Origin of the sequence: Pseudomonas sp. MWU12-2037 (assembly GCF_023242345.1) — a bacterium.
In the GTDB taxonomy this organism is placed as follows: domain Bacteria; phylum Pseudomonadota; class Gammaproteobacteria; order Pseudomonadales; family Pseudomonadaceae; genus Aquipseudomonas; species Aquipseudomonas gingeri_D.
In genome coordinates this window covers 115,118-172,154 of sequence record NZ_JALLIZ010000012.1, presented here as the reverse complement: position 1 = coordinate 172,154, position 57,037 = coordinate 115,118, and the positions used below count along the sequence as shown (strand labels likewise).

50 protein-coding genes and 1 pseudogene (2 of these 51 cut by a window edge) are annotated in these 57,037 nt (G+C 61.8%); 26 read left to right on the top strand and 25 right to left on the bottom strand.

Annotated features, from left to right (window positions below; genetic code table 11):
• Positions 1-1,279 carry the 3' portion of a pyridoxamine 5'-phosphate oxidase family protein gene (locus tag M5B42_RS21765; RefSeq protein ID WP_248746960.1) on the top strand. The gene continues 767 nt to the left of window position 1, outside the view, so only the last 1,279 of its 2,046 coding nucleotides appear in the window; its start codon lies off the left edge, out of view; it ends in the stop codon at positions 1,277-1,279.
• A 6-nt stretch (positions 1,280-1,285) separates the two neighbouring features.
• On the opposite strand, the gene M5B42_RS21760 is transcribed toward M5B42_RS21765, so the two are convergent.
• Together M5B42_RS21760 and M5B42_RS21755 are read right to left on the bottom strand one after the other, a co-directional pair.
• Entirely contained in the window at positions 1,286-2,788 is a 1,503-nt protein-coding gene (locus M5B42_RS21760; RefSeq protein WP_248746959.1) for an aldehyde dehydrogenase family protein, read from the bottom strand.
• A gap of 94 nt (positions 2,789-2,882) precedes the next feature.
• Positions 2,883-3,506 (bottom strand): LysE family translocator, encoded by a 624-nt coding sequence (locus M5B42_RS21755; RefSeq protein ID WP_103497150.1) that lies wholly within the window; start codon positions 3,504-3,506, stop codon positions 2,883-2,885.
• Between the two features lie 144 nt (positions 3,507-3,650).
• On the opposite strand from M5B42_RS21755, the gene M5B42_RS21750 reads away from it, so the two are divergent.
• Positions 3,651-4,124: an Lrp/AsnC family transcriptional regulator gene (locus tag M5B42_RS21750; RefSeq protein WP_178129708.1), complete on the top strand. Its 474-nt coding sequence runs from the start codon at positions 3,651-3,653 to the stop codon at positions 4,122-4,124.
• Between the two features lies 1 nt (position 4,125).
• Here the strand turns inward: M5B42_RS21750 and lpdA are convergent, their stop codons facing one another.
• Together lpdA and M5B42_RS21740 are read right to left on the bottom strand one after the other, a co-directional pair.
• Positions 4,126-5,526 carry a dihydrolipoyl dehydrogenase gene (lpdA, locus tag M5B42_RS21745; protein ID WP_248746958.1) on the bottom strand — a complete coding sequence of 467 codons (1,401 nt, stop codon included), beginning with the start codon at positions 5,524-5,526 and terminating at the stop codon, positions 4,126-4,128.
• Positions 5,527-5,631: 105 nt separating this feature from the next.
• Complete coding sequence (locus tag M5B42_RS21740) at positions 5,632-5,967, bottom strand: hypothetical protein (protein ID WP_177104072.1); 336 nt, start codon at positions 5,965-5,967, stop codon at positions 5,632-5,634.
• A gap of 681 nt (positions 5,968-6,648) precedes the next feature.
• On the opposite strand from M5B42_RS21740, the gene M5B42_RS21735 reads away from it, so the two are divergent.
• From M5B42_RS21735 to cfaB, 4 genes are all read left to right on the top strand, one after another.
• The gene (locus tag M5B42_RS21735; protein ID WP_103497147.1) at positions 6,649-6,900 is read left to right on the top strand and encodes a hypothetical protein; all 252 of its coding nucleotides are present in this window, start codon (positions 6,649-6,651) and stop codon (positions 6,898-6,900) included.
• 70 nt (positions 6,901-6,970) lie between these two features.
• On the top strand, positions 6,971-7,816 hold the full coding sequence (locus M5B42_RS21730; RefSeq protein WP_248746957.1) for a DUF692 domain-containing protein: 846 nt from the start codon (positions 6,971-6,973) through the stop codon (positions 7,814-7,816).
• Positions 7,807-8,598, top strand: a complete 792-nt coding sequence (locus M5B42_RS21725; protein WP_248746956.1) for a DNA-binding domain-containing protein — start codon at positions 7,807-7,809, stop codon at positions 8,596-8,598. Before M5B42_RS21730 ends, M5B42_RS21725 begins: the two co-directional genes overlap by 10 nt.
• Before the next feature lie 128 nt (positions 8,599-8,726).
• The gene (cfaB, locus tag M5B42_RS21720) at positions 8,727-9,911 is read left to right on the top strand and encodes a C17 cyclopropane fatty acid synthase CfaB (RefSeq protein WP_177104076.1); all 1,185 of its coding nucleotides are present in this window, start codon (positions 8,727-8,729) and stop codon (positions 9,909-9,911) included.
• Between the two features lie 48 nt (positions 9,912-9,959).
• On the opposite strand, the gene cls is transcribed toward cfaB, so the two are convergent.
• Positions 9,960-11,399 (bottom strand): cardiolipin synthase, encoded by a 1,440-nt coding sequence (gene cls / locus M5B42_RS21715; RefSeq protein ID WP_248746955.1) that lies wholly within the window; start codon positions 11,397-11,399, stop codon positions 9,960-9,962.
• Between the two features lie 132 nt (positions 11,400-11,531).
• Between cls and M5B42_RS21710 the strand changes: the two genes are divergently transcribed.
• The gene (locus tag M5B42_RS21710; RefSeq protein WP_152736597.1) at positions 11,532-12,047 is read left to right on the top strand and encodes a DUF3617 domain-containing protein; all 516 of its coding nucleotides are present in this window, start codon (positions 11,532-11,534) and stop codon (positions 12,045-12,047) included.
• Between the two features lie 14 nt (positions 12,048-12,061).
• On the opposite strand, the gene thrS is transcribed toward M5B42_RS21710, so the two are convergent.
• From thrS to folE2, 8 genes are read right to left on the bottom strand one after another with little or no spacing between them, the layout of a single operon-like run.
• Positions 12,062-13,954, bottom strand: a complete 1,893-nt coding sequence (thrS, locus tag M5B42_RS21705) for a threonine--tRNA ligase (protein WP_248746954.1) — start codon at positions 13,952-13,954, stop codon at positions 12,062-12,064.
• 36 nt (positions 13,955-13,990) lie between these two features.
• Positions 13,991-15,328, bottom strand: a complete 1,338-nt coding sequence (locus M5B42_RS21700) for a dihydroorotase (protein ID WP_248746953.1) — start codon at positions 15,326-15,328, stop codon at positions 13,991-13,993.
• Positions 15,329-15,330: 2 nt separating this feature from the next.
• Positions 15,331-15,891 carry a carbonate dehydratase gene (locus tag M5B42_RS21695; protein WP_248746952.1) on the bottom strand — a complete coding sequence of 187 codons (561 nt, stop codon included), beginning with the start codon at positions 15,889-15,891 and terminating at the stop codon, positions 15,331-15,333.
• Entirely contained in the window at positions 15,888-16,322 is a 435-nt protein-coding gene (gene hisI / locus M5B42_RS21690; RefSeq protein WP_177104080.1) for a phosphoribosyl-AMP cyclohydrolase, read from the bottom strand. Before hisI ends, M5B42_RS21695 begins: the two co-directional genes overlap by 4 nt.
• Positions 16,319-17,206, bottom strand: coding sequence for a metal ABC transporter substrate-binding protein (locus M5B42_RS21685; RefSeq protein ID WP_103497136.1), 888 nt, complete (start codon positions 17,204-17,206; stop codon positions 16,319-16,321). Before M5B42_RS21685 ends, hisI begins: the two co-directional genes overlap by 4 nt.
• An 11-nt stretch (positions 17,207-17,217) precedes the next feature.
• Entirely contained in the window at positions 17,218-18,084 is an 867-nt protein-coding gene (locus M5B42_RS21680; protein ID WP_248746975.1) for a metal ABC transporter permease, read from the bottom strand.
• Between the two features lie 2 nt (positions 18,085-18,086).
• Positions 18,087-18,755: an ATP-binding cassette domain-containing protein gene (locus M5B42_RS21675; RefSeq protein ID WP_100939870.1), complete on the bottom strand. Its 669-nt coding sequence runs from the start codon at positions 18,753-18,755 to the stop codon at positions 18,087-18,089.
• Positions 18,752-19,648 carry a GTP cyclohydrolase FolE2 gene (folE2, locus tag M5B42_RS21670; RefSeq protein ID WP_248746951.1) on the bottom strand — a complete coding sequence of 299 codons (897 nt, stop codon included), beginning with the start codon at positions 19,646-19,648 and terminating at the stop codon, positions 18,752-18,754. The genes M5B42_RS21675 and folE2 overlap by 4 nt, the downstream gene beginning before the upstream one ends.
• Before the next feature lie 127 nt (positions 19,649-19,775).
• Between folE2 and M5B42_RS21665 the strand changes: the two genes are divergently transcribed.
• Entirely contained in the window at positions 19,776-21,017 is a 1,242-nt protein-coding gene (locus M5B42_RS21665) for an N-acetylmuramoyl-L-alanine amidase (protein ID WP_248746950.1), read from the top strand.
• Between the two features lie 16 nt (positions 21,018-21,033).
• Here M5B42_RS21665 and M5B42_RS21660 read toward each other — a convergent pair whose 3' ends face one another.
• Positions 21,034-21,414: a glutamine synthetase gene (locus M5B42_RS21660; RefSeq protein WP_248746974.1), complete on the bottom strand. Its 381-nt coding sequence runs from the start codon at positions 21,412-21,414 to the stop codon at positions 21,034-21,036.
• A gap of 122 nt (positions 21,415-21,536) precedes the next feature.
• Between M5B42_RS21660 and dksA the strand changes: the two genes are divergently transcribed.
• Genes dksA through M5B42_RS21645 form a run of 3 tightly spaced genes read left to right on the top strand, consistent with a single transcriptional unit; the run spans position 21,537 to position 23,827 of the window.
• Positions 21,537-21,941 (top strand): RNA polymerase-binding protein DksA, encoded by a 405-nt coding sequence (gene dksA, locus M5B42_RS21655; protein WP_100939867.1) that lies wholly within the window; start codon positions 21,537-21,539, stop codon positions 21,939-21,941.
• A 27-nt stretch (positions 21,942-21,968) separates the two neighbouring features.
• Positions 21,969-23,177 carry a zinc metallochaperone GTPase ZigA gene (zigA, locus tag M5B42_RS21650; protein WP_248746949.1) on the top strand — a complete coding sequence of 403 codons (1,209 nt, stop codon included), beginning with the start codon at positions 21,969-21,971 and terminating at the stop codon, positions 23,175-23,177.
• The gene (locus M5B42_RS21645) at positions 23,177-23,827 is read left to right on the top strand and encodes a DUF1826 domain-containing protein (RefSeq protein WP_248746948.1); all 651 of its coding nucleotides are present in this window, start codon (positions 23,177-23,179) and stop codon (positions 23,825-23,827) included. The genes zigA and M5B42_RS21645 overlap by 1 nt, the downstream gene beginning before the upstream one ends.
• 126 nt (positions 23,828-23,953) lie before the next feature.
• On the opposite strand, the gene M5B42_RS21640 is transcribed toward M5B42_RS21645, so the two are convergent.
• A complete protein-coding gene (locus tag M5B42_RS21640) occupies positions 23,954-24,304 on the bottom strand; it encodes an NADH:ubiquinone oxidoreductase (protein ID WP_248746973.1) in 351 nt (116 codons plus the stop codon).
• Positions 24,305-24,338: 34 nt separating this feature from the next.
• Here M5B42_RS21640 and M5B42_RS21635 point away from each other — a divergent pair, with 34 nt between their 5' ends.
• Positions 24,339-25,319, top strand: a complete 981-nt coding sequence (locus M5B42_RS21635; protein WP_248746947.1) for a CobW-like GTP-binding protein — start codon at positions 24,339-24,341, stop codon at positions 25,317-25,319.
• A 211-nt stretch (positions 25,320-25,530) separates the two neighbouring features.
• Here M5B42_RS21635 and M5B42_RS21630 read toward each other — a convergent pair whose 3' ends face one another.
• The gene (locus tag M5B42_RS21630) at positions 25,531-25,935 is read right to left on the bottom strand and encodes a DUF3301 domain-containing protein (RefSeq protein ID WP_100939862.1); all 405 of its coding nucleotides are present in this window, start codon (positions 25,933-25,935) and stop codon (positions 25,531-25,533) included.
• A gap of 114 nt (positions 25,936-26,049) precedes the next feature.
• Between M5B42_RS21630 and pdxY the strand changes: the two genes are divergently transcribed.
• A complete protein-coding gene (pdxY, locus tag M5B42_RS21625; protein ID WP_248746946.1) occupies positions 26,050-26,922 on the top strand; it encodes a pyridoxal kinase PdxY in 873 nt (290 codons plus the stop codon).
• 161 nt (positions 26,923-27,083) lie between these two features.
• On the opposite strand, the gene M5B42_RS21620 is transcribed toward pdxY, so the two are convergent.
• Positions 27,084-27,575 carry an acyl-CoA thioesterase gene (locus tag M5B42_RS21620; protein WP_248746945.1) on the bottom strand — a complete coding sequence of 164 codons (492 nt, stop codon included), beginning with the start codon at positions 27,573-27,575 and terminating at the stop codon, positions 27,084-27,086.
• Positions 27,576-28,284: 709 nt separating this feature from the next.
• Between M5B42_RS21620 and M5B42_RS21615 the strand changes: the two genes are divergently transcribed.
• A complete protein-coding gene (locus M5B42_RS21615) occupies positions 28,285-29,520 on the top strand; it encodes a hypothetical protein (RefSeq protein ID WP_248746944.1) in 1,236 nt (411 codons plus the stop codon).
• A gap of 53 nt (positions 29,521-29,573) precedes the next feature.
• On the opposite strand, the pseudogene M5B42_RS21610 reads toward M5B42_RS21615, so the two are convergent.
• A pseudogene (locus M5B42_RS21610) lies at positions 29,574-29,675 on the bottom strand (acyl-CoA thioesterase); the annotation flags it as partial.
• 264 nt (positions 29,676-29,939) lie between these two features.
• Here M5B42_RS21610 and M5B42_RS21605 point away from each other — a divergent pair.
• Positions 29,940-31,703, top strand: a complete 1,764-nt coding sequence (locus M5B42_RS21605; RefSeq protein WP_103497127.1) for a cation:proton antiporter — start codon at positions 29,940-29,942, stop codon at positions 31,701-31,703.
• A 145-nt stretch (positions 31,704-31,848) separates the two neighbouring features.
• Here the strand turns inward: M5B42_RS21605 and M5B42_RS21600 are convergent, their stop codons facing one another.
• The 4 genes from M5B42_RS21600 to uvrD all read right to left on the bottom strand — a co-directional run bounded on the left by M5B42_RS21600 (position 31,849) and on the right by uvrD (position 36,171).
• Entirely contained in the window at positions 31,849-32,256 is a 408-nt protein-coding gene (locus M5B42_RS21600) for an SMI1/KNR4 family protein (protein ID WP_017129371.1), read from the bottom strand.
• A gap of 137 nt (positions 32,257-32,393) precedes the next feature.
• On the bottom strand, positions 32,394-33,254 hold the full coding sequence (locus M5B42_RS21595) for a Tim44 domain-containing protein (RefSeq protein ID WP_248746943.1): 861 nt from the start codon (positions 33,252-33,254) through the stop codon (positions 32,394-32,396).
• 190 nt (positions 33,255-33,444) lie between these two features.
• A complete protein-coding gene (locus M5B42_RS21590; protein WP_177104092.1) occupies positions 33,445-33,885 on the bottom strand; it encodes an EamA family transporter in 441 nt (146 codons plus the stop codon).
• Positions 33,886-33,987: 102 nt separating this feature from the next.
• On the bottom strand, positions 33,988-36,171 hold the full coding sequence (uvrD, locus tag M5B42_RS21585; RefSeq protein WP_248746942.1) for a DNA helicase II: 2,184 nt from the start codon (positions 36,169-36,171) through the stop codon (positions 33,988-33,990).
• A gap of 275 nt (positions 36,172-36,446) precedes the next feature.
• Between uvrD and M5B42_RS21580 the strand changes: the two genes are divergently transcribed.
• From M5B42_RS21580 to M5B42_RS21570, 3 genes are all read left to right on the top strand, one after another.
• The gene (locus M5B42_RS21580; RefSeq protein ID WP_248746941.1) at positions 36,447-39,314 is read left to right on the top strand and encodes a GGDEF domain-containing phosphodiesterase; all 2,868 of its coding nucleotides are present in this window, start codon (positions 36,447-36,449) and stop codon (positions 39,312-39,314) included.
• Between the two features lie 144 nt (positions 39,315-39,458).
• Entirely contained in the window at positions 39,459-40,325 is an 867-nt protein-coding gene (hexR, locus tag M5B42_RS21575) for a transcriptional regulator HexR (protein WP_040071809.1), read from the top strand.
• A 94-nt stretch (positions 40,326-40,419) separates the two neighbouring features.
• Positions 40,420-40,611, top strand: a complete 192-nt coding sequence (locus M5B42_RS21570; RefSeq protein ID WP_083875491.1) for a hypothetical protein — start codon at positions 40,420-40,422, stop codon at positions 40,609-40,611.
• On the opposite strand, the gene M5B42_RS21565 is transcribed toward M5B42_RS21570, so the two are convergent.
• Complete coding sequence (locus M5B42_RS21565; RefSeq protein ID WP_103498475.1) at positions 40,553-41,515, bottom strand: LysR family transcriptional regulator; 963 nt, start codon at positions 41,513-41,515, stop codon at positions 40,553-40,555. The two genes, M5B42_RS21570 and M5B42_RS21565, sit on opposite strands and share 59 nt — an antisense overlap.
• Positions 41,516-41,715: 200 nt before the next feature.
• Here M5B42_RS21565 and M5B42_RS21560 point away from each other — a divergent pair, with 200 nt between their 5' ends.
• The 8 genes from M5B42_RS21560 to M5B42_RS21525 all read left to right on the top strand — a co-directional run bounded on the left by M5B42_RS21560 (position 41,716) and on the right by M5B42_RS21525 (position 51,940).
• A complete protein-coding gene (locus M5B42_RS21560) occupies positions 41,716-43,131 on the top strand; it encodes an acetyl-CoA carboxylase biotin carboxylase subunit (protein ID WP_103498474.1) in 1,416 nt (471 codons plus the stop codon).
• Positions 43,132-43,142: 11 nt separating this feature from the next.
• On the top strand, positions 43,143-44,957 hold the full coding sequence (gene oadA / locus M5B42_RS21555; RefSeq protein WP_248746940.1) for a sodium-extruding oxaloacetate decarboxylase subunit alpha: 1,815 nt from the start codon (positions 43,143-43,145) through the stop codon (positions 44,955-44,957).
• 191 nt (positions 44,958-45,148) lie between these two features.
• Positions 45,149-45,619: a hypothetical protein gene (locus M5B42_RS21550; RefSeq protein WP_248746939.1), complete on the top strand. Its 471-nt coding sequence runs from the start codon at positions 45,149-45,151 to the stop codon at positions 45,617-45,619.
• Between the two features lie 107 nt (positions 45,620-45,726).
• Complete coding sequence (locus M5B42_RS21545; protein WP_248746938.1) at positions 45,727-47,463, top strand: type I secretion system permease/ATPase; 1,737 nt, start codon at positions 45,727-45,729, stop codon at positions 47,461-47,463.
• Positions 47,460-48,788 (top strand): HlyD family type I secretion periplasmic adaptor subunit, encoded by a 1,329-nt coding sequence (locus tag M5B42_RS21540; RefSeq protein ID WP_248746937.1) that lies wholly within the window; start codon positions 47,460-47,462, stop codon positions 48,786-48,788. The genes M5B42_RS21545 and M5B42_RS21540 overlap by 4 nt, the downstream gene beginning before the upstream one ends.
• A 17-nt stretch (positions 48,789-48,805) precedes the next feature.
• Positions 48,806-50,149 (top strand): TolC family outer membrane protein, encoded by a 1,344-nt coding sequence (locus tag M5B42_RS21535; protein ID WP_248746936.1) that lies wholly within the window; start codon positions 48,806-48,808, stop codon positions 50,147-50,149.
• Between the two features lie 190 nt (positions 50,150-50,339).
• On the top strand, positions 50,340-51,665 hold the full coding sequence (locus M5B42_RS21530) for a HipA domain-containing protein (RefSeq protein ID WP_248746935.1): 1,326 nt from the start codon (positions 50,340-50,342) through the stop codon (positions 51,663-51,665).
• Positions 51,662-51,940 carry a helix-turn-helix transcriptional regulator gene (locus M5B42_RS21525; protein ID WP_248746934.1) on the top strand — a complete coding sequence of 93 codons (279 nt, stop codon included), beginning with the start codon at positions 51,662-51,664 and terminating at the stop codon, positions 51,938-51,940. Before M5B42_RS21530 ends, M5B42_RS21525 begins: the two co-directional genes overlap by 4 nt.
• Positions 51,941-52,089: 149 nt before the next feature.
• Here the strand turns inward: M5B42_RS21525 and M5B42_RS21520 are convergent, their stop codons facing one another.
• Together M5B42_RS21520 and M5B42_RS32135 are read right to left on the bottom strand one after the other, a co-directional pair.
• The gene (locus M5B42_RS21520) at positions 52,090-55,743 is read right to left on the bottom strand and encodes an autotransporter outer membrane beta-barrel domain-containing protein (protein WP_248746933.1); all 3,654 of its coding nucleotides are present in this window, start codon (positions 55,741-55,743) and stop codon (positions 52,090-52,092) included.
• Positions 55,744-55,914: 171 nt separating this feature from the next.
• Positions 55,915-57,037: the 3' portion of an autotransporter domain-containing protein gene (locus M5B42_RS32135; protein WP_283099815.1), read on the bottom strand. It continues 1,187 nt past the right edge of the window; 1,123 of the gene's 2,310 nt are visible here — the last part of the coding sequence; its start codon lies off the right edge, out of view; its stop codon occupies positions 55,915-55,917.

The following is a 57,037-nucleotide window of genomic DNA, read 5'->3' as shown; positions in this document are numbered from 1 at the left end:
CAGTGGGCGCACCGAAGTTATCCTCGACGGACCGCTGGTGAAAGCCTTTCAGGGCGCCGAGCGTTTGTGGACGTTCCACGTGGAACATTGTGTGCGGCGTCCGGCGGCTTCGACCTTGCGCTGGAAGTTCGAGGGCTTTTCACCCAACAGCCTGATGACCGGCAATTGGGATCAGGCGGCTGCGCGCTTGCAAGCCGAAGCACTGGGCAACGCTTGGCGGCCTTTGCGGATCAGCCGGATTGTCGAGGAAAGCAGCAACATTCGTTCGCTGTGCCTTGAACCGACGGACGGGGCGGGGTTGCCGGTGTTTCAGGCCGGGCAGCATCTGCCGCTGCGTTTCGATCTGGGCGGGCAGACGCAGATTCGTACCTACAGTCTGTCGGGCGCTCCTTCGGATGCGTTCTGCCGAATCAGCGTCAAACGCGACGGGCGGGTGTCGTCCCATGTGCATGACCAGCTCAAGGTCGGTGATGTGCTTGAGGCGCGCGCGCCGCAGGGCCATTTCACTGTGGCGACCCATGAGCAGCGTCCGCTGGTATTACTGGCGGCGGGGGTGGGGATTACACCTCTGTTATCGATGTTGCGGGAGGTGGTGTATCAGGGCAAGCGTACCCGGCGGATGCGGCCCACGGTTTTGTTCCACAGTGCCCGGTCGTTGGCGGAGCTGCCGTTTCGGGCCGAGCTGGATGAACTGATGGAACGTGCGGGCGATACGGTTCAGGTGGTGCGCCTGCTGAGTCAACCGGAGCCTGAGGCAGTGCCGGGTGAGGATTACCATCTGAAAGGCCGACTGGATGTCGAGGTGTTGAAGGCCGTGCTGACTATTGATGACTATGACTCGGTGGATTTTGTCCTGTGCGGCCCGGGTGGCTTTACCCAGGGGCTGTACGATCAACTGCGGGATATGGATATCCGCGATGAGCGTATTCATGCGGAGACATTTGGCCCGTCGACGTTGCACCGTCGCCAGGATCCGGGTGTACCGCAAATCGAGCAGCCGCCGGCGGCTACGCAGTCGGTGCCGGTGGTGTTCTATCGTTCGGGCAAGGAGGCGCGTTGGCGGCCGGAAGGTGAGAGCCTGCTGGTCTTGGCGGAAAGCCGTGGCCTGCAGCCGGAATTCAGTTGCCGGGGCGGATCCTGTGGAACCTGTAGCACTCGCTTGATCAGCGGGCAGGTACATTATCCACAGCCGCCCGCGGAGTTGCCGGGCGAGGGGCGGGTGCTGATTTGTTGCGCGATTCCGGCGCAAAGCACGGAACCGCTGGTGTTGGATCTGTAACGGCTTTCAGCGTCGCAGGCTGGTATCGATCTGGCTCATCCGACTGCGCAAGGTAAACACTCCATCCCCGGAGAGGATCGCCCCACGGGCAAACAAGCGCCCGTTCTCCCAGTTCGAAAGCCCCAGTTCCGGCTTGTTCAGCGCGTACTGGCCATCGACCCAGCGAGTGAAGCCATCGCCGACAAAGGGGGCGTTGATGCTGTTGTAGAAGTAATCGTGGGCGCCACGGTCGGCGCTGATCAGCGATACGGTGAACTGCGGGCTGTAGCGATTGAACAGGGCAACCGCCTGATCCAGGTCGTCGACGATTTTCAGGCTGACTTCCGGCGTCTCTTCCCACTCCCATTCGCGGCCCAGTTGGTCTTCGGGCAACGACTCGGTTTGTGCTTCTTCCTCATACCCTTCGGCACGCTGGACCTGCACCCGCGCGTGCAACCACTCGGCCGGCAGCACGCTTTCATCGCCGCTGACGATATGCAGCTTGCACCGCTGGCCGCGCGCTTCGCCGGCAGCCTTCAGCGCCTCAAGGAACAACGGCACCAGTTCGGCTGCGCGCTGGCGATGAATCACACAGACATTAAGCGTGTTGCAGACCTTGCGATCCAGGGAGTTGCGCACCACTTCGGCAAAGCGCTTGGCGTCCGCGTCCTGATGGGCCACCAGCCAGGCGCCGCCGGTGCCGTGCAGACTGACCACAGTGCCGGCCTGCTGGGCGATTCCGCCAAGCTGCTTTACGGCATGGCCCGAACCCCGGGCCACCGCCAGGGACAGGCGGCGGTCGGCGAACATCGCCCAGCCTGCTGCCCGATCGCTGCTTTCCACCAGGGACACCGCACCCGCCGGCAAACCGGCTTCGTGCAGCGCCGGATTGAGTGCATGGCGAACAATCGCCTGGGCCGTGCCGAGGGCATCGCTGCCGATCCGCAGCACGGCGGTATTACCCGTACGCAGAACGCCGGCAGCATCGGCAAACACATTCGGCCGACCTTCAAAGACAAATGCCACGACGCCCAGGGGTGCGACGACTTGCTCAACCTTCCAACCTTCATGTTCCACGGACTCACGGACCCGACCGCGAATCAGCGGCGCATCACGCCAGGCCCGTAGCCCGGCAATCATGTCGCGACGCATGGCCTCGCTTGCCAGCAGACGGGTGGTGGAGCGCCCACGGGCCTTGGCCTGGGCGATATCGGCCTGGTTCGCGGCCTCGATCAATGCCCAGGAAACCGGTGCTTCCAGATGTTGGGCAAACAGGTCGAAGAACTGGCTGATGGCCTCGTCCGAGACTTGGGCCAGTGCGGTGAACGCAGTTTGTGCAGTGTCGATGGCCTGGGTCGCGATCTGTTGCACGGCATGGGGAATCAGCAGCAGTTCGCCGCTGGCCTGGTCCACCAGCAGATGATCGCCCGGCTGGAAACGCTCGGCCAATTCCGGCGGCACCGGGGAAACCCGGTTACCCGCGTAGAGAATTGGCGTGCCGGCGATAAGACGATCGAGCGTGCTGGTCATGGTTGGAACACTTGTCCGTGGGAGTAGGAGGCAAAATGTATAAGAAAAACGCCGTCGGCTCACCTGCTAACGGCGTTTCTTTTGCACAACGGCCTCAGGCTTGCTGGATAAACGCCAATCGGACGGCAAAACCGATCAACAGGCCGCCGAACAGCCATTGCTGCAGGCGTTGCGCCCGTGGGCTCTTATCGAGCCATTGGCCGATCCAGGCACCGGCCAGGGCGTAACAGCTATCGAATAGCAGCCCGACCGCCACCAGGGTTACGCCGAGTCCGAGGAACTGCGCGGCCACCGGGCCGGCATGGGCGTCGATAAATTGCGGCAGCAGCACCGAACAGAACAGCAACGCCTTGGGGTTCAGCAGATTGGTGAGCAGTCCTTGTTGCAGGGCGCCGCGCCAGCTCAAGGTTTGTTGGGTACCCTGGTGATCCGCGTTCAGCAACGCCAGCGACCCGGGCCGCAGCATGCGCAGGCCGATCCACAACAGATAGGCGGCACCTGCCAGGCGTACGATATCGAAGGTCCACGGCGCTGCCTTGAACAGCGCCGCGAGGCCCAGGGCCGCCAGCGCCACATGGCAGGCGCGGGCGATGCCCAGGCCGAGGGCGGTGGTCAGGGCCTGGCTGCGGCCATGGCGGGCGCCGGTTTGCAGCAGGAGGATCATGTCGGGGCCGGGAAGCAGATAAACCATCGCCAGTGCGAACAGGTAGAGGAGCATCGTGCTGTTTCTCCAAGAAGGGATAACCGGAGAAAATTCTATGCCGGAAGGCCAGGGCAGGTGCTTGCGTATTCAACCCGTGAAAGGCTTAGACTTGGTACTTTCTGCCAATACAGTCGAAGCGGGTAGTCGGATATGCCAAAAATAAAACTCGATGCCTACGACCGTAAAATCCTCGCGGCTTTGCAACGGGACGGGCGCCTGAGCAATGTCGAACTGGCCGCCGAAATCGGCCTCTCGGCGTCACCGTGCCTGCGTCGGGTTCGCATGCTCGAGGAGGCGGGGGTGATTCGCGGCTATCAGGTGAACCTGGACCGCGATGAAGTCGGGCTGGGTCTGACGGTGTTCGTCGGGGTCAAGGTCGAGCGGCACCACGAGGCCGAAGCCGAGGCCTTTCGCCTGGCGGTCATGGCCTTGCCCCAGGTGATCTCGGCATTCCTGGTGTCCGGCGAGTCGGACTTCCTGCTGCAAGTGGTGGTGCCCGACCTGCGGGCTTATGAACGCTTCCTCAATGGTCAACTACTGCGCCTGCCCGGTGTACGTGATATCCGCAGCAACTTTGCGATCCAGGCGGTGAAGGCGCCCGGACCGCTGCCGTTGGATCATCTGCCCGACTGACTCAGATCTGCGTGGCCAGGCCTTCGACGTTCATCGCCGCCTGGCGCAGGGCTTCCGAGCGGGTCGGGTGCGGATGGCAGGTGAGGGCGATATCTTCGGCCGAGGCGGAAAACTCCATGGCCACGCAGTATTCGCCGATCATCTCGCTGACACTCGGGCCCACCAGATGCACGCCAAGGATCTCATCGGTGTGCTCGTCGGCCAGGACCTTGGCGAAACCCTCGGTCTCGTGGTTGATCTTGGCCCGGCTATTGGCGCTGAAGGGGAATTTCCCGACCTTGTAGGCGCGGCCCTCGGCCTTGAGCTGTTCTTCGGTCTTGCCGACACTGGCCAGTTCCGGCCGGGTGTAGATCACACTGGGGATCAGCGCGTAATTGACCTCGCCGGCCTTGCCGACGATCTGCTCGATGCAGGCCATGGCCTCGTCTTCGGCCTTGTGGGCGAGCATCGGGCCGCTGGTGACGTCGCCAATCACCCAGACGCCCGCGGCTTCGGTGCGGTGGCCCTGGTTGGTCAGCATGCCGCGCTTGTCGGTGGACAGCCCCACGTTTTCCAGCCCAAGCCCTTGGGTGAAGGGGCGACGGCCGATGGCCACCAGCACGTAATCGGCCTCGATCAACTGCGCTTCGCCACCGGCCGCCGGTTCCACGCGCAACTGTACGCCGGTCGCGGAGCGGGTGGCGCTGGTGACCTTGGAGCCGAGCAGGAAGTTGATGCCTTGTTTGCTCAACGAGCGCTGCAAGGTCTTGCCGGCTTCCAGGTCGACGCCGGGGCAGATCCGGTCCAGGTATTCCACCACCGTGACCTGGCTACCGAGCCGCCGCCACACCGAGCCCAGTTCCAGGCCGATAACCCCGGCGCCGATCACCACCAGATGTTTGGGCACCTCCGGCAACGACAGCGCGCCGGTGGAGTCGAGGATGCGTTGGTTGTCGATTTCGACACCCGGCAGCGGCATCGGCTCGGAGCCGGTGGCGATCACGATATCCTTGGCCTGTAAGGTGGTTTCACTGCCGTCGGCGGCACTGACCAGCACCTTGCCAGGGCCGGCGATCCGCCCCCAGCCCTTGATCCACTCGACCTTGTTCTTGCGAAACAGGTATTCGATACCCTGGGTCAGCCCGGCCACGCTCTGGTCTTTCTGTTTCATCATCTGCGCGAGGTTGAGGCTGGGCGTGACCTCGATCCCGAGGTTGGCGAACTCGCTGCCCACGGCCGCCTCATAGAGCTCGGACGCGTGGAGCAGGGCCTTGGACGGCATGCAGCCGACGTTCAGGCAGGTTCCGCCGAGGGTCGCGCGGCCCTCCACGCAGGCGACCTTCAAACCCAGCTGGCCGGCGCGAATGGCGGCGTTGTAGCCCCCGGGTCCGCCTCCGATGATGACGACGTCGTAGCTGCTCATGACTGTTCTCCTGGGAGACACCGCGTTGAGGAAGAAGGACAAAGGCAGGTGTCATAAAATATTATGATCATAATATTGTCCTTGTACGCAACATTGGTCAAGGCATTACCTGGAGGGCTTGCTGCCGCCGGTTCGAGCCGGATCTTCCAGAAAGGTGGTGTAGGGGTACGTCGACTCGGCGTGAAAATTGATCCTCCGGCCACGGACGGTGGTCAGTTGCGAGTCGGCCTTTATGCAGAGTGTCTGACCGCTTTTGAAGGTGAGCCGGTGAATCTGTTGATTGTCTTCGCGGCTGATCTCATGGCTGATCAAGTCCAGCAGGTTGCTCAGGCCCAGGGGCGAACCGGGTTGATTGATGGTCAGGCAACTGGAAGTCTCCGCACTTGGGGTCATCCCCAGCGGGCGTTGAAAATAATGGTATTCACTCAAGGTATGGCTCATGGCGGCTCCGTCGCTCAAGTGTGCGCGCCGAGTGTTGGGCATGTTATTAGTCGGCAGCGCGCACAAAGGGTGTCAAGTGTTTTAAGGGTGAGGCATATAGTTATAAGTTATCTGGCCTCGTGGCGTTGGTGAGCGTACGAGGGTCAATAAGGGTTTTGGGTATCGAGCCGTCTATTCAAGGGGTTAGGCGTGGCGCGGAACCCTTGGCGAACGCTTTTCAATACGGAAAGTTACGAATTTTTTAATGAACCGATAGAGGTATTTAAAGTCAGAAGGATGTTAGTCATTGCCAGGATACCAATCAAGTCACGCAGATGTTGAATTTTGTTACACGAGTAGCCGGTTAACCGGTGGTAATTTTTCTGGTTGTTTCGAACAGTGGGATTGCAGATAAATTAATGTCAGTGTTTTCCGTGTTGTTGGGTTAATTGATATACGGGTTACACTGTTCGGGTAATGCTTTAATTATTACTTGTTAGGGAGTTTCTGTTATGTAGTAACGCAATACTTCTGCAGGTCATCCCTGGCAGGAGCGGCCGGTCGATGAGGGCGTCGAGGATTATTTTCAAAAAAATTTGCAAGGGGCTGTAACGGCTGGCGGCGACCGCTCTCTACTGCCATGTCGAGACTGAACATTCCGTTCGGACCGATACCCCTAACGCATTTTCGAGGATAAAAACCATGTCGATCAAAACCGCCGCTGCTGGTGCCGCTCTCGCTCTCGCCGCCGCCACCATGTTTGCTGGTGTCGTCACCCAGGCGTCGGCCGCCGATGCCCAGGTTCACTGCTATGGTGTCAACGCCTGCAAAGGCCAGAACGACTGCAAGACCAAGGATCACGCTTGCAAAGGCATGGGTTCCTGCAAAGGCCAGGGCTTCAAGGCCATGACCAAGTCGGCCTGTGAAAAAGCCGGTGGCAAAATCGGCGAATAAACGACGCCCGAGTGCTCCCGCAGCGGTCGGCCCCTGACGCCGCTGCGGACACTTCAGCGAGGAGTCCAGTATGTCCGTTTCCCGTCCCTGCCTGGGTTATGGCCTGGGTTTGCGCAGTCACTATCACCAGGAAATCCTCGAGCAGTTGCCCGCGGTGGACTGGTTCGAGATCGTTTCCGAGAATTACCTGGTCCAGGGCGGCAAGGCGCTCTACTACCTGGATGCCATCGCCGAGCGCTATCCGCTGGTGATGCATGGCGTGTCGCTGTCCATCGGCGGGCCCCATGAGCTGGATATGAACTACCTCAAACAACTCAAGCAGCTGGCCGGGCGGGTCAATCCCGCGTGGATTTCCGACCACCTGTGCTGGAGCCGCGGCAACGCCCATCAGTTGCATGACCTGCTGCCGCTGCCCTACACCGAAGAAAGCCTGTATTACGTTGCGGGACGTGTCCGCCAGGTGCAGGACGTGCTGCAGCAGCCGCTGGTGCTGGAGAATGTCTCCAGTTACGTGCGGGCTGCTTCCGATGAATTTTCCGAGTGGGAGTTTCTTGAAGCCCTCAGTCGCCTGAGCGACTGCGAGCTGTTGCTGGACGTGAACAATGTCTATGTCAGCGGGCGCAATCACGGTTTCGATCCCTGGACTTTTATCCACGGCCTGCCGGCAGGCAAGATCCGCCAATTGCACCTGGCCGGGCATGAGGACTATGGCGACTACGTGATCGATACCCATGATCATCCGGTCTGCGATCCGGTCTGGGAGCTCTATCAGCGGACCCTCGAACACCTGGGACCGGTGGCGACCCTGCTGGAGCGCGACGATCATTTCCCGCCACTGGGTGAACTGGTGGACGAGCTGGACAAGGCCCGTGAGTTGGGCGCTACCGCCCTGGCCCGGAGGTCGTTATGCGCCTGAATGACTGGCAGCTGGCTTTTGAACGTTACCTGCTCGGGGAAAACGCCGTGGCCGGTGACGCCTTGGGCGCCAGCCTGATCGGCGGGCCGAGCCTGGATGTCGAAACCGGCCTGGCGATTTACCACAACGCTTACCGCGCCCGTTTGCAGGAAACCCTGCGCAGCGACTTTCCCACGGTGTGGAACTGGCTGGGTGACGAGGAGTTCGATGGGCTGACCGCGGCCTATCTGCGCGAATGCCCATCGTCCCATTACAGCCTGCGCTGGCTCGGTGCCGGCTTCGAGGCGTTTGCCCTGCGTCATCTGGTGCCGGAGCAGAGCGCGCCCCTGGCGGAACTGATTCGCCTGGAGTGGGCCTTTACCCTGGCCTTCGATGCCGTGCCGGGCGAGCCCCTGACCCTCGCGGCCATGGCCGGCCTGCCGGCCGAGGCCTGGCCGTCGTTGCAACTGGAGTTGCTGCCCAGCGTGCAATGGCTCAGTGGTCGGTTCAACAGCCTGGCGATGTGGCGGGCGGTGAAGGCCGAAACGGAGTTTCCCGACAGCCTCGAACTGGAACAACCCCAGGTCTGCCTGGTCTGGCGTGCCGACCTGGTCTGCCACTATCGCAGCCTGGAACCGGCGGAAGTTCAGGCCCTGGACGGCATGGTGAATGCCGGTTGGAGTTTCGCCGAATTGTGCGCCGAGCTGGCGGCCAGCCTGGGAGAGGGGGCGCCTTTGCAGGCGGTCAGCTGGCTCAAGCAATGGGTGAGCGACGGCCTGGTTGCTCAACGCCACAGGCTTTGACGCTGCCATTCTTCCCGTGAAACGGTGTCGGGCAAAACCCATAGTTCGAGTCTATTATCTCGATAGGCTGACAGATCCCGTGAATGCGCTACCCTTAATTCAGACGTCTGAAACAAGGGGGATAACTCATGCTCGCGCAACTTCCACCGGCCTTACAGAATCTTCAGCTACCGCTTCGCCTGAGACTCTGGGACGGCCACGAAATCAATCTCGGGCCGACGCCCAGTGTCACCATCGTTGTGAAGGACCCACAACTGGTCGCGCAATTCACCCATCCCACGCTGGATTTGCTGGGCAGCGCCTTCGTTGAAGGCAAGCTGGAACTCGAAGGACCGATCAGCGAAGTCGTGCGGGTCTGCGACGAGTTGAGCCAGGCGCTGCTGGAGGATGAAGGGGACAACCCGCCGCCGCGCCTGGCCCACGACAAGGCCACCGACGCCGCTTCCATCTCCTACCACTACGACCTCTCCAACGCCTTCTACCAGCTCTGGCTGGACCGCGAGATGGTCTATTCCTGCGCCTACTTCGAAAGCGCCGACGCGACCCTCGAAGAAGCCCAGCAAGCCAAGTTCCGCCACCTGTGCCGCAAGCTGCGCCTGCAACCGGGCGAGTACCTGCTGGATGTCGGCTGCGGTTGGGGCGGGCTGGCGCGTTATGCGGCGCGGGAGTTCGGGGTCAAGGTATTCGGGATCACCCTGAGCAAGGAACAGTTGGCATTGGCGAGGGAGCGGGTGGCCGCCGAAGGTCTGCAGGACAAGGTCGACCTGCAACTGCTCGATTACCGTGACCTGCCCCAGGACGGTCGCTTCGACAAGGTGGTCAGCGTCGGCATGTTCGAACATGTCGGCCACGCCAACCTCAAGCAGTACTGCGAGGTCCTGTTCGGTGCCGTGCGCGAAGGCGGCCTGGTGATGAACCATGGCATTACCGCCAAGCACACCGACGGACGCCCGGTGGGACGCGGTGCCGGCGACTTTATCGATCGTTATGTGTTCCCCAATGGCGAGTTGCCACATCTGTCGATGATCTCTGCTGAAATCAGCGAGGCCGGTCTGGAAGTGGTCGACGTGGAGAGCCTGCGCCTGCACTACGCGCGGACCCTGGAGCAGTGGAGCCAGCGTCTGGAAAACAATCTGGAGGCGGCGGGGCGCGAGGTGCCGGAACGAGCCCTGCGGATCTGGCGGCTGTACCTGGCCGGTTGCGCCTACGCCTTTGAAAAGGGCTGGATCAACCTGCACCAGATCCTGGCGGTAAAAGCCTTCTCCGACGGCAGCCACAACCTGCCCTGGACCCGCGACGATCTTTATCGCTGACCCCCGCGCAGGCGCGGCCTTGGGCGGCGCCTGCGCCGAGGTTCCTCTCTAGAGGATCGGCGAGATCAAGCGTGCGACCCGCATGCCGAGCTGTTGCAGGCGATGGGTTTTGCGGCTTTCGTCCTTGGCCACTTCATGGGCCAGGGCAAAGTCCTGCTCGAGCATCTGTTCCACTTTCCGGGCGAAGGCTTCGTCCACGGTCAGTAACATCACTTCGAAATTCAGCCGGAACGAGCGGTTGTCCAGGTTCGCACTGCCGATGGCGCTGATTTCGTTGTCCACCAGCACCACCTTCTGATGCAGGAAACCGGGGCGGTAGCGGAACACCCGCACGCCGGCGCGCACGGCTTCGAAAGCGTAGAGGCTGGAGGCGGCGTAGACGATGCGGTGGTCCGGGCGTGACGGCAGCAGCAGGCGCACATCCACGCCGCGCAGCACCGCCAGGCGCAAGGCGGCGAACACCGCTTCGTCGGGGATGAAGTAGGGGCTGGTGATCCAGACCCGTTCCCGGGCCGCATGAATGGCTTCGACGAAGAACAGCGAACAGGTCTCCACCGGGTCGGCCGGGCCGCTGGCGAGCAACTGGCAGAGCACACCGCCGTCCGGGTAGGACTCCGGCAGGATCAGCGGCGGGAGTTTGCGCGAGGCCCAGAACCAGTCTTCGGCGAATGACTCCTGCAAGCAGGCAACCACCGGTCCGCTCACCTGCACATGGGTGTCGCGCCAGGGCGACAGCGGTGGTTTGGCCCCCAGGTACTCGTCGCCGACGTTATGCCCGCCAACAAAACCGACCAGCCCGTCGACCACCACCACCTTGCGATGATTGCGGAAATTCACCTGGAAACGGTTCAACCAACCGCTGCGGGTGGCGAACGCGCGGATCTGCACACCGCCCTCGCGCAGGGCCTCGACGTAGGTGTGGGGCAGGGCATGGCTGCCGATACGGTCGTAGAGCACGTAGACCGCCACCCCTTCGGCGGCCTTTTCCAGGAGCTTTTTCTGCAACCGTCGGCCTAGCTGGTCGTCATGGATAATGAAAAATTGCACCAGCACTGCTTCGTGGGCCTGGTCGATGGCCTGGAAAATCGCCTCGAAGGTTGCGTCGCCATTGATCAGCAGTTGCACCTGGTTGTTCGCCAGGCATGGCATGCGCCCCAGTTTCGGCATCGCCCGCAGCGAGGCATAGGCCTGGGAACTGCGCGCGGCCAGGGCCTCTTCGACCCAGGGGCGCCAGTTCAGATCGGCGATGGCCTTGCGCATTTCCACGTTGGCCTGGCGCCGGGCCTTGATGTAGGCGTCGAAGCTGCTGCGGCCGAAGACCAGGTAGGGAATCAGCGTCAGGTACGGGATGAACATCAGCGACAGGGCCCAGGCAATCGCGCCCTGGGCGGTGCGCACGGTCAATACGGCATGGATGGCGGCGATCAGGCCAAGGGAATGGATAAGGGCAATCAGGTAGGCGAAAAGGTGTGGGCCAAAAAAATCCATGGGCGCTCCTGCTCAGGCGTCTTCAATCTCTAACAGACCATGTTCCGGGGTTATTGTCGCTATTTAATTCTTGACGCAACCCTCGCATGATTCTGACGTCCAACATGGACCCCATTCTCTAGGAGCTACTTGATGAACCTTCGTCTGCCGGGCCTGGCCCTTGTCCTTGGCTCAATGATTCCCGTTGCCCAGGCGCAGGTGCTGCAACCGGGCTTGTGGGAGCTGACCTCCAGCAATGTGCAGGTCGAGAACCAACAGCTGGATGTCGGCATGCTGATGGGTATGCTGAAACAGAACACCACCCCGGAGCAGCGCGCGGCGCTGGAGAAGCAGGGGGTCAACCTGGGCGGTGAGGGCGTGCGAGTGTGCCTGACGCCGCAACAGGTGGCGTCCGAGTCGATTCCGCTGACCGATCCGCAATCGGGTTGCCAGCAGCAGGTCACCGAGCGCAACGGCCCGGATTGGAAATTCCGTTTCAGCTGTCCGAAGGCCCAGGGCAGCGGCGTGGCGCATTTTGTCAGTGACCGCGAGTTCAGCACCAAGGTCAGCGGGACTTTCAATGCCACCGGCATCCAGCAGAACGGCAGCATGGAAACCCGGGCGGTGTGGATGGGACAGGATTGCGGGCCGGTGAAACCGCGTACCTGATCAACGTCCCGGGGTCATGAGGTCAGCCGCTGAAACGCCGCCTCCAGGCTCATGACCCCCAGGTCTTCACCCTGCCGACTGCGCAGGCTGACCTGCCCGGCGGCCTTTTCCTTCTCGCCCACCACCAGCAGGTACGGCACTTTCTGCAGGCTGTGCTCGCGGATCTTGTAGCCGACCTTCTCGTTGCGCAGATCCGCGCTGGCCCTCAGGCCGCGGATCTTCAAGCCCTCGGCGACATCCCGGGCATATTCGGCCTGGCCCTCGCTGATGTTCAGCACCACCGCCTGCAACGGCGCCAGCCAGACCGGCAGCGCGCCGCTGTAATGCTCGATCAGAATGCCGATAAATCGCTCCAGTGAACCGAACAGCGCCCGGTGCAGCATCACCGGCCGTTGGCGCTCGCCACTTTCGCTGATATAGCCAATGTCGAAGCGTTCCGGCAGGTTGAGATCGACCTGCAAGGTGCCGCACTGCCAGTCGCGACCGATGGCATCACGCAGCACGAACTCCAGCTTCGGCCCATAGAACGCTCCTTCGCCGGGATTGATCCGGTATTCGATGCCCATCTGCCCGAGGGCACCGATCAGCGCGCCTTCCAACTGGTCCCAGGTATCGTCGCTGCCGATCCGGTTGGCCGGGCGCGTGGAGAGCTTCACCACGATATCGTCGAAGCCGAACTCGCTGTAGATATCGAACACCAGGGCAATCGCCGTCTCGCATTCGGCCTGCATCTGCGCCGGGGTGCAGAAGATATGTGCATCGTCCTGGGTGAAATGGCGTACCCGCAACAGGCCGTGCAAGGCTCCGGACGGTTCGTAGCGATGGACCTTGCCGAACTCGGCGATGCGCAGCGGCAGGTCGCGATAGCTCTTGAGCCCGTGGCCGAAGATCGACACCGCACCGGGGCAGTTCATCGGCTTGAGGGCGAACACCCGCTCATCCTCGGTGGTGGTGGTGAACATATGGTCGCGGTAGTTCTGCCAATGCCCGGAGGTTTCCCACAGTCCGCGATCCATTACATCCGGGGTATTCACCTCGATATAGCCGGCCTGTTCCTGGCGCTTGCGCATATAGCCGATCAGTTGCTGGAACAGGGTCCAGCCCTTGGCGTGCCAGAACACCGAGCCCGGCGCGCAGTCGTCGAAATGGAACAGGTCCAGTTGCGCGCCGAGCTTGCGGTGATCGCGCTTGCCGGCTTCTTCGAGGCGGGTGAGATAGGCCTTGAGATCCTTGGCGTTGGCCCAGCAGGTGCCGTAGATCCGTTGCAGCGGCGCGTTGTTGGCATCGCCGCGCCAATAGGCGCCCGCCACCTTGGTCAGCTTGAAGGCTTGCAACAGCCCGGTCGACGGCACATGGGGACCGCGACACAGGTCTTCGAAATCGTCCTGGCGATACAGCGACAGCACTTCACCTTCCGGGATCGCGCGAATCAACTCGGCCTTGTAGTGTTCGCCGCGTTCTTCGAAGCTGGCGATGGCTTCATCGCGCGGTAACTCACGGCGCCGCACCGAATGATTGGTCGCGGCCAGGGTCTGCATGCGCGCTTCGATCAGTTCCAGGTCCTTGGGCGTGAAGGCGCGCTCATAGGCGAAATCGTAGAAGAAGCCGTCTTCGATCACCGGCCCGATGGTGACCTGGGCCGAGGGGTACAACTGTTTCACCGCCATGGCCAGCAAGTGCGCGCAGGAGTGCCGCAGAATCTCCAGTCCCTCGGTGTCCCGTGGGGTGACGATGCTCACGGCCGCGTCCTGTTCGATCAAGGTGCCGCAGTCCACCAGGACGCCGTCGACCCGACCGGCCACAGCCGCCTTGGCCAGGCCGCTGCCGATGCTGGCGGCCACTTCGAACACCGTCAGCGGTTGGTCGTACTCGCGTTGCGAGCCGTCGGGGAGGGTAATGCGGATCATCGGTGCTGTCCTTGGTCGGTCGGGCGCTGGAACGGATTAACGGAGAAAGCGCAGGGGCTGGCCCTGGCAGGTGTCGTGGATTTTCCCGGCATGCCAGGCCACCTGGCCGGACACCACCGTGGTGCTGACCCAATGGCGAAAGCGCCGCTCGACGAAGGGCGTCCAGCCACATTTCGAGAGGAGCGGCTCGGCGCTCACCGGCCGCGACAGCGGTTCACGGTTTATCAGCACAAGGTCGGCCCAGTAGCCTTCGCGCAGGTAGCCGCGGTCGGGAATGGCGAACAGGTCGGCGACCCGATGGCTGGTCTTTTCCACCAGGGTGGTCAACGGCAGGACCCGCGCGGCCACCAGCTCCATCAGGGCCGGCAGCGCATGCTGGACCAGCGGCAAGCCGGACGGCGCCTCGCTGTAGGGCCGTTGTTTTTCTTCCCAGGTATGCGGCGCGTGATCGCTGCCGATCACATCCAGGCGGTTGCTCAGCAAGGCTTCGCGCAGGGCATCGCGATCCGACTGGTGCTTGATGGCCGGATTGCATTTGATCAGGTTGCCCAGGCGCGGGTAGTCGCGGTCGTCGAACAGCAAGTGATGCAGGCAGACCTCGGCGCTGATGTGTTTTTCACTCAGCGGCTTGTTCTCGAACAGCGAAAGTTCGCGCTCGGTGGTCAGGTGCAGCACGTGCAGGCGCGTGCCATGGCGTCGGGCCAGGTCCACCGCCATTGACGACGAGCGATAGCAGGCCTCGGCATTGCGGATCAACGGGTGCGCGTCGGCGGGAATGGCACCGCCGAACAGCTCCCGCAGGTTTTCCTCGCGGGCCTTGATGGTCGGCGTGTGTTCGCAGTGGGCGAGGAGGATCGTCGGCACTTCGGCGAACAGTCTCTCCAGCACTCGCGGATCGTCCACCAGCATATTGCCGGTGGACGCGCCCATGAACACCTTGACCCCGGCCACGCCGGTCGGATCGAGGGCGGCGATGGTATCGAGGTTGTCGTTGCTGACCCCGAAGTGAAAGCCGTAGTTGGCCACCGAGTGCTGTGCGGCCTTGCGTTGCTTGTCGGCCAGGGCTTCGAGGGTCAGGGTCGCCGGCTGGGTGTTGGGCATGTCCATATAGCTGGTGATACCGCCGACCACCGCTGCCCGCGACTCGCTGTAGAGACTGCCCTTGGCCGGCGCGCCGGGATCGCGGAAATGCACCTGGTCGTCGATCATCCCTGGGAGCAGCCATTGGCCCGCGGCGTCGATTTCCAGGTCGGCGCTGGCGTTGTGGATCTGGGTGGCGAGGGTCTCGATCCGGCCATTGATGACCCGGATATCGGCGTCGAATTCACGCCCCTCGTTCACCACGCGGGCGTTGCGGATCAGCAGGCTGCTCATGTTCAGAACTCGTTTTGCAGGGCCTTGTAGCCGCGCACCAGATCAACGTTGGTCCGTGCCACGTCTTCGGAAAACTCCGAGGCGCTGACGCTTACCGGCGGGAATTGCGACAGGTCGGTGCCCGGGCCGATGCGGGTGGTGGAGGGCACATAGAAGTCCGGCGGCAGGTCGCGACCATCCACCACAGAGTTGTGCCGGACCACGCTGCCGTCACCCACCGCGCAGTTGAACAGCACGCTGTTGAAGCCGATAAACACCCGGTCGCCGACGGTGCAGGGACCATGGACGATGGAGCGGTGGGCGATGGAGGTGAACTCGCCGATGGTCACCGCCGCGCCGGATTTGGAGTGGATCACCACGCCGTCCTGGATATTCGAATTGGCGCCGATGATGATGGGGTCCATCTCGCCTTGGGCGTTGACTTCGTCGGCGCGGATCACCGCGTAGGGGCCGACAAAGACGTTTTCACCGATCACCACCTTGCCGCAGATGATTGCCGTCTTGTCCACGTAAGCGGACTCGGCGATCACGGGCAGGTGGCCGGAAGGATTCTTGCGGATCATGAAGCGTTCTCCTGAGGGGCGCTGATGACGTGCACCTCGCCGTCACGAATCGCGTTGTAGAAACAATTGGGACGCCCGGTGTGGCAGGCCGGGCCTTGCTGGTCGACCCGCAGCAGCACCGCGTCGCCATCGCAATCCAGGCGCGCCTCGATCAGGTGCTGGCGGTGCCCGGAGGTTTCGCCCTTGCGCCACAGGCGCTGGCGTGAGCGCGACCAGTAGCAGACCTGGCGGCTCTCGAGGGTTTCGCCGAGGGCCTGGCGGTTCATCCAGGCCAGCATCAGCACTTCGCCGCTGTCGTGTTGCTGGGTGATCGCGGCGATCAGTCCGTCCTCGTTCCACGGCAGTGCATCGAGCACCGCCGCGAGAGGCCAGCGGCTACCCAGGGCGGCGCTCTCCAGATCGAGCATCGACAAGGGCGGCCGCGCGGTCATTTGCTCAGTGCCGCGTGCAGGGTGTTCATGTTGTATTCGAACAGGCCGGTAAAGGTGCTGGCCGGACCTTCGGCGGCGAGGGCGTCGGAATACAGGGTGCCGCCGATCTGCGCGCCGCTTTCGTCGGCAATCTGCTGCAGCAGGCGGGCGTCCTTGATGTTTTCCATGAACACGGCCTTGACCTTGTCCTTGCGGATCTGGGTGATCAGCGCGGCAACTTCGGCGGCGGACGGCTCACGTTCGGTGGACAGGCCCTGTGGCGCCATGAACTGGATGCCGTAGGCCTGGCCCAGGTAACCGAAGGCGTCATGGGAGGTGACGATGCGACGGTTGCCGGCCGGCAGGTTGCCGAGCTTGACCTTGGCTTCGGCCAACAGGCTGTGGATCACTTTCAGGTAGGCCTGGCTGTTGCGGGTGTAGTCGTCCTTGTTCGCCGGGTCGACCTTGATCAGTGCCTTGGTGATGTTGTTCACATAGATTTCGGCGTTGGCCAGGTTGTGCCAGGCGTGCGGGTCGGGAATGGTTTCGCCGTCGTCGACCATGGTGTGGGAGATCACGCCCTTGCTGGCGGTGACCACCGGTGCCTTGGTCTCGGTGCTGGTCACCAGACGGTCGAGCCACGGCTCGAAGCCCAGGCCGTTCTTGACGATCAGCTTGGCGTTGAGCAGGGCCTTGGCGTCATCCGGCGTCGGTTCGTAGGTGTGGGCATCGGCGTCCGGGCCGACCATGCCGATGACCGCGATATGGTCGCCGCCGATCTGCTGGGTGATATCTCGCAGGATACTGAAGCTGGCGACCACCGGGAGTTTGTCCGCGGCCTGGGCGGTGGACAGGTTCAGTGACAAGGCCAGCACGGAGCTGAACAGCACGAGTAAAGCGCGCATCGGATAAGACCTCATTGGGATGTAAGCAAGGGCGGGCGGCGCAGCAAACCGTGCACCGGACCGAAGACCACGGACAGCAGATAAAAGCCGCCTGCCACCAGCACAATGGCCGGGCCGCTGGGCAGCGAGTAGTAGAACGACAGCAGTAATCCGAGGGTGACCGAGACACAGCCGATCAGCGCGGCGATCAGCATCAGCACCGGCAGGTTGCGGCTCCAGAAGCGCGAGGCGATCGCCGGCAGCATCATCAGGCCGACCACCATCAGCGCGCCGATGGCCTGGAAACCGATCACCAGGTTCAGCACCACCAGGGTCAGGAACACCCCATGGGCGAGGGGACCGAGGCGGCTGACGGTTTGCAGGAACAGCGGGTCGAGGGTGTCCAGCAGCAGCGGGCGATAGATCAGCGCCATCACCACCAGGCTGATGCCGCAGACCCAGAGCATCCCGGTCAGGGTTGGACCGTCCACCGCCAGGGCCGAGCCGAACAGCAGGTGCAGCAGGTCCAGGCGTTTGCCGGCGATGCCGAGGATCAGCACGCCGCTGGCCAGGGAGATCGGGTAGATCGCCGCCAGGCTGGCGTCTTCGCGCAGGCCGGTGCGGCGGGTGATCCAGGCCGAGAGCCCGGCCATGCCCATGCCGGCGCCAAGGCCGCCGAGGGTCAGGGCCGGCAGGCTCAGGCCGGCGATCCAGAAGCCGATGGCGGCGCCCGGCAGAATACCGTGGGCCACCGCGTCACCGATCAGGCTCATGCGCCGCAGAATCAGGAACACCCCGAGTGGCGCGGTACTGCAGGCCAGGACCAGCCCACCGATCAATGCCCGGCGCATGAACACGAAATCCTGGAACGGTTGCAACAGGTGGCTGGTGAACATCAACATCAGGCTACCTGCGTAATGGGTTGTTGGCGGATCAGCTCGGTGCTGGGCGCCAGGACGCAACCGCTGCTCTTGATCTGCAAGGCGTTGGGGATGTGCTGGCGCACGGCGGCGAGGTCATGGCAGACCACCACCAGGGTGCGACCTTCGGCGTGCCAGGCGTGGATATGTTTCCACAGCAGCGCCTGGCCATCTTCGTCGAGGGCGGCATGGGGTTCGTCGAGCAGCAGGACCGGCGCCGAGGCCAGGCTCATGCGGGCGAGCAGGGCGCGCTGCAATTCACCGCCGGACAAGGCCATCAGCGGACGATGTTCCAGGCCGCCGAGGTGCCAGTCTTCGAGCACGGCTTGCAGGCGTTCGCTACGTTGTTGTGGCGTTTGCTTGATGCCCCAGAAGCCGGCGGCCACCAGCTCTTGCAGGCTGATGGGGAATTGCCGGTCCAGATGCTGTTGCTGCGGCAGGAACGACAGGCTGCCGCGCCGTGGAACATCCAGATGCACTTTGCCGGACAGTGGTTTCTGCAGCCCGGCGATGACTTTCAACAGGCTGCTTTTGCCGGTGCCGTTGGCACCGATCACAGCGGTCAGGCTGCCGGCGGCGAGTTCGAAATCCACGGCAGGAGTGAGGGGCTGGCCCGGGGCGCCCCAGCGCAGGCCTTGGCAACGGATCATGCCTGCCTCCAGTTCCAGCGGCTTTCAGCCACGGCGTCATGGGCATGCAGGCTTTCGGCGTGGACCACCCGCAAGTGGAAGCCGCTGACCGCCTCCGAGCGCTTGAGCACCAGGTTGAGGCGCCGCGCGGCGTCTTCGCAGAACATCAGGTTCTGGCCGTTGGCGAGGGCGAAGGCCTGTTCGTCCGCACGTTTCACCGCGGTCTGCACGGCAGTGCCGAGGGCGGCCTCGGCGTCGTCGATCAGGGCCTCGAAGGGAAACCGATACGTTTTTTCATCTAAATGAATATGCAATTGTGCAATGCTGCGCTGACTGTGAGGTGTGGCGACGACGCCTTGCGGTCCGCCGAGCCAGCTGAGAACGTCACTGTGCTCCAGGGGCTTGTCGGCGAAGTCGGTGATGAATTGCTGTTGGATCAACTGCCGGGCGAGGGCGGCCGAGCACGGGCAGGTTGAGGAGTAGGCCACGTCAATTTTTAGTTCCACGTGGAACACTCCGTTTTTCAGTTCGGCCAAGACACTGACTGGATAGGTTTTCCAGCCGGCCAGCGGACTGACCAACGCCGGGCGTTTGAGCAGCAGATCGCTATGGATGCGTAGGTAGGCGTTGTTGGAAAGTCCGTCGTGGCTGTCGAGAAATTGCTGCAATACTTCTCGTATCAGCGCGGGCGTCAGGTCTTCCTGTTCCAGTTGTTCCAGGGCCAGGTACAGACGTGACATATGAATGCCCCGCGCTTCGCCATCGTCGAGGCTGACACCCGCGTCGGCCTTGGCGCTGAGACGGTGGCCGTCAATCGAGACGGGCAGGGCAATGCCGCACATGCCCACCCACTCGAGGGGCAAGGCTTGCCGGGATGACTGCGCGGCGATATCCGGCAGCGTCAACGCATTCATGAGCAGGTCCATCGTCGGAGTTAAAATGACATGTTATATTATAACTATTCAGTCGACGATGCCTTTTTTGCTGGGGCTTTACACAGCGACAACGAGTACGGACGCTCCCTTATCCGCGGTACCTGTTATGCATAGACGTCAGTTGCTCAACTTTTTATTGGCCGGTGCGGTGGTTTTGCCGTTCGGTGTGTCGGCGGCGCAGATCCAGAATGCGCGGCTGTGGCGCGACGGCAACAAGCTGCGGCTGGTGTTGGACCTCAGTGGTCCGATTCAATACAAGACTTTTTCCCTGACCTCGCCCGAGCGGCTGATCATCGACCTGAGCGGCGCCAAGCTGACGGGAGATTTCCGACAGCTGGCGCTGAGCAATACGGTGATCCGTTCGATCCGCTCCGGGCATTTCGGCCAGGGCGATACGCGGATCGTCCTCGACCTGGCCAACCCGGTTCAGCTCAACAGCTTCCTGTTGCCGCCCGAGGGTACGCAGGGCCATCGCCTGGTGCTCGACCTGACCAGCAATGGCAGCGCCGCGGTGCCGACGGCGGCCCTGGCGGCGGCACCGGCGGTCGTCGCGCCGCCGCCTGTGCGGCATGAGGAGGCGAGCGGCAACACCCATCGCAAGCGCGACATCATGGTGGTGGTCGACCCTGGCCATGGCGGCAAGGATCCGGGGGCCGTAGGTTCCAAGGGCGAGCGCGAGAAAGACGTGGTCTTGTCCATTGGTCGACTGTTGGCCAAGCGTCTCAAGCGTGAGAAGGGTTTCGATGTGCGCCTGGTGCGTAACGACGACTTCTTCGTGCCCCTGCGCAAGCGGGTGGAGTTCTCCCGCAAGAACAACGCCGACATGTTTATCTCGGTGCATGCCGATGCCGCGCCGCGTATTACGGCTTCGGGAGCTTCAGTGTTTGCCCTGTCGGAAGGCGGGGCGACGTCGACCACGGCGCGGTTTATGGCCCAGCGCGAAAACGGCGCCGACCTGCTGGGCGCGCAGAGCCTGCTCAATCTCAAGGACAAGGACCCGATGCTGGCCGGGGTGATTCTCGACATGTCGATGAACGCTACCATCGCTTCCAGCCTGCAGCTGGGGCACAGCGTGCTGGGCAGCCTGGAAGGCATCACCACCCTGCACCAGAAGCGTGTGGAACAGGCGGGGTTCGCGGTGCTGAAGTCGCCGGACGTGCCGTCGATCCTGGTGGAGACCGGTTTTATCTCCAATGCCCGCGACAGCCAGCGGTTGGTCACGGCGCGTCACCAGCAGGCGATTGCCGATGGGTTGTTCGAGGGTTTGAAGCGTTACTTCGAGAAGAACCCACCGGCGGACAGCTATATCGCCTGGCAACAGCAGCAGGTGCAGGAAGGGTTGGTGTAGAGCGGCCCAGGGGTGCCTAGCACCCCACCATCCGGTCACAGACAAACTTCTTGCTCAACCCGCCTGAACTGGAAAAACGGTTCTGGGTGGTCCAGCCCACTCGCCGGCTGTAACCGACCCAGGCTTCACCGTCCGAAGCTATACCGGTGAAGAACGTCAACTGCCCATAGCGGCTGCTGGTCTGCGCCCAGTAGCGCTTGCCGATCACTTCAAAGCCCTGCAAATAAATCGTCTTGCCCTCGGTCGCCACGCCATAGGCGTTGCCCAGCCCATCCTTGCACGCCAGCAGGTTGGCGCTGCGGGTGCAGTTCGTCTGGGTAGGGGCCGACACTTGGGCCTCGGCGTTCGCCGCCACCAACAATAGGACCGGCAACAGATAGTTCAGGACAGGACGCATCGGCATTCTCGGCAACGGGATCGATACCAGCATTGCGCTCTTCGTCGCGGCGATCAAGCGGGGGATTGGATTATTTGCATTGTTATAATATAACATTAAATAAATTTCGGACCCGACCTGCCATGACCGAACACGAACTGCTCGCCCAGCCCGAGGCGGACTACATGAACGATGCCCAGCAGGGTTTTTTCCGCGAGCTGCTGCGCGGCCAGCGCCTTGAGCTGCAGGAACGCATCAGCGGTGAGTTCGACCAGTTGCGCGAGCAAGAGACCAGCAGCGACCCGGCGGATATCGGCAGTGCCGAGGAAACCCGGCAATGGCAACTGCGGGTGCTGGAGCGCGAGAAGAAGCTCCTGGACAAGATCGATGAATCCCTTGAGCGCCTGGCCCGCGGCGAATACGGCTGGTGCCGCGAAACCGGCGAACCGATCGGCCTCAAGCGCCTGCTGCTGCGGCCCACCGCGACCCTGTGCATTGAAGCCAAAGAACGTGAAGAGCTGCGCGAACGCCATAAACGGGCGCTTTGACCCGGCCGACCTGATGAGGAAAACCCCATGACCCAACGTCTACCCGTGACCGTGCTGTCCGGCTTTCTCGGTGCCGGTAAAAGTACCCTGCTCAACTACGTGCTGCGCAATCGCGAAAATCTGCGGGTGGCCGTGATCGTCAACGACATGAGCGAAATCAATATCGACGGCAGCGAAGTGCAGCGCGATGTCAGCCTCAATCGCGCCGAGGAAAAGCTCGTCGAGATGAGCAACGGCTGCATCTGCTGCACCTTGCGCGAAGACCTGCTGGAGGAAGTCGGCAAGCTGGCCCGCGACGGTCGTTTCGATTACCTGCTGATCGAATCCACCGGCATCTCCGAGCCGCTGCCGGTGGCCGAGACCTTTACCTTTCGTGATGAAAGCGGCCAGAGCCTGGCGGATGTCGCCCGGCTCGACACCATGGTCACGGTGGTCGACGGCATGAATTTCCTGCTCGATTACCAGGCTGCCGAAAGCCTCGCCTCCCGCGGTGAGACCCTGGGCGAAGAGGACGAGCGCTCGATCACCGACCTGCTGATCGAGCAGATCGAGTTTGCCGACGTGATCCTGATCAGCAAGATCGACTTGATCAGCAGCAGCGAACGTCTGGAGTTGATGGCGATTCTGCAGCGCCTGAACGCCCAGGCGGAAATCATTCCCATGGTGATGGGCGAGATCCCCCTGGCGAAGATCCTCAACACCGGCCGTTTCGACTTCGAGCGCGCGGCCCAGGCGCCGGGCTGGTTGCAGGAACTGCGGGGCGAGCATGTGCCGGAAACCGAGGAGTACGGCATTGCTTCCACGGCGTACCGGGCACGGCGGCCGTTTCATCCCGAGCGGTTTTTCGACTTGATCAACCAGCCCTGGGTGAACGGCAAGCTGCTGCGCTCCAAGGGCTTTTTCTGGCTGGCCAGCAAGTACCAGGAGGCCGGCAGCTGGTCCCAGGCCGGTGGCCTGATGCGCCATGGTTTTGCCGGGCGCTGGTGGCGCTTCGTGCCGAAACCGCAGTGGCCGCAGGATCAGGAAAGCGTCACGGCGATCATGCAGCACTGGACGCCGGAAACCGGCGATTGCCGCCAGGAACTGGTGTTTATCGGGCAGAACATCGACTTCGCGCAGCTGACCGCGCGGTTGGATAACTGCCTGTTGAACGATGAGGAAATGGCCCTCGGGGTCGAGGGTTGGAGCGCGCTGCCCGATCCGTTCGGCGCCTGGCATGAAGAGGAGGCCGCCTGATGCTGGCGCCACGTTGGAAGGCCTTGCCGACGATTCGGCAGGTGCAGGGCGAAGCGCCGACGGTGCTGGGCGAGATTCTCGACGAGGGGGTCAACCTGGCGGTCTGGCAGCGTCGGTTGCCAGGGCATATTGCCGATTTCGCGACCCTGTTGTTGTCGTTGAACGAGCCGTTGGCCGAATCCCTCAGCCTGGAAATGCCGGATGACGAGGCGCGGCCGAATCTGCAGGGCCTGGCTTCGGGGTTTAGCGATCTGGAGGGTTATGAAGGGTTCTTGAGCGATGTGTCCTGGCTGGTCAGCGCTTATGCCTGTCTGCTCGGCGCGCGACGGATCGGTCTGCGTTTGCGGGTGCTGGACAAGGCCATGTGCCCGCGTTTTCATGTCGATCATGTGCCGGTGCGCTTGATCACCACCTATGCGGGGGTGGGCAGTCAGTGGCTGGCGGAAGGGGCGATCGATCGTCGGCTGTTGGGCAATGCGGCGGCGGAGCCTGGTGAGCCGGCGCAGATCCAGCAGGTGGACAGCGGCGCGGTAGCGTTGCTCAAGGGCGAGCGCTGGCATGGGAATGAAGGTTTTGGCCTGGTGCACCGTTCGCCGCCGGTGCCGGAGGGCGAGCGGCGGTTGATCCTGACGCTGGATTGGTTGGCCTGATCGTGCGGGTTCACACCGTACTGTAGGAGCCGGCTTGCTGGCGATGGGGCCAGTGAATCCAGCGTTGAATTCAAGGACGCTATCGCCAGCAAGCCGGCCCCTACAGGGGATATGTGGCGGTCTTGATTACGGGGTTTTCCACTGTCCGCCGCTCTGGCCTTCACAGAACGGCTTGAGGTAGGCGGCATCGCTTGCCACGCCGTAATAGTGGATATTCTGTCGGTAAGGCATATTGGCCACTTGCGCATTGCCGCACACGCCGAAGGAACCGCCCGGGCACTGTTCGACGTACTCGACCTCGACCTTCTGCCCCGGCAGGTTCGGTTGGCAGAAGCCGTCGCTGAACAGCTTGGCCGGGATATTGATGTTTTCCTGGCAGACTTTGACGTCCAGCCGCTGCCCATGGCTATGCACCACGCAGGCCTGGGCTAGCACCTGGCCCGAGCCGAACAGCAACGCCAGGCAGATCAGGCGCATCATTCTTTCATCTCTTTCAGATCATCGGCCCTCTATGTTGCAGAACATTCCCACCCATGTCATCGCCGGCCCGCTGGGGGCAGGCAAGACCAGCCTGATTCGGCAACTGCTGGCGCAAAAGCCGGAAGGCGAGCGCTGGGCGGTGCTGATCAACGAGTTCGGTCAGATCGGCCTGGACGCCGCACTGCTGACCCGGGGCGACGATGGTATCGCACTGGGGGAAGTGGCAGGCGGCTGCGTCTGTTGCGTCAACGGCGCGCCGTTCCAGATCGGGCTGACGCGACTGTTGCGCAAGGCGCGGCCGGATCGGTTGTTGATCGAGCCCTCCGGGCTGGGGCATCCGGTGCAGATTCTCAAGCAACTGGCCGCGGCGCCCTGGCTGGGAGTCCTGGCGTTGCAGCCTTGCGTACTGGTGCTGGACGCCCGGGCCCTGGCGGCGGGCAAGCCGTTGCCGGAATCCCAGCAGGAAGCGCTGGGGCTGGCGGGGTTGCGGGTGTTGAACAAGTCCGAAGGGTTGGACGCGGTTGAGCGGCAACGGGTGCTGGCCCGGCTGCCTGAAGGACCGGTGCGCTGGACGGAGCAGGGGGTGTTGGGGCTGGCCGAGTTGCTTGCCCTGGATACCGGTCAGCGCGAGCAGGTTCATCTCAGCAGTGATAGTGCGCCGTCTGTCGGCACGCCGGTCAAGGCCCCATTGCCGGCGATCTGGACCGATCCGGAGCAACCGATCTGCCTGGATCATGCCCAGGACGGCAACTGGAGCATCGGCTGGCGCTGGCACCCGAGCCAGCGCTTCGATACGGAAAAACTCCAGAGCTGGCTGTCCGGACTGGGTTGGCTGCGAGCCAAACTGGTTATCCACAGCCCGGACGGCTGGGTTTCCGCCAACGCTGTGGATAACTCCACGTTGCAATGGCAGCCCAGTGAATGGCGGCGGGATTCGCGTATTGAGTTGATCTTCGGGGAAAAACAGGACATCGAGTTGTTAAAGGTGGGAATGGCACAGTGTCGTTTGTAGGGTAAGTGGCGGTGAATATGACATCGCTATCACCAGCAAGCCGGCTCCCACAGTGCGGGTTTCACCGCAACCTATTGGCAAGCCCAGCGCCTACAGGGCTACGGGCTTGACGATATTTTGTGTTGGAACACCGAACTGTGGGAGCCGGCTTGCTGGCGATGGCGGCAGTGCATCTTGCATCGCACTCACTGGCAAACCACCGCTGGACCCTTCAACGCCGCAAATTATTGTGGTCCTTGGCATGATCCTGGCGCCATTGGCTCAATTCGATCACTTCGGCGCTGCGTACTTCCGGTTTGGCTTCGAACGGGTAGGGCGCCAGTTCGATATGGGCGCTGTGGGCGCCGAACTGGGTGATGGTCCCGGCGTGACGCTGCTCACCGGTGACGGTGAACTCGAAATTATAGATCCGCGCCAGACGCCGCCGACCATGGGCGTCACGGACAAAACCGATGCGCTTGAGTGCAACGGCGCCATCGAGCAGCTCGATGTCGAGCTTGGCGCAGTGCTGCTTGACCCGCTCCAGCGCCCGCTCGCGCAGGCCATGGTTGTGCCAGAGCCAGGCAGCGCCGGTCGCCAGCAACATCAGCACGAACATATTTCCGAGGGTCAGCATGAACGCCACTCCAACAAAGTCAGCTCAGCTTAACTGGCTCCCCGGCCTGTCGTACAGGCTCCGTTTAGTCGCATACTCAGCGGCTTGAATCCACTGGCCTTTCTGGAATACGGAATGAAACGCACTCCCCATTTGCTCGCCATTCAATCCCACGTGGTTTTCGGCCATGCCGGCAACAGTGCGGCGGTTTTCCCCATGCAGCGCGTCGGGGTCAATGTCTGGCCGCTGAACACCGTGCAGTTCTCCAACCACACCCAATACGGGCAGTGGGCGGGCGAAGTGCTGGCGCCGCAGCGGATTTCCGAGCTGGTCGAGGGGATCGCCGCCATCGGTGAACTGGGTAACTGTGATGCCGTGTTGTCCGGCTACCTTGGCAGTGCGGCCCAGGGCCGGGCGATCCTCGCCGGTGTGGCGCGGATCAAGGCGATCAACCCCAATGCCCTGTATCTCTGCGACCCGGTGATGGGCCATCCGGAGAAAGGCTGCAGCGTGCCGACCGAGGTCAGTGATTTCCTGCTGGAAGAAGCGGCGGCCATGGCCGATTTCCTCTGCCCCAATCAGCTTGAGCTCGATAGCTTCTGCGGGCGTACGCCGAGCTCCCTGTTCGATTGCCTGGCCATGGCCCGCAGCCTGCTGGCGCGGGGACCGAAGGCGGTGCTGGTCAAGCACCTGGCCTATCCGGGCAAGCTGGCCGACAGTTTCGAGATGCTCCTGGTCACTGCCGAGGGCAGCTGGCACCTGCGACGGCCCTTGCTGGCCTTCCCGAAGCAGCCGGTAGGCGTCGGCGACCTGACCTCGGGGCTGTTCCTGGCGCGGGTGCTGTTGGGCGACAGCCTGGTGGTGGCGTTCGAGTTCGCCGCCTCGGCGGTGCATGAGGTGTTGCTGGAAACCCAGGCCTGCACCAGCTACGAGCTTGAGCTGGTGCGGGCCCAGGACCGCATCGTGCATCCGCGGGTGCGGTTCGAGGCGGAGTCGATCAGCCTGTAATGACGGCCTGAGATCCTGAAACCGGCACAAACCCTGTAGGAGCCGGCTTGCTGGCGATTCAGGCGGCGCGGTGTTTCAGGCTCACCGCGTTATCGTTCATCGCCAGCAAGCCGGCTCCCACAGTGACCGCGTTCTACAGGTCCTGCGAAGTTTTCAGGGTTTCAGTCGCCTTCACCGTCGGCCTTGATTTCCTGATAGCGCTTTTCCAGCTCCTGGCGAATCTGGCGACGCTGTTGCGCCTGCACATAGCGGCGCTTGTCTTCGCTGCTTTCGGGCTGCAACGGCGGCACGGAGGCCGGTTTGCGCTGGTCGTCGACCGCGACCATGGTGAAGAAGCAGCTATTGGTGTGGCGCACCGAACGCTCGCGAATATTCTCCGTCACCACCTTGATGCCCACCTCCATGGAGGTGTTGCCGGTGTAGTTGACCGAGGCCAGGAAGGTCACCAGTTCGCCGACATGGATCGGCTCGCGGAAAATCACCTGGTCCACCGACAGGGTCACCACATAACGCCCGGCATAACGGCTGGCGCAGGCGTAAGCCACTTCATCCAGGTACTTGAGCAGGGTGCCGCCGTGGACATTGCCAGAAAAGTTGGCCATGTCCGGGGTCATCAAAACAGTCATCGACAGCTGGGCATTTCCGGGTTCCATAGCACGCTCACGGTTGGGTAGGCAGGGATTGGCTCAGGCACCTCTACGGGCGCTTCCTTCATTTTCACAGACACTCGATAACGGGACGCCGTTGATGGGGGCATCGTCACGCTTCAAGGGATCTGTTTCTACATATTGCACCGGCTTTTTGTCGGAAGTCGCGGTGTTAGCCTTCAGAAAGCCATGCCATGGAAAATTCTCACGCCAGACTTCGTCGTGGCACGTTGATGCCAACTCGCGGCTTCCGCCGCAGCCTCAGGAAGGGGAAGTCCCTTCTATGAGCCGCTGGAATTGTTCGCCATCCTGATCTGATGATTTGTATTGAAGTAATTTGAAAAATACTGAATGAAGCGGGTTTGCTCGGCGTAATGTTGCATCGGATTGATTGGTCTTTTATACGAAAACTCCTACACTTTTTTATGCTGACTGGCGCCGCGCCGGTCGGGCCGTGGCGCCCACACGCCGGCCGCGCGCCATGTCCTGCCGAGGCGGTACCGGCATGTTGGCGGGTCTGAGCAAATCCGCCCGCAGGTCGCGTAATGAGAAAAATTCCGGGAGTCCCTTGAAACAGATCAAAAACATGGGAAATCGGATAATAATTTCAGAATAAATGTGATGCCCCACGAGGCTCACGCATCGGCTGAGGGAACGCCTCCTGCCATGAAGTAAACGCCGTTGTGAAGCCTCTCCAACCACGGAGAATATGGCCATGAACAATATCGTGCCCTTCCACCCCGGCAGTCCGTATGAAGCTTTTGCTGACCACGGTTTACTGGTTTTTCCGCCCCCAACCGGCGTCGAGATAGAACGCTTTCCCGGTCCAGCCGTCCAGCTGCCGGATGGAAAGATTTTCGTAGCATTTATCAGGGCGCCAGGGTTGCAATTGGAGCTGTGGCGCTTTACAGCGGATGGCATGCCCGATCAAGGCTACGGAAATGGTGGCGGCTTGCAAATTCCTGATTCGGGTTTCTTCAGCGTTACGGATGTTGCGTTTCTAGCGGATGGCAAAATTCTGATCTACGGCGCGGGGCGGGAGCAGACTACCGCGCACCTGATTCGCGTCACATCGGAAGGCGCGCTCGATCCTGATTTTGGTGACGGTGGCATCGCCTGGGCACCGATACCCATCGGCATGTTCCTGACCACGAGGATCGCCCTGCTGCCCGATGGCCAGGTGATCGGCTCTGGCTATGGTGCGCCGTACTCGAGCGGAACATCGTGGCTCGTGCGCTTCACTGTTAATGGCGAAATCGATCACTCATTCGGTAGGCGGGGCATCGTGCTTGTGGCACCTGCGGGTCTACGCGGACCTCTGGTCGTCATGGAGAGTGGGCACATTCTTGCTACGGGAGTCATTGATGGGGGAAGTGCATTGGTCGCCAAGTACCGATTCGATGGGAGCCTGGAGCCGACATTCGGGAGTGGTGGGTACGTCACTTTTGTGCCCGTTGACGGGCGCCCCGCGGTGTTGTACGACCTCGCGTTGCAGCCGGATGGAAAACTGGTAGCGGCCGGAAGAATCGGCATCGACAGGATGCATACCACCGATGCGGTTGTCTTGCGCCTCAACAGCGATGGGGTCTTCGATAGCACATTCAACGACGGGCAACCGTTTGTGGCGATGAAACGGCGCGTCGACTGCAACGACGTACGCGCTGTTGCCATTCAAGCCGACGGCAGGATCGTGGTAGGCGGACAAACTGCGGCGTCAGTCGAGGGGGTGCTTTTTCGTTTGGAAGAGAGCGGTGCCCTTGATCGCAGCTTCGGCCTCCTAGACTTCGATGGCCCCGGATACAGGGGCTATACAAACACTCTCAGAGCCGGGTTTTATGACAGGGTCAGTCGTTTGGCACTCACCTCGGACGGCAATGTCCTGGTGTTTGGAAATACTCAAATATACGAAGTGCCGTTCGAGCGCCAGTACATCTCTAAATATTCGCTCTAGAAGCCCGTCGGGCGTGAGGCTGGGCAGACGATGAAGTCAAGGCGCATTGGCTTCAGGTACTTGAGCAGGGTGTCGCCGCGGACATTGCCAGAAAAGTTGGCCATGTCCGGGGTCATCAAAACAGTTATCGATAGCTGGGCATTTCCGGGCTCCATAGCGCGCTCACGGTTGGGTAGGCAGGCATTGGCTCAGGCACCTTTATGGTTTCACAGATACTCGATAACGGGGCGCCATCGATCGGGCCATCCTCACGCTTCAAAGGATCTGTTTCTACATATTGCACCGGCTTTTTGCCGGAAGTCGCGGTGTTAACCTTCAGAAAGCCATGCCATAGAAAGTTCTCACACCAGGAACGGTGATTGCTGACAGCTCAAAAACTGTCCCATGGCCGCTTTCCCAACAGCAAGGAGCGCCACGCCATGCATGCCATCAGTTTTATCCAGGACCTGGCCGTGATCATGCTGGTGGCCGGTGTGGTGACCATCCTCTTCCACCGTTTCAAGCAACCGGTGGTGCTCGGCTATATCGTCGCCGGCTTTATCATCGGGCCGCACACGCCGCCGTTCGGCCTGATCCACGACGAAGACACCATCAAGACCCTGGCCGAGCTGGGGGTGATTTTCCTGATGTTCTGCCTGGGCCTGGAGTTCAGCCTGGGCAAGCTGTTCAAGGTCGGCGCCACGGCGTTTATCGCGGCGTTCCTGGAAATCGTGCTGATGATCTGGATCGGCTACGAAATCGGCCGCTGGTTCGACTGGAACACCATGGATTCGCTGTTCCTCGGCGCGATCCTGGCGATTTCCTCGACCACCATCATCGTCAAGGCGCTCAACGACCTGAAGATGAAGAACCAGCGCTTCGCCCAACTGATCTTCGGTGTGCTGATCGTCGAGGACATCCTCGGCATCGGCATCATCGCCTTGCTCTCGAGCATCGCGGTCAGCGGCACCGTGAGTTCGGGCGAGGTGTTCTCCACCGTGGGCAAGCTGTCGCTGTTCATGATCGTCGCCCTGGTGGTCGGCATCCTGCTGGTGCCGCGGCTGTTGGCTTACGTCGCCCGCTTCGAAAGCAACGAGATGCTGCTGATCACCGTACTGGGCCTGTGTTTCGGTTTCTGCCTGTTGGTGGTCAAGCTGGAATACAGCATGGTCCTGGGGGCGTTCCTGATCGGTGCGATCATGGCCGAATCCCGTCAGCTGCTGAAAATTGAGCGCCTGATCGAACCGGTTCGCGACCTGTTCAGTGCGATTTTCTTTGTCGCCATCGGCTTGATGATCGACCCGGCGATCCTCCTCGATTACGCCTGGCCGATTGCCGTGATCACCGTCGCGGTGGTGCTGGGCAAGATGCTCTCCTGCGGACTGGGGGCGTTTATTGCCGGCAACGATGGCCGAACGTCGTTGCGGGTGGGGATGGGGCTGTCGCAGATCGGCGAGTTCTCTTTCATTATCGCGGCGCTGGGGATGACCTTGCAGGTCACCAGTGACTTTCTCTATCCGGTCGCGGTGGCGGTCTCGGTGATCACCACGCTGCTCACGCCCTATCTGATCCGCGCGGCGGACCCACTGTCGCTCAAGCTGGCGGCGGTGATGCCGCGACGCCTGGCACGGGTGTTCAGCCTCTACGGTGAATGGCTGCGCAGCATCCAGCCCCAGGGCGAGGGCGCGCTGCTGGCGTCGATGATCCGGCGGATTCTGTTGCAGGTGGGGGTCAACCTGGCGCTGGTGATGGCGATCTTCTTTGCCGGGGGCTTCTTCGCGGCGCCGATTGCCGATTATCTGGCCGACTGGATCAATGAGCCGAGTTGGCACAACGGCCTGATCTGGGGTGGAGCGCTGCTGCTGTCGTTGCCGTTCCTGATCGCGGCGTACCGCAAGCTCAAGGCGCTATCGATGCTGCTGGCGGAGATGGGTGTGAAAGCCGAGGTGGCGGGACGGCACACCCAGCGGGTCAGAAGGGTGATCGCCGAGGTGATTCCGCTGCTGTCGCTGCTGGTGATTTTCCTGCTGCTGTCGGCCCTGTCGGCGAGCATTCTGCCCACCAGCGAGTTGCTGGTGCTGATCGCGGTGGTTGCGGCGGCGGTCGCGGCGGTGTTGTGGCGCTGGTTTGTGCGTGTGCACACGCGGATGCAGGTCGCCTTGCTGGAGACCCTGGAGCACAAGAGCGATTCGGCGGGGCACTGAGGTTCAGGCGCCGACCCTTTGTAGGAGCAGGGCTTGCCCGCGAAGGGGCCCTTGAGGCCGCCAAAAGCTTCGCGGGCAAGCCCTGCTCCTACAGGTCCGAGTCAACCCAAGGTAGCGTGATTGGAGCAGCATCGGACAGGGTCAATCAGCTTTCCAGCCACACATCCCGCGCCCAGTGCCATACCGATTCCCAGGACTCTTCGGTGATCAGCTCTTCTTCGCCGGACCACAGCACCACGGTGCCGTCTTCCTCGACGCAGTAGTAGTTGTCACCGTCCTGGCAGATCGGGATCAGGTCCCGGGGCACACCAGAATCCCAGGCATTGGCTGCTACATCGGGCAGGTAGGTGTGCGACTGCGGATCAGTCACCGTCACCGGTTCCAGGCTGCCATACACCACGTCACTGACGGTCAGCAGGAATTCCTTGAAAACGAAGGGGATGTTGATGAACAACTCCTCTTCGACTTCGACCAACTGATCCTCGTCGGGCAACTCCAAAGGCACCGGTACGGGTTCGTTGGCTTCACGCAATTGTTCAATGACTTCTTCCACGGCCTCAATCCTCTTGCTTTATGGCGCGGTTCGTATCACGGGTCTTATACAGTAGCTTGCAAAAAGTACAATTGTGAAATGCAAAACCCCGGACGAGTCCGGGGTTTTTGTAGCTTTTTTCAACCGCGAGCCATGGATCAGCCGTTCTGGCGGATACCGGCCACCAGCCAAGGCTGGTTGTCGCCCTGTGGACGCTCCATGTTCCAGCTTTCGCTGAAAGCTTCGCCCTGGTCGAAACGCGAGTTCTTCGACACGCCGCTGAAGGTCAGGGTGGCGATGGTCTTGTCGGCGCGATCGTCCAGGCCGTCCAGCTGCACATGCAGGTTTTCGATATAGGTAGACTGGAAACCGTCGCCTTCGTTCGCTCGTTCCTGTTTCAGGAACTGCAGCATCTGCGGGGTGACGAATTCGGCGATCTTGTCCATCTCGTTGGCATCCCAGTGCTGCTGCAGCGCCTGGAAGTGGCTGCGGGCGGCTTCCAGGAAGCGCTCTTCGTTGAACCAGGCCGGTGCGTTGATCACACGGCGTGGAGCGGCGGGGGCGGAACCTCCGAAGATCGCGTTCTGCGGCTGCGCCGGTTGCTCGAACACTTCACGCTGGAACGGCGCGCCGGCCGGGGCCATGTGCTCCTGCTGCTTGCGTCGACGGGCGGCAATGAAGCGGAAGATCACGAAAGCGATGACCGCCATGATCAGGATGTCGAAGAACTGCATGCCCTGGAAGCCGCCGCCCATGAACATGGAGGCGAGCAGGCCACCGGCGGCGATGCCGGCCAGAGGGCCGAGCCAGCGCGAAGCACCGCCGGCTTTGGCAGCAGCGCCCGCGGCACCGGCGGTCGCGGCAGCAGCGCCGGCACCCGCGGCTGGGGCCATTTGGCTGGTTTGATGGCTGGGCGCCGAACCCATGCTTTTGCCACCGCCGAAGCGCTTGGCGTTCGCGTCGAGGCTCATCGTCAGACCGATGCAGAGCGCCAAGACGATACTGAGAAAACGTTGCATAAGGGTATTCCCGTTTGTGGAGTGCACGCGCGCCATACTGCACAGGTGAAATGTTACTGGCTAGCGCGAGAGTGTTTCCGGCTTTTGCCTGATCCTTCCATGCCTCACCTGAGGGTTTCATGAAAGGCATTACGCCGATGCCGTTTGTTTCGTAAGACGAGTCGATAAATGCTGAGTGAAATGTTCCCGGCTAACGCCGGAGAGCCAGCATGACCACGCCGGCGGTAATCAGGCCGATACCGCCCCATTGACGCAGGTCGAGCTTCTCGCCCAGCAGCAGCACGCTGATGACGGCGACGAACACCACGCTGAGCTTGTCCACCGGGGCCACCAGCGAGGCCGGGCCGACCTTCAGCGCGCGGAAGTAGCACAACCACGAGGCACCGGTCGCCAGACCCGACAACAGCAGGAACAGATAGCTCTTGGCGGAAATCGAACTCAATGACTGATATTGGCCCGTTGCGTACAAAATCAAGGCCAGGCTGACCAATACCACGACGGTTCGCAGCAGGGTGGCGAAGTCCGAATTGACGTTATCGATGCCGATCTTGGCGAAGATCGCCGTCAGGGCGGCGAAAGTCGCCGACAGCAGGGCCCAGAATGTCCACGAAGAAAAAAAGCCTGAACCCATGGTTATCGCGACCTCGGTTGAGTAATTAGACCGGCATGGCGTGCTGTCGAGGTGGGAGGACAGCGTTTCCACACTGGGTGCGGAAACGCTTGAAGGTCGTGATCAGACCGCTTCCAGCTTGGCGTAGCCGAGCATCAGCCACTTGCTGCCTTCGCTGAAGTTCACCTGGACCCGGGCCTGGGCGCCGGCGCCTTCGAAGTTGAGGATCACGCCGTCGCCGAAGATGCTGTGGCGTACGGTCTGGCCGAGGCTGAAACCGGTGTCCGGGATGTCGCTGCCACCGAACAGGCTGCTGCCGGCCTGGGCCTGGGCGCCGCCGAACGGTCGGCTGACGCTGTTGGACAGGCGCACTTCCTGGATCAGACCTTTCGGCACTTCGCGCACGAAACGCGAGACCTTGTTGTAGGTCTCGCTGCCGTACAGGCGTCGGGTCTCGGCGTAGGTCAGCACCAGGTTCTGCATCGCCCGGGTAATGCCGACGTAGGCCAGCCGGCGTTCTTCCTCAAGGCGGCCGGGTTCTTCCAGGCTCATCTTGTGGGGGAACAGGCCTTCTTCCATGCCTACCAGGAACACGTAGGGGAATTCCAGGCCCTTGGCGCTGTGCAGGGTCATCAACTGAATGCTGTCTTCGTGCTCGTCGGCCTGGGTGTCGCCGGCTTCCAGCGACGCGTGGCCGAGGAAGGCGGCCAGCGGCGTGAGCTCGGCGTCTTCTTCGGCGGCCTCGAAGTTGCGGGCGGCGCTGACCAGTTCCTCAAGGTTTTCCACCCGGGCCTGGCCTTTCTCGCCCTTTTCCGCTTCGTGGTAGGCGATCAGCCCGGACTGCTCGATGACCACCTGGGTCATCAGGTGCAGCGGCATGTCCCGGGTTTTCGCCGCGAGGTCCTCGATCAGCTCGACAAACACCCCCAGGGCACCGGCGGCCCGTCCGGCCAGGCCCTTGTTGGCGACCAGCTGGCGCATGGCTTCCCACATCGACAGCTCGCTGTGGCGGGCGTGTTCGCGGATGGCCTCGACGGTTTTCTCGCCGATCCCACGGGCCGGGACGTTGATCACCCGCTCCAGCGCCGCGTCGTTGCCACGCCCTTCCAGCAGCCTCAGGTAGGCCATGGCGTTCTTGATTTCAGCCCGTTCGAAGAAGCGCTGGCCACCGTAGATGCGGTACGGAATACGTTCGCGCAGCAAGGCTTCTTCGAGCACCCGGGATTGGGCGTTGGAGCGGTAGAGAATGGCGATATCGCTGCGGGCCAGGCCGGTTTTCAGGGCGCTTTCGATGGTTTCCACCACGTAGCGCGCTTCGTCGTGCTCGTTGAAGGCGGCGTAGAGGTTGATCGCCTCGCCGTCGCCGCCATCGGTCCACAGTTCTTTGCCCAGACGCCCGGTGTTATGGGCGATCAGGGCGTTGGCGGCCTTGAGGATGCCGGCCGTGGAGCGGTAGTTCTGCTCCAGGCGGATGGTCACGGCGTCCGCGAAGTCGGCGGAATACTGGTGGATATTCTCGATTTTCGCGCCGCGCCAGCCGTAGATCGACTGGTCGTCGTCGCCGACCACCATCAGGCTGTCGCCGCCCTGGGCCAGCAAACGCAGCCAGGCGTACTGCACGGCGTTGGTGTCCTGGAATTCGTCCACCAGGATGTGCCGGAAGCGCTTCTGGTAGTGCGCCAGCAGGCCCGGATGGTCGCGCCACAGGTCCAGGGCGCGCAGCAGCAGCTCGGAGAAGTCGATGACCCCGGCGCGGGCACAGGCGGCCTCGTAGGCTTCATAGATGCTGCGCATGGTCGCCAGGAACAGGTCGCCACTGGCCTGGATATGCTGTGGGCGCAGGCCCTCGTCCTTCTGGCCGTTGATAAACCACTGGGCCTGGCGGGCGGGCCAGCGCTGTTCGTCGAGGCCGAGGTCGCGGATCACCCGCTTGACCAGCCGTTGCTGGTCGTCGCTGTCGAGGATCTGGAAGGTCTGGCTCAGGCCGGCTTCCTGCCAGTGCGCCCGCAACAGGCGGTGTGCCAGGCCGTGGAAGGTGCCGACCCACATGCCGGCCGGGCTGATGCCCAGCAACTGCTCGATGCGATGGCGCATCTCGGCAGCGGCCTTGTTGGTGAAGGTCACCGACAGGATCGAATGGGACGAGGCGTTTTCGACCTGGATCAACCAGGCGATACGGTGCACCAGCACCCGGGTTTTACCCGAGCCGGCACCGGCCAGGACCAACTGACGGCCAACGGGGGCGGCTACGGCCTGGCGTTGGGCATCGTTGAGGGAGTTCAGCAGAAAGGAGAGATCATCGCGCATCGACGCATTCTAGGGTGCCGGGCCTGGGCGGGCAAACCCTAATGCTGAGCGGCGGCTCTTATACCGGGGGGCGCGCCGCGGCAGATAAAAAGATTGGCGATGACGACCGGTCAGTCATCGGCTACAGGCGGCGTGGTGTCTTGCTCTGCCCTTGGGCAGGGGGGCTGGCTGCCGGCAAATTCATTACATTTTATGACCTGAGGCAGTTTGGTCCTGCCGGATGCTTGTGTATGCTCCTGCCACGTTTATGGCTAACCATTATAAGAATACTGCCCATGACCCAGAGCTTTGACGCGCTGAGCCCCTCGATGGAGGCTGGGCGGGTTATCCGCAAGCAATTCGCCACTGAGCTGACAGTCGAGCGTACGCGCCTGCTGTACCAGGGGTCGTTGCTGCCGACTTTATTCATGTTGTTGAACGGTCTGGTCTGCGCCTGGTTGCTCTGGAGCCCGCAGCGCTACCTGCTGGTCAGCGTCTGGCTGGTGTGGTTGATGGCCCTGGTGGCCTTGCGCGTGATCCAGGTGGCGGCGTTCGACTCGGCGATGCCCAGCCGCCAGGCCCAGCCGATCTGGCGCCGGACCTTCCTGCTGGGCTCGGCGGTCAGCGGCCTGACCCTGGCCTGCGCCGGCATCGCCCTGGTGCCCACCGACAGTTTTCTCGAGCAGGCCTGGGTCTTCGGCCTGATCGGCGCAGCGACCCTCTCCGCCAGCGTGGCCTACGCCGTGAGCATCCCGGCGTTCCTGACCTTTACCTTGCCCTGCCTGTTGCCGGCCATCGTCTATCTGTTCTGGGGGGGAACCGAGGAGCAACAAGGCTGGGCCTGGCTCGGGCTGATCCTGCTGGTGTCGCTGAGCGTGGTGGCCTTGCAGGTCAATCGGCTGATCCGCCGCGGCCTGTTGCGGCGTTTCCAGAACCAGGCGCTGATCGAGAGCCTGCAACAGGCGCACACCCGCAGCGAACAACTCAATCTTGAACTGGCGCGGGAAATCGATCAGCGTCGTCGTGCCGAACAGGAACTGCGCGACGCCCAGGTCGGCCTGGAAAGCCGGGTGGTCCAGCGCAGCCTGGAACTGGATGTGGCGAACAAGGCCCTGAGCAAAAGCGAAACACGCCTGGCCCTGGCGTTGCAGGCCAGCGCCCTCGGGTTGTGGGACTGGAACCTGCAGACCGATGAAGTGCATCACACCCAGATCAAGGAGCTGTTCGGCCTCGACCCGGAATACGTGACCGCCATGCTCAGCCACCTCAAGCCGCGCCTGCACCCCGAGGATGTGCCGGCACTCAAGCGTGCGCTGGTGGAGCACCTGAAGGGGCGCAGCGAGGATTACCTGATCGAGTACCGGGTACGGCATGGCGATGGTCACTGGGTCTGGATCGAAGACCGCGGTCGCGCGGTCGAGCACACCGCCAGCGGTCGAGTGTTGCGCATGGTCGGCACCCGTCGCGATATCAGCGCGCACAAGGAGCAGGAAGCCCAGCGCCAATTGGCCGCGACGGTGTTCGAGGCGGCCAGCGAAGGTATTGTGATTTTCGATCCCAATTACGTTCTGCTGGCGATCAACCAGGCCTTCAGCCGGGTAACCGGTTACCTGCTCGAGGACATGCTCGGGCGCAATGTGGTCGACCTGCCGGGCAGTCGCGATGCCCGGCGTCACTATTCGACCATCCGCCAGGCCCTGGAACAGCACGGCAGCTGGCAGGGCGAACTGGTGGAGGCGCGCAAGAACGGCGAGCTGTACCCGCAATGGCTGCAACTGAATGTGGTGCGCGATACCCGGGGCAATGTCAGCCATATCGTCGGCTTCTTCGCCGATCTGTCGGCTCGCCGCGAATCCGAAGAGCGCATGCGCTACCTGACCCACTACGACGAACTGACGGGGCTGGCGAATCGTTCGTTGTTTCGCGAACGTCTGTACGAGGCTCACCAGCAAGTGCGCCAGGGTGGCCGCAGCCTGGCGTTGCTGCACATCAATCTGGACCGTTTCAAATTGCTCAACGACAGCCTCGGCCATGAAATCGCCGACCAGTTGCTGCAGCAGATGGCCCGGCGCCTGGTCAACGCCTTGCCTGAAGCCAACACCATTGCCCGTTTGTCCGGGGATGAGTTCGCGGTGCTGTTCGATGCCTACGGCAACCTCTCCAGCCTGGCCCGGGTGGCGACGCGCCTGCTCGGCAAGTTGCGGGTGCCGGTGACTATCGACGAGCATGAGCTGGTGGTCAGCGCGTCCATGGGCATCAGCCTGTTGCCGGACAATGCCCGGGAAATACCGGTGCTGCTCAGCCAGTCAAACATCGCCATGCAACATGCCAAGCACCTGGGCGGGAACAACTTCCAGTTCTACACCGAGAGCCTGCAGGCCAGCACCCTGGAGCGCTTGCAGCTGGAGAACCAGCTGCGCAAGGCCATCGAAGAGCGGCAATTGCGCGTCTTCTACCAACCCAAGCTGTGCCTGGCCACCGGGCGGATGAACGCCGCCGAGGCGCTGGTGCGTTGGGAGCATCCGACCCTGGGCCAGGTGCCGCCGGCGGACTTTATCGGCCTGGCCGAGGAAACCGGGCTGATCGGGCCGATCGGTGAGTTCGTCTTGCGCCAGGCCTGCTGGCAGGCGTGCGAATGGCAGCGCGAGGGGATGGCGCCGATCCGGGTGTCGGTAAACCTGTCGGTGCATCAGTTGCGCCAGGGCAAGCTGGTCAGCCTGGTGCGCCAGGTGCTGGAGGAAACCGGCCTGGCCCCGGAACTGCTGGAGCTTGAGCTGACCGAAAGCCAGCTGCTCGACAGCGTCGAACATATCATCGCCACGTTCCAGCAGTTGCGCGACCTGGGGGTGAAGCTGGCCATTGATGACTTCGGCACCGGCTATTCGTCCCTGAGTTACCTCAAGCGCTTCCCGGTGGACTACGTGAAGATCGACCAGAGTTTTATTCGCGGCCTGGGGGAGGGCAGTGAAGACGCGGCGATCACCCGGGCGATCATCGCCATGGCCCACAGCCTGGAACTGAAGGTGGTGGCCGAGGGTGTGGAAAACCAGGAGCAACTGGATTTCCTCAAGGCCCAGGGCTGCGATGAAGTGCAGGGCTATCTGATCAGCCGGCCGGTGGCGGCGCAGGAATTGATGCGACTGCTACGCAATGGCTTTCCCTAGGCGTCGAGAGTGGCTACATGCTCCCCGCGCTACGCTAGCGGGGAGGCGGGTTACGTAATGGAGCGGGCAATTCGCGAATTCTTGTAGTATAACTACAAGACTGCTACATCCCAGGCGTTCGCCCATAACAATGAGTCCAGACCTTTGAATCTGTTGCAACACATCGCCCAGTCTCGCAACCTGCTGCGCAAGTCGGAGCTCAAGGTCGCCGATCACGTCCTGCTCGATCCAGCGGCGGTGATGCACAGTTCCATGGCTGACCTGGCCCACAGCGTGGGCATCAGCGAACCGACCATTGTGCGTTTTTGCCGGGCCATCGGCTGCTCGGGTTTCCAGGACCTGAAACTGAAGCTGGCCCAGAGCCTGGCGGCCGGCGCCAGCTTCGGGCAGTTCGCGATTCACGAAGACGATTCGGTGGCGGACTACAGCCTGAAGATCTTCGACACCACCCTGCACACCCTGATGGACGTGCGCGAAAAGCTCGATCCGGCCGCGTTGCAACGTGCCGTGACCGCCATGTCGGCGGCGCAGCGGGTGGAGTTCTATGGTTTCGGCGCTTCCGGTGCGGTGGCGGCGGATGCCCAGCACAAGTTCTTCCGGTTGCTGCTGACGGCGGCGGCGTATTCCGACCCGCATATGCAGGCGATGTCGGCGGTGACCCTCAAGCCTACCGACGTAGCGATCTGCATTTCCCAGTCGGGCCGTTCCAAGGACCTGCTGATTACCGCCAACCTGGTGCGTGAAAGCGGCGCGACCCTGATCACCCTGTGCCCGAGCCAGACCCCGCTGGCCGAGCTGTCGACGGTGAACCTGGCCATCGACGTGCACGAAGACACCGAGATCTATACCCCGCTGACCTCGCGCATCGCCCACCTGGTGGTGATCGACGTGCTGGCCATGGGCGTGGCCATGGCCCGTGGGCCGAGCCTGGTCAACCACCTCAAGAGCGTCAAACGCAGCTTGCGCAGCCTGCGCCTGTCGCCCAAGTCGGTGAAGGCCCTCGACGACTGACCGATGATTTCATCAGTCTGTCACCCAGCTGCCGCCAAACCGTAACGCCGGACGTCCATCTTGAAGCTCCCGTACCCACCCTGGGAGACTCGAAATGGCCCGGCACCACGAAGAGCAAAGCAGCGTCAAAACCCGTCGGCAGCAGGAAGATCAGCGCCGCATGGAATTTCGTCGCGCAATCGAAGACCGCACCGAACTGCGCCAACTGCAACAGGAAATCGCCGCACTCAATTACTGGCAGGCAGACTCGGCATCCGACCGTCGAAGCGCTCAACCAGCCCGCTGATTTGTAACCGTTCACTGCGAATAAACCCCAGGAACGCATGGGCGACCGGTGACAGGCGTTTGTCCTTGGCCTGAACCAGGCACCAACTGCGATAGAGCGGCAGTTCTTCCACCGGCAGTTCTCGGAGCACGCCGGTCGCCAGTTCCAGGCTCAGGGCATGGCGCGTCAACAGGGCCAGGCCCAGCCCCGCCACCACACACTCGCGCTGGGCTTCGCCCGAGGTCACTTCCAGCGTCTGCGAGAAGTGCACGCGTTTCTCCTTGAAATACTCCTCGCAGGCGATCCGCGTCCCCGACCCCGCTTCGCGGATCAACAACGTATACGGCTCCAGGTCCTGCAAGCGCAGCGGGCCGCCGTGGCACAGCGGGTGATCGGGCGGCGCCACCGCGACAATCGGGTTGTTCAGGAACGGCAGGAATTCGAGCCCCATGTCCTGGGGCACCATCGACATGATCAGCAGGTCGTCGCGGTTGTCCGAAAGGCGCCGCAGCGCCTGCGCGCGGTTGACCACCGTCAGGTGCAGATTGACCTCGGGATGCTGGCGCTTGAACGCGGCAAACAGGTGCGGGACGAAATACTTGGCGCTGGATTCCACCGCCAGTTTCAACTGCCCTTGCAGCGAGCCCTGCATGTCCGAGAGCTGCATATCGAGGTTTTCCAGCCGACCGAAAATGTCCCGGCTGGCCCGCTGTAACGCTTCAGCCGCCTCGGTCATGTAGAGCTTTTTGCCGACGTAGTCGAATAAAGGCTGGCCGATCAGCTCTTCCAGCTGACGAATTTGTAGGCTTACGGCCGGTTGTGTGAGAGACATTTCATCAGCTGCGCGGCTGTAGGAACGCAGATCGCAGACCTCATTGAAAATCTTGAGCTGGCGTAATGTCATACGCATCAAGGACTTACGCATTTTATAAACACTCATGGAGGCCGCGAACCGCTCAACTATAAGCTTTTACTTATGAGCGACCCAATAATTATTGATTTTGGTTTATCACTGGGTGGGTCTAGTGTGGACTACGCGACTGGCTTGAAACATTTAGTCACGCGCCGACCCGTTTTCCGGTTGCACCCAAGGGTTGTCTGTTCCAGCGGCTTAGGAATTTCCAAGTGATAAAAAAGATCCTGATCGCCAACCGTGGTGAAATTGCCGTACGAATCGTGCGTGCCTGCGCCGAGATGGGCATTCGCTCGGTCGCGATCTATTCCGACGCCGATCGCCATGCCCTGCATGTGAAGCGCGCGGATGAGGCCCACAGCATCGGTGCCGAACCCCTGGCCGGCTACCTGAACCCGCGCAAGCTGGTGAACCTGGCGGTGGAAACCGGTTGTGACGCGCTGCACCCCGGTTACGGCTTCCTGTCGGAAAATGCCGAACTGGCGGATATCTGCGCCGAACGTGGAATCAAATTCATCGGCCCGTCGGCGGAAGTGATCCGCCGCATGGGTGACAAGACCGAAGCCCGCCGCAGCATGATCAAGGCTGGCGTGCCGGTCACCCCGGGCACCGAAGGCAACGTCGCCGACATCGCCGAAGCCCTCACCGAAGGCGACCGTATCGGTTACCCGGTGATGCTCAAGGCCACCTCCGGTGGTGGCGGTCGCGGTATCCGTCGCTGCAACAGCCGCGAAGAACTGGAACAGGCCTTCCCCCGGGTGATTTCCGAAGCGACCAAGGCCTTTGGTTCGGCGGAAGTCTTCCTGGAAAAATGCATCGTCAATCCCAAGCACATCGAAGCGCAGATTCTCGGCGACAGTTTCGGCAACGTGGTGCACCTGTTCGAGCGTGACTGCTCGATCCAGCGCCGCAACCAGAAGCTGATCGAAATCGCCCCCAGCCCCCAGCTGACCCCGGAACAGCGCGCCTATATCGGCGACCTGTCGGTGCGCGCGGCCAAGGCGGTGGGCTACGAGAACGCCGGTACCGTGGAGTTCCTGCTCGCCGAGGGCGAGGTGTACTTCATGGAAATGAACACCCGGGTGCAGGTGGAACACACCATCACCGAAGAAATCACCGGCATCGACATTGTTCGTGAGCAGATCCGCATCGCCTCCGGCCTGCCGTTGTCGGTCAAGCAGGAAGACATCATCCATCGCGGTTTTGCCTTGCAGTTCCGGATCAACGCCGAAGACCCGAAGAACAACTTCCTGCCCAGCTTCGGCAAGATCACCCGTTACTACGCTCCCGGCGGTCCCGGCGTGCGCACCGACACGGCGATCTACACCGGCTACACCATTCCGCCGTTCTACGACTCCATGTGCCTGAAGCTGGTGGTCTGGGCGTTGACCTGGGAAGAAGCGATGGACCGTGGCCTGCGGGCCCTGGACGACATGCGCCTGCAGGGGGTGAAGACCACTGCGGCCTACTACCAGGAAATCCTGCGTAACCCGGAATTCCGTAGCGGCCAGTTCAATACCAGCTTTGTTGAAAGCCACCCTGAGCTGACCAACTACTCGATCAAGCGCAAACCCGAAGAGCTGGCCCTGGCCATCGCCGCCGCCATCGCCGCCCACGCAGGCCTGTGAGGACTATTCCAATGACTTCTTCCAAAAAAATCCACGTTACCGACACAATCCTGCGCGACGCCCACCAATCGCTGCTCGCCACCCGCATGCGCACCGAAGACATGCTGCCGATCTGCGAGAAGCTCGACAAGGTCGGCTACTGGTCCCTGGAAGTCTGGGGCGGCGCGACCTTCGACGCCTGCGTGCGCTTTCTGAAAGAAGACCCGTGGGAGCGCCTGCGCCAATTGCGCGCGGCCTTGCCCAACACCCGCCTGCAAATGCTTCTGCGCGGCCAGAACCTGCTGGGCTACCGCCATTACAGCGACGACGTGGTCCGGGCCTTCGTTGCCAAGGCGGCGGTCAACGGTATCGATGTGTTCCGCATCTTCGACGCCATGAACGACGTGCGTAACCTGCGGGTCGCCATCGAAGCGGTGAAAGCGGCGGGCAAGCATGCCCAGGGCACCATCGCCTATACCACCAGCCCGGTGCATACCATCGAGGCCTTCGTGGCCCAGGCCAAGCAGATGGAAGCCATGGGTTGCGACTCGGTGGCGATCAAGGACATGGCCGGCCTGCTGACCCCTTACGCCACGGGCGAACTGGTCAAGGCGCTGAAGAGCGAGCAATCGCTGCCCGTATTTATCCACTCCCACGACACCGCCGGCCTGGCCGCGATGTGCCAGCTCAAGGCGGTGGAGAACGGTGCCGACCATATCGACACCGCGATCTCCAGCTTCGCCTGGGGTACCAGCCATCCTGGCACCGAGTCGATGGTCGCGGCCCTTAAAGGCAGCGAATTCGACACCGGCCTGGATCTGGAACTGCTGCAGGAAATCGGCCTGTACTTCTACGCCGTGCGCAAGAAGTACCACCAGTTCGAAAGCGAATTCACCGCCGTCGACACCCGCGTGCAGGTCAACCAGGTGCCGGGCGGGATGATCTCCAACCTCGCCAACCAGCTGAAAGAGCAGGGCGCCTTGAACCGCATGGGCGAAGTGCTGGCGGAAATTCCGCGAGTGCGTGAAGACCTCGGCTTCCCGCCGCTGGTGACCCCGACCTCGCAGATCGTTGGCACCCAGGCGTTCTTCAACGTCCTCGCCGGCGAGCGCTACAAGACCATCACCAACGAAGTGAAGCTGTACCTGCAAGGCGGTTATGGCAAGGCACCGGGCGTCGTCAATGAGAAGCTGCGGCGCCAGGCCATCGGCAGCGAAGAAGTGATCGACGTGCGCCCGGCCGACCTGCTCAAGCCGGAAATGGTCAAGTTGCGTGGTGAGATCGGTGCCCTGGCCAAGTCGGAAGAAGACGTACTGACTTACGCCATGTTCCCGGATATCGGGCGCAAGTTCCTCGAAGAGCGTGAGGCCGGCACCCTGGTTCCTGAGGTGTTGTTGCCGATCCCCGAGGCCGGTGGCGTGCGTTCGGCGGGCGGTGAGGGCGTGCCGACCGAGTTCGTGATCGATGTGCACGGCGAAACCTATCGCGTGGACATCACCGGTGTCGGCGTCAAGGCCGAAGGCAAGCGGCACTTCTACCTGTCCATCGACGGCATGCCGGAAGAAGTGGTGTTCGAACCGCTCAACGAGTTTGTCGGCGGTGGCAGCAGCAAGCGCAAGCAGGCCAGCGCGCCGGGCCATGTCAGCACCACCATGCCGGGCAATATCGTCGATGTGCTGGTCAAGGAAGGCGACACCGTGAAAGCCGGCCAGGCCGTACTGATCACCGAGGCCATGAAAATGGAAACCGAAGTGCAGGCGGCGGTGGCGGGCAAGGTTGTCGCTATTCATGTGGCCAAGGGCGACCGGGTCAATCCGGGCGAGATTCTGATCGAGATCGAAGGCTGATCGAAAGCCTTCGACTACCAACGTTTTTCCTCGGGGGAGCATGTGCTCCCCTTTTTTTGCGCTGGATTTGCCATGGAAGAGTGGTGATATCTATTTATATAACCTTCACTTCATAAATTTCATTAAATAGACGACGAGCACGCCTGATGGGTATCGGGTGCTCATTAACTCGTCGTTATATGGAGTGATTTATGTTAATGGAAATCAATAATACGAATGATCGGATGGACTCGCCTTTCGAGAGCAAGTTGCCATGGATGGTGCCTGATCGGGGGCAGCCGGCTTCTGTGAAACCTCAATTTTGTGGCACAAATGCTGATTTTGATTTTGTTGTCTGGAGCAATGAAATTGCCAAAATTTCAGAAAGTGTGCAGCGAGAAATCATGAAGCTCAAGGAGCTGCTTGCTAATCTTACAGATTATACGCCGGCGGAACATCGGGGGCTCATGGGTGAGGAGGGCCCGGGAAGGCATGCGTTTGACAGGCTTGAAGAAGAGGTTGATGAAGTGCTTGCTGGCCTGGAAGAAAAGAATGACATAACGCACAGCGAGTATGCGCTCGCTGCCAATCAGCCGGATGCCTATAGCGAGTTTATCGACAGCGACTTCGACTGGCGTATTGAGGATGGGCCGTTCCCTTATATTCTGGATATGGCTGCGTAATAGGCCATCTCATCGGTTTATATATTCGTTTTAGCTCACCAAGAGCAGTGCCCTGGGCGCTGCTCTTCTGATGTTTTGCGCGCGCGAAATACTATTCAAGGAAGTCAATGAAACCCTTGGCGACAACACCTACGGCACCGTTGATAGAAGTGCTCGGGGAATATAAGAGTATTCTGATCAGCGTGGGCTGTTTTACCGCCTTGATCAATGTGCTGATGCTGGCCCCCTCGATATATATGCTGCAGGTTTATGATCGGGTCCTGACTTCGCAAAACCAGACCACGCTGGTTATGTTGACGTTGATGATCGTGGGATTCTTCGTTTTTATCGGGCTGCTGGAGACCGTTCGCAACTTTGTCGTCAGCCGTGTCGCCGGGCATCTCGATCAGCGTTTCAACCTGCGGGTCTACCAGGCTGCTTTCGAGCGCAATCTGGTCCGCGGTGACGGGCATGGCGCGCAGGCCCTCGGCGATCTGAACCATATTCGCCAGTTCCTGACCGGCCCGGCCTTGTTCGCTTTTTTCGATGCGCCCTGGTTTCCGATCTACCTGGCGGTGATGTTTATGTTCAGCTTCTGGCTGGGTGTCTTCGCCTGTGTGGGAGCTGTGCTGCTGGTGAGCATGGCGCTGCTCAATGAGTGGCTGACCAGGAAGCCGCTGGCTGAAGCCGGCCGCCATTCACAAGAGGCCAGTCGCCTGGCCACCAGCCATTTGCGCAATGCCGAGACCATTCAGGCCATGGGCATGCTGGGTGTGTTGCGCCAACGCTGGTTCGAGCCCTACGCCCATTTTCTTTCGCAACAGAACCGGGCCGGCGACACGGGCGCGGTCATGACCCATCTGAGCAAAGGCTTTCGCCAGTGCCTGCAATCCCTGGTGCTGGGGCTCGGTGCGCTGCTGGTGATTATTGGTGATATGAGCGCCGGGATGATGATTGCCGGTTCCATCCTGATGGGAAGGGTTTTGCTGCCCATCGACCAGTTGATTGCCACCTCCAGGCATTGGAACGCGGCCAGGTCGGCCTATCAGCGTCTCGACGCGCTGCTCAATGAGTTTCCCGAATCGACGGGAGCGATGGCCTTGCCCGCTCCCAAGGGGCAACTGGCGTTCGAGCAGGTGAGTGCCGGGCCTCCCGGCCAGCAGCGCACGACCTTGCATCAAGTGAGTTTCCAGCTGGCGGCCGGTGAAGTGCTGGGGGTGCTGGGGGCCTCCGGCGCGGGCAAGTCGAGCCTGATTCGCGTGCTGCTGGGCATCTGGCCGGTCCAGGGCGGGGTGGTGAGGCTGGACGGTGCCGATATCCATCGTTGGGACCGCAATGAACTGGGTCCCCATATTGGCTACCTGCCGCAGAACATCGAGTTGTTCAGCGGTTCCGTGGCTGAAAATATCGCCCGTTTCGGCGCGCCGAACCCGGACAAGGTTGTCGAGGCGGCCCGGCAGGCGGGTGTTCATGAGCTGATCCTGCGTCTGCCGCAAGGTTATGACTCGGTGCTGGGGGACGCCGGCGCCGGCCTTTCCGGAGGCCAGAAGCAGCGCGTGGCCTTGGCCCGGGCGCTCTATGACCGGCCTCGCCTGGTGGTGCTGGATGAGCCGAACTCCAACCTTGATACCGAGGGTGAAGCGGCCCTCACCCGAGCCATTACCCAACTGAAGGCTCAGGGCAGCACGGTGATTCTGGTGACCCACCGTAGCCAGGTTCTGGTCCAGGCCGATCAGTTGATGGTGCTGGAAGAGGGGAAAGTGCGGGCTTTCGGTCCGCGTTCGGAGGTGCTCGACAGTTTATCGAGAACCCGGGAGTCGGCTTCGAAAGCTGCCATTCAATCGCCAAGGAAAACAGGCGCATGAGTTCAGAGAGCATCACGCCACATCACCCTGCGCTCACTTCGTGTCCGCAGCGCGGGGCCGCGTTTTTCGTCAGATTGGGCTGGGCACTGGTGGTGTTCGGTGCCGGAGGTTTCTTCAGCTGGGCGGCCCTGGCACCGCTGGATCAAGGCGTCAGTGTGCCGAGCACGGTTGTCGTGTCCGGCAAGCGCAAGGCCGTCCAGTCCCTGGGCGGGGGAGCCGTCAGTGGGATTCTGGTCAGAGAAGGAGAGAAGGTCGAGAAGGGGCAGGTGCTGTTTCGCCTGGATCGCACGCAACTGTCGGCCACTGTCCAATCCTTGCAGGCCCAGTACCGCCAAGCCCTGGCCACCCAGGCCCGCTGGCAGAGCGAGCGGGACAATCTGGCGAAAATTCAGTTTCCAGTCGAGTTGAGTACCGATGCCGATCCGTTGTTGGTGGTCGTGCTGGAAGGGCAGCGCCAGCTTTTCAACAGTCGGCGCGAAGCCTTTTCTCGCGAGCAGGCGGGTATCCGTGCCCGCATCGACGGGGCAACGGCCCAACTGTCCGGCCTGCGCCAAGCCCGCAATGATCTGAATGCCCAAGCCGGATCATTGCGCCGGCAACTGGAGAAACTGCGCCCTCTGGCGGATGAGGGACATATTGCGAGTAATCGTCTGCTGGAGCAGGAGCGCCAGTTGTCCCAGGTTCAGCAGCAGATCGCGCGGAACAAGGGGGAAATCGGCTTTCTCGAACAGGAAATACTCGAGTCGCAGCTCAAGCTGTCCCGGCATGTCGAGCAGTATCAGACCGAAGTCCGTGGCGAGTTGGCCGAGGTGCGACTCAAGTGCCTGACCCTGGAACAACAGCTGGCATCCGCGAGTTTTGACTTGCAGCACACCGAGGTCAACGCGCCGGCGCAAGGGATTGCCGTCAACTTGAGCGTGCATACCGAGGGCGCCGTGGTGCGTGCCGGCGACACGTTGCTGGAGATAGTCCCTCAAGGCCAGCATCTGGAGGTGGAGGGGCGCTTGCCGGTCAGCCTGGTGGACAAGGTCAGTCCGGCCCTGCCGGTGGACATCCTGTTCACGGCGTTCAATCAGAGCGTGACGCCCCGTGTCGCGGGCGAGGTCAGCCTGGTGTCGGCCGACCAGTTGCTCGACGAAAAAACCGGCGCCCCCTACTACGTGATACGCAGCTCGGTCAGTGAAGCCTCTCTGGAACAGCTCAATGGACTGGTGATCAAGCCCGGCATGCCGGCCGAGATGTTCGTCCGTACCGGGGAGCGCTCGCTCCTCAACTACCTGTTCAAACCGCTGCTGGATCGCGTGAGCGCCTCGTTGACCGAATAGGAAGAGGGTCTGCCGTCATGAAAATAGTTTTGATACCTGTTGCGCTGCTCGCGTTGATCGCCAGCCTCGAGAGCCATGCCCTGGGACCCTTTCAAGTGTATGAGTCGGCTTTGCTGCATGACCCGGTGTTCCAGGGGGCCATGAAGGCGCGCGATGCCGGGCGGGAAAGCGATGCCATTGGCCGGGGGGGGCTGCTGCCTCGGCTGTCCTACAGCCACAACCTGGGGCGTAATGAATCCAGGGTCACCCAGCTCAGGGAGGCGGGCAGCAGCCATGACCAGCGCCGCTACCGCAGTGCCACCTCGGCGCTGACCCTGCAGCAACCGCTGCTCGATTACGAAGCCTATGCGGCCTATCGCAAAGGCGTCGCCCAGTCGCTGTTTGCCGATGAGGTGTTTCGCAGCAAAAGCCAGGAGCTGCTGCTGCGGGTACTCAGCGCCTACACCCGGGCTTTGCTGGCCCAGGACCAGATCGAAATTGCCCAGGCCAGAAAAAAGGCCTTTGAGCAACAGTTCCAGCGCAATACCCACCTGTTTCACCAGGGAGAGGGCACCCGTACCGATATTCTCGAAGCCGAATCGCGTTTCGAGCTGGCAACGGCGCAACAGATCGAGGCCCATGACGAACAGGAGGCCGCCTTGCGGGAGTTGGGGGCGTTGATGGGCAAACCAGGGATCGCCATCAATGATCTGGCGCCGCTGTCCGCGACTTTCCAGGCCTTTCCCATGGAGCCGGCGACCTTTGATCATTGGCATCGCATGGCGCTGGTCCAGAACCCGTTACTGGCTTCTCAACGCCAGGCTGTCGAGGTGGCGAGGTATGAAGTGGAGCGCAGCCGTGCCGGACACCTGCCCAAGGTCACGGCCTACGCCAGCCTGCGTAAATCGGAGTCCGATAGCAGCAGCACTTATGACCAGCGCAACAGCACCAATAGCATTGGCGTCGAGTTGAGCGTGCCGTTGTTCGCGGGGGGCGGCGTTTCGGCCTCCGTGCGCAAGGCCAGCCGGACCCTTGAGCAAACGGAGTACGAACTGGAGGCCAAGACCCGTGAGACGTTGATCGAGTTGCGCCGCCAGTTCAGCGCTTGTTTGTCCGGGGAGAGCAAATTACGCGCTTATCAGAAGGCCCTGGCTTCAGCTGAGTCGTTGGTGGATTCGACGCAAAAGAGCTTGCTGGGGGGCGAGCGGGTCAACCTCGATCTGCTGAATGCCGAACAACAACGGTTCAGTACCCGTAGCGAGCTGGCCAAGGCCCGTTACGATTATCTGATGGCGTGGGTGAAGTTGCGTTTCCACGCCGGCATCCTGAATGAGGGCGATCTGGCCAGGATCGATGAGGTCTTTGTTGGCGATATCGGTTGATGAGCCACGTCTTTCCGTGACCTATGACAGCTGGTCTGAAATCTGCATTTTATTGCGTATATTACTCACTTGACGGTCCAAAAATGTATTTTATTGCGTTCGTGAGGCAATGAGGATGAACTGATATGTACTATATTGCAGTTCTGTCGACGATCTTGCTTATCGGACGCATTAAATTGCAGGTTGGGCCATGTACACACTGACACTCCAGATTTATGCGAACGGGACTTGGCAAGACGCCATGACCCTGGCTTTCGAGGACCCGCAAAAGGGCTTCGAGGGACGTTGCAGATTTGCCTACAAGCAAAGCTATCTGCTGGATCACTTCGAGGACATGGGCAGTTCGTTCGCCTGTGCTGTCAGTGCGGCTCTGCCGTTGGACTGGGACAGCAGGAATGATCAGAAGGCCCCCGCCTTTGTGCAGGACATTGCTCCGGCCGGGGCGGCCAAGCGGTTCCTGATGGCCAGGGTAGGCCGGGAAAAGCCGGATGATGTCAGTGCCGATCTGTTTTTGCTGGGAAGAAGTACTCCGGCACCCATTGGTCACTTGCGCATCAAGGATTCTGTGGAGGTACAGGATGACCATGAGCCAATGGGGTTTTCCCGGGCGGACGTGGTCAGTCGTGATAGTCGATTTCTTGAATACGCCTATGAGCAAGGCGCGGCGATTGGCGGGGCCACGGGAGCTGGTGGAGAAGCGCCGAAGTTGCTGATGAGCGAAGATCGCGCGGGACAGTTATACCCGGATGCAGTGCTCGACGATGCCGAAGTCGCACGCCATTGGTTCGTGAAGTTTGCCCGAAACAAGTCGACGCAGACCGATCAGGACATTCTCAGAAGCGAGTATCACTACTACAAAGCCTTGCAGACATTGGGTATCGAAACCGTAGCGGCTGAAGGCCTGGCGCTGGAAGAGGCCAGCAGGCCGAGTCTCTGGATGCGACGTTTTGATCGTAATGTCACGGGACAGGGTGTTGAGCGCTTTGCCGTGGAGTCTATGTATTCGCTGGCTGGCGTCACTATCCCCGGCAGTTACATGGACCATCTGGAGGTGATCACGGGCCTGGCAAGCCTTTGGCGCCAGGCAGATCAGCAGGATCAGATAGCGGACTTGGTGGCGGATTATCTGCGGCGCGATTTGCTCAATAAGATTCTGGGCAATTCCGATAATCACGGGCGAAACACCTCGATTATCCGCGACAAGGCGGCCTTTCGTCTGGCACCTATTTATGATCTGGCACCGATGGTTATGGATGACGAGGGCGTGACACGCAGCACCAAGTGGTCAAGGGACATTGAAAGGGGAGGCGAGGTGGATTGGCGTAAGGTTTGTGATGCGCTGGCAGGTATCGTCGATCCGCAGATGGCGTTCGAACGGCTTCGAGCGGACGCCAATCATTTGTTGGCATTGCCCGATATTCTGGCTGACGGCGGCTTGCCGACAGTCACGCTGAATCATCCGCTGATTGCCCTGAACAAGCTTGATCAGCGCTTGCAGGATTGGGGGCTGAAATGACTCTCAGCCTTGAAGTCCGCGCACTGCTGATCCAAGCCATTCAAGACGAGCTTGCCCAGGGCGTGATCGGTATCGGCGCGGCGGTCAGGCGCTTGCGCGTCGAGGTCACCGGCTTGCACCAGACTCAATTTGCACGGATGTGCAGGATTTCGGTACGGACACTGGTTCATATCGAGCACGAGGAGGGCAATCCGACGCTCAAGTCGTTGAACTCGGTGTTCAAACCCTTCGGGTTGCAGATGGGCGTGGTGCGACTTCGCAAGACGACAGGCTGACGGGTTCGCGTCGCCAAGACCCTGGGCACCGTCATTGAGGGCGCTACCCTTCTCTCCGAGACTCCCGCTGATACGCCCCTCATTTTCCACGCTGCCGCTGACAGCTTTCCGCGGCCCGGCCTGGAACGGCCGGGCCGCGGGAGCCTGGTTTAAAAGGTCAGCCGCCAGTGACCCATGACCCCATGATTGCGCTGGTTGCTGCTGACTTCGCCGGTGTAGCCGACGCCGAGGTTCTGGCTGGGCGACAGCTTCAGGTCCAGGCCCGCTTCCAGCAGCAGGCTGTCGCGGTCCAGGGCGGCGCCTTTGACCTTGAAGCTGCGATCGTTCACCGCGAATTTTTGCTGGGTCGTGCTGCCAACGTCGCCATGCAGATGCTTCCAGCCAGCACTCAGGTGTGGGGTCAGGCTCATTTTATTGTCGAAGGGGGTGACGCTACTCGCGCGCAAGCCGAGGGTGCTGCTGAGGTTGCCGTGGGTCTGACTGCCGACGGCCAGGGCCGCTTCGCCGCCGCGCTCGGTGAAGCGGTCGTGGTGATAACGTTCGTAACCGAGGCCGGTGAAGGGTTCGACACGCAGGTCGGCGCCACCGAAGCTGTAGCCGACTTCGGCGAAAGCTTGTTGGCTGTTGGCGTCGTAGTCGCCTTTGAAACGATCACGGTAGCCATTGAACGCCACGTTGCGTCCGGTCTTGCCGGAATGGCTGCTGTACACCGCGCCGAGCCGCAGGGCCAGCGGGCCGCTTTGGCGCAGGGCGTAGACACCGGCGTGCCAGCTGTCGAGGCCGCCGGTGAAACGTTGGCCTTTGAAGTCCGAGTGCGATTGGCCGCCGAGAACGCCGAGGCGCCATTCGCTGTCGAGCACCCAGTCGGCACCCAGCACCAGGCCCCGGGTGCTTTGTCGCAGCCCATGGTCGCCGTGGGTGCTGTCGAATCTGGCGGAGTTGCCCAGGCCTTGAACCCAGAGTCGGCTGTGGCCGCCGTTCATGATCTGAACCTTGCCACCTTGGCCGGGCTGACTTTCTGTTTGTCGCATGACCGTGAGCAGGCTGCTGCCAACTTGGCGGGAACCGCTGAGCGTTGCGTTACGTAAGTGGGCGGTGCTGCCGCCGGAAAGCTGGTCGAGCGCCTGTCCCGCCTCGGCAGCGCTGATGAAGCGCGTGGCCTGGCGCAGTGGCGAGCTCGGGGCCGGTTGCTGCATGGGCTCGTCCGACAGCTCGGTGCCCTGGCCTTCCTCGGCTATCAACTCCGGGGTAATAGCCGGCACGGAGGCGATTGGCTCTGGCTGTGTAATGACCGGCACGGAGGCGACTGGCTCTGGCTGTGTAATGACCGGCACGGAGGCGACTGGCTCTGGCTGTGTAACGATCGGCACGGAGGCGACTGGCTCTGGCTGTGTAACGATCGGCACGGAGGCGACTGGCTCTGGCTGTGTAATGACCGGCACGGAGGCGATTGGCTCTGGCTGTGTAACGATCGGCACGGAAGCGACTGGCTCTGGCTGTATAATGACCGGCACGGCAGCGATCGGCTCAGGCGGTTTAACCGGGGCGGGTGCAGGGGCAGGCGAGCTCGGTCCTATCCAGGGATCCAAGGCTTCCCCCGCGTTATGACCGTTGCTGGTATTCCCCAGATCCCCAAGATTGACGTCATTACGTGTGTAGGTGACGCCCACCTGCGTCGGGCTGTAGTGGGCGGTGGCGGCCAGCAGCGCCAGGTTGGTGCTGATGCTGGCGAACCGGCCTTCCAGCTTGCCGGCTTTAATGACCGTGTGCTGGCGGTCCGATGGGGCGTCGGTTTGTACCTTCAGCAGCAGGGCGCCATCGAGATGGGCGGTGCCGCCGACCTCGACAGTAGCGCTCTTGCCGTCGGCGTCGATGCCATAGGCAAGGGTCGCGCCGGGATCCAGGGTCAGATGCTCCTTGATCCTGGCGGCGCCCTGTCGAGGATCGACCTCGAGGGTTCCCGTCACCCGCATATGTCCGACGCTTCCGCCGCCGCTATAAGTCGCCTCGTCGTGGACCCGGACCGCCCCGAGAATGCTGCCCTGATTGATCAGATGGGCCTGGACCAGCACTTCGGCACCCGTGCTGAAGTCGTCCTGGCTGGTCAGTGTCCAGGTGCCCTGTTTGACCAGCAGCCGTTCGAAGTGTCGGCTGTTACCGAAGCTACCGCCCAGGGCGTCATCGAGGATCACCTGATCGTCGTTGGCCTTGAGCGGTGTGTCAGGGTTGAAGCCCAGTTGAAATTCTTCCTGGTAATCGTCAGTGGTCCCGCCATCCACCCAACCGATAAAGCGGCTGCCGTTTTTCACGATCAGGGTATCGTTTCCGCCACCCAGGTACAGGGCCAGGCCATTGCCGCCGCTGATCAAGCCGTTGTTGCTCAGTGTATCGTCGAACTGGCCGAACAGACTGACGCCAAACCCTTCGACGCCACGGATGGAGCCGTGGTTATCCAGCCGTAGAGGAGCTGTTCGCTGGTCGGCGAGAAGGCCATTGTGCTGCCCCTCGATAACCGCGCCCTTATGGTTGGTGAGGTGTCCGCCGTTCAGGCGCACGCCTTCACTGCTATGACGCGGCCTGGAGACGTCACCGCCGGGTGCAGGACCTTGCTCGAAACCATTGGCCCCGCTGCCCGTGATTCGACCGTAGTTGTCGATATGGCTGTTGCCCCGGACCTGCAGCCCATCTGCATCGCTGTTCGCGGAGGTCGTGGTTCCCGTCACGCTGCCACGGTTGATCAGTTTGGGCGTGCCTTCGATGCGCAGGCCCGTGCCGTCCTTTGTGAGTACTTGCGCCTGGGCGGAAATTTCGAGTCCCGTGCTGAAAGCGTTTTGTCCGGTCAGGGACCAGGCCCCTTTCCGAACCTCCAGCTGCTCGAAGTTGTGGTACTCAGCAAAGTCAAAATGACCGCCTTCGGAGCTATCGAGGGCGATCGTGTCATCACCCGTGTTGCCGTCGACGATACCCTCGAAGCGGCTGTTCGCCTGCACGATCAGGAGGTCGTTACCGCCGCCCAGGTCGAGGGCGTAGCCGTTGCCGCCGTGGATCAGTCCGTTGTTGGTCACCTGGTCGGCCTGCTCGCCGATGAAGCGCACGCCAAAGCCCTTCAGGCCGCGAATGGTGCCGTGGTTTTTCAGGAGGGTGGGCCGTTGCGCCGGATTATGGTTGCCGTCACTCACCTGGATGCCATGATCCGCGCCGCTGATGGTGCCTTTGGCGTATTGGGAGATTGTGCCGCCGCCCATGGCGATACCTTTGCTGGTATGGGCGCTGCCGTGTTGATCCACCCCCCGGCTGCCTTTACCGACAATCTCGCCGATGTTGTGAATCTCCGCGTCTCCCGTGATCCGTATGCCATCGCCGTCGGCATCCAGGGTGCTGGCATCACCCGTGAGGATGCCGTAGTTGGTGACCTTGCCGGTGCCCTCGGAATGGAATCCCGCGCCGTTGAACCCGCTCACCTGGCCGCGGTTCGTGAGTGTTCCCAGGCGTTGGGTGCTGACGCCGTGACGCCCGCCCGAGAGGCTGCCGCTATTGGTCAGCGTGATATCGGCGACCCCGAGATCTATGCCGTCATGATGATCACTGCTGATTTTCCCGTCGTTGACGATGCGCCCCTTGACGCGTCCGCTGACCTTGATGGCGTTTCCGGTCGTCGCTTGAATGTCGCCGTCACGATGATTGGTGTAGTCGATTGACCGATCACTCAGCAAGACCGTGTGGTCTTCCCCGGCTTGCAGGCTGCGAACGTTCCTCTGCTGTTGAGGGGCTGAGGGCGTGGGGCTGGCGTGTGTGTCGCGCAAGACGACAGTCGTGAGTGCCAGTGTGACCGCGAGGGCTAGGTGATGAGGGATAGGGGGCATTGGTTTCCGGCCTCGGATGGGTTCGAGACCGGAAATGTATCTATGTATTTAATCGATAAATGTCGGCCTTTTTACCTCCGGCCGGCGGGATAAGTCCTTAGGTTCAAGGGATTAAAAACTCATCTTCCACTGCCCCATGACACCATGGGTCCGGCTGCTGTTGCCCACTTCACCGTTGTAGGCCACGCCGATGGAATGCCTGGCCGACAGGTTCAGATCCAGCCCGGCTTCGACCACCAGGGTGTCACGGTCCCGGGTGATCCCCTTGGTGTTGAAGACGTCGCCGGTGACCTGATTGGACTGGGTGCTGGTGCTCTCGACCGGACCGTACAGGTGTTTCCAGCCCGCGCTCAGGCGCGGGGCCAGGCTCATCTTGTTGTCCATGTGCTTGATGCTGGCGGTGCGCAGGCCCAGGGTGGTGTTGAAGTTGCTCTGGGTCTGGGCATCGGCCTTCAGCGCGGCTTCACCGCCTTTTTCCGTATAGCCCTGGCGCGAGTAGCGCTGGTAGCCAAGGCTGGCAAAAGGTTCGGCGCTCAGGCTGCCGCTGCCCAGGTTGTAGCCGAGTTCGGCGAAGGCCTGCTGGCTGTTGGCGTTGTAGTTGCCGGTGAGACGGTCCTTGTAGCCGCTGAACTCCACGTTGCGTTCGGTCTTGCCATAGTGCTGGCTGTGGACCGCGCCCAGGCGCAGGGCCACGGGCCCGCTCTGGTGCAGGGCGTAGGTACCGACATGCCAGCTGTCCAGGCCGCCTTCGAAGCGGTTGGCTTTATGCTTGGATTGCGACTTGCCGCCCAGCAGGCCCATGCGCCATTCATTGTCCAGGGCCCAGTCGACGCCCACCACCAGGCCTCGGGTGTCCTGTTCGAAGGCCTTCTGGCCTGCCGGTTGATCGAAGGCGCTGGCGTTGTTCAGGGCCTGTAGCCACACGCGACTTTCATTGGGTTTGATCTCCGAACGTCCCGACAGCGAGACCTGGCCGGGCGCGCCGTTTTGTCCGGCGAGCAGGCGCTGGGTGGGGTCATTGCCGAGCTGGCGCATGGCCGCTAGGGCGCTGTTGCCCACCTGGCTGGCACCGCTGAGGGTGGCTGCACCCAGGCTGGCATTGCCGGCGCCGGAAAGCTGCATGCGGGCGTCTCTTTTTGCCGCCGTGCCCAGTTTGTTCAGGGCCGTGCGCAGTGGGGAATCGACCGGTTTGGGGAATGGTTGGCCGACATTGCCGCCTTGTCCGCCCGTTGGG

Bases quoted from the DNA above. Each gene is read 5' to 3' on its own strand.
- zigA (WP_248746949.1), top strand. From the start codon at position 21,969: ATGACCCAACGTCTACCCGTGACCGTGCTGTCCGGCTTTCTCGGTGCC.
- M5B42_RS21730 (WP_248746957.1), top strand. From the start codon at position 6,971: ATGTCCGTTTCCCGTCCCTGCCTGGGTTATGGCCTGGGTTTGCGCAGT.
- cfaB (WP_177104076.1), top strand. From the start codon at position 8,727: ATGCTCGCGCAACTTCCACCGGCCTTACAGAATCTTCAGCTACCGCTT.
- M5B42_RS21695 (WP_248746952.1), bottom strand. From the start codon at position 15,891: ATGATCCGCAAGAATCCTTCCGGCCACCTGCCCGTGATCGCCGAGTCC.
- thrS (WP_248746954.1), bottom strand. From the start codon at position 13,954: ATGATCCGCATTACCCTCCCCGACGGCTCGCAACGCGAGTACGACCAA.
- M5B42_RS21725 (WP_248746956.1), top strand. From the start codon at position 7,807: ATGCGCCTGAATGACTGGCAGCTGGCTTTTGAACGTTACCTGCTCGGG.
- M5B42_RS21570 (WP_083875491.1), top strand. From the start codon at position 40,420: ATGGCCCGGCACCACGAAGAGCAAAGCAGCGTCAAAACCCGTCGGCAG.
- M5B42_RS21755 (WP_103497150.1), bottom strand. From the start codon at position 3,506: ATGCTCCTCTACCTGTTCGCACTGGCGATGGTTTATCTGCTTCCCGGC.
- lpdA (WP_248746958.1), bottom strand. From the start codon at position 5,526: ATGAGCAGCTACGACGTCGTCATCATCGGAGGCGGACCCGGGGGCTAC.
- M5B42_RS21710 (WP_152736597.1), top strand. From the start codon at position 11,532: ATGAACCTTCGTCTGCCGGGCCTGGCCCTTGTCCTTGGCTCAATGATT.
- M5B42_RS21735 (WP_103497147.1), top strand. From the start codon at position 6,649: ATGTCGATCAAAACCGCCGCTGCTGGTGCCGCTCTCGCTCTCGCCGCC.
- folE2 (WP_248746951.1), bottom strand. From the start codon at position 19,648: ATGAATGCGTTGACGCTGCCGGATATCGCCGCGCAGTCATCCCGGCAA.
- dksA (WP_100939867.1), top strand. From the start codon at position 21,537: ATGACCGAACACGAACTGCTCGCCCAGCCCGAGGCGGACTACATGAAC.
- M5B42_RS21640 (WP_248746973.1), bottom strand. From the start codon at position 24,304: ATGCGCCTGATCTGCCTGGCGTTGCTGTTCGGCTCGGGCCAGGTGCTA.
- M5B42_RS21565 (WP_103498475.1), bottom strand. From the start codon at position 41,515: ATGCGTAAGTCCTTGATGCGTATGACATTACGCCAGCTCAAGATTTTC.
- M5B42_RS21550 (WP_248746939.1), top strand. From the start codon at position 45,149: ATGTTAATGGAAATCAATAATACGAATGATCGGATGGACTCGCCTTTC.
- M5B42_RS21540 (WP_248746937.1), top strand. From the start codon at position 47,460: ATGAGTTCAGAGAGCATCACGCCACATCACCCTGCGCTCACTTCGTGT.
- M5B42_RS21535 (WP_248746936.1), top strand. From the start codon at position 48,806: ATGAAAATAGTTTTGATACCTGTTGCGCTGCTCGCGTTGATCGCCAGC.
- M5B42_RS21590 (WP_177104092.1), bottom strand. From the start codon at position 33,885: ATGGGTTCAGGCTTTTTTTCTTCGTGGACATTCTGGGCCCTGCTGTCG.
- uvrD (WP_248746942.1), bottom strand. From the start codon at position 36,171: ATGCGCGATGATCTCTCCTTTCTGCTGAACTCCCTCAACGATGCCCAA.
- M5B42_RS21645 (WP_248746948.1), top strand. From the start codon at position 23,177: ATGCTGGCGCCACGTTGGAAGGCCTTGCCGACGATTCGGCAGGTGCAG.
- M5B42_RS21675 (WP_100939870.1), bottom strand. From the start codon at position 18,755: ATGATCCGTTGCCAAGGCCTGCGCTGGGGCGCCCCGGGCCAGCCCCTC.
- M5B42_RS21685 (WP_103497136.1), bottom strand. From the start codon at position 17,206: ATGCGCGCTTTACTCGTGCTGTTCAGCTCCGTGCTGGCCTTGTCACTG.
- M5B42_RS21605 (WP_103497127.1), top strand. From the start codon at position 29,940: ATGCATGCCATCAGTTTTATCCAGGACCTGGCCGTGATCATGCTGGTG.
- M5B42_RS21615 (WP_248746944.1), top strand. From the start codon at position 28,285: ATGAACAATATCGTGCCCTTCCACCCCGGCAGTCCGTATGAAGCTTTT.
- M5B42_RS21635 (WP_248746947.1), top strand. From the start codon at position 24,339: ATGTTGCAGAACATTCCCACCCATGTCATCGCCGGCCCGCTGGGGGCA.
- M5B42_RS21580 (WP_248746941.1), top strand. From the start codon at position 36,447: ATGACCCAGAGCTTTGACGCGCTGAGCCCCTCGATGGAGGCTGGGCGG.
- M5B42_RS21530 (WP_248746935.1), top strand. From the start codon at position 50,340: ATGTACACACTGACACTCCAGATTTATGCGAACGGGACTTGGCAAGAC.
- M5B42_RS21700 (WP_248746953.1), bottom strand. From the start codon at position 15,328: ATGAGCAGCCTGCTGATCCGCAACGCCCGCGTGGTGAACGAGGGGCGT.
- oadA (WP_248746940.1), top strand. From the start codon at position 43,143: ATGACTTCTTCCAAAAAAATCCACGTTACCGACACAATCCTGCGCGAC.
- M5B42_RS21545 (WP_248746938.1), top strand. From the start codon at position 45,727: ATGAAACCCTTGGCGACAACACCTACGGCACCGTTGATAGAAGTGCTC.
- pdxY (WP_248746946.1), top strand. From the start codon at position 26,050: ATGAAACGCACTCCCCATTTGCTCGCCATTCAATCCCACGTGGTTTTC.
- hisI (WP_177104080.1), bottom strand. From the start codon at position 16,322: ATGACCGCGCGGCCGCCCTTGTCGATGCTCGATCTGGAGAGCGCCGCC.
- M5B42_RS21665 (WP_248746950.1), top strand. From the start codon at position 19,776: ATGCATAGACGTCAGTTGCTCAACTTTTTATTGGCCGGTGCGGTGGTT.
- M5B42_RS21620 (WP_248746945.1), bottom strand. From the start codon at position 27,575: ATGGAACCCGGAAATGCCCAGCTGTCGATGACTGTTTTGATGACCCCG.
- M5B42_RS21760 (WP_248746959.1), bottom strand. From the start codon at position 2,788: ATGACCAGCACGCTCGATCGTCTTATCGCCGGCACGCCAATTCTCTAC.
- M5B42_RS21525 (WP_248746934.1), top strand. From the start codon at position 51,662: ATGACTCTCAGCCTTGAAGTCCGCGCACTGCTGATCCAAGCCATTCAA.
- M5B42_RS21660 (WP_248746974.1), bottom strand. From the start codon at position 21,414: ATGCGTCCTGTCCTGAACTATCTGTTGCCGGTCCTATTGTTGGTGGCG.
- cls (WP_248746955.1), bottom strand. From the start codon at position 11,399: ATGGATTTTTTTGGCCCACACCTTTTCGCCTACCTGATTGCCCTTATC.
- M5B42_RS21595 (WP_248746943.1), bottom strand. From the start codon at position 33,254: ATGCAACGTTTTCTCAGTATCGTCTTGGCGCTCTGCATCGGTCTGACG.
- M5B42_RS21740 (WP_177104072.1), bottom strand. From the start codon at position 5,967: ATGAGCCATACCTTGAGTGAATACCATTATTTTCAACGCCCGCTGGGG.
- M5B42_RS21630 (WP_100939862.1), bottom strand. From the start codon at position 25,935: ATGCTGACCCTCGGAAATATGTTCGTGCTGATGTTGCTGGCGACCGGC.